Origin of the sequence: Jeotgalicoccus aerolatus (genome assembly GCF_014635205.1) — a bacterium.
Classification (GTDB): domain Bacteria; phylum Bacillota; class Bacilli; order Staphylococcales; family Salinicoccaceae; genus Jeotgalicoccus; species Jeotgalicoccus aerolatus.
In genome coordinates, this window is sequence record NZ_BMCN01000001.1 from 980,418 (window position 1) to 1,038,088 (window position 57,671).

Annotated in this window: 59 protein-coding genes, 1 tRNA gene, 1 other RNA gene and 1 riboswitch (2 of these 62 cut by a window edge); of the genes, 8 read left to right on the forward strand and 53 right to left on the reverse strand. The window is 41.5% G+C overall.

The window, feature by feature from the left end; all coding sequences use genetic code 11:
* The 3 genes in view from IEU81_RS04960 to IEU81_RS04970 are tightly spaced (at most 17 nt apart) and all read left to right on the forward strand, a layout consistent with a single transcriptional unit that may run on beyond the window.
* Positions 1–660 carry the 3' portion of an ABC transporter ATP-binding protein gene (locus IEU81_RS04960; protein ID WP_186090540.1) on the forward strand. 42 nt of this gene lie to the left of the window's left edge, so 660 of the gene's 702 nt are visible here — the last part of the coding sequence; its start codon lies beyond the left edge, outside the window; its stop codon occupies positions 658–660.
* Positions 660–1,415, forward strand: coding sequence for an ABC transporter permease (locus IEU81_RS04965; protein ID WP_186090541.1), 756 nt, complete (start codon positions 660–662; stop codon positions 1,413–1,415). Before IEU81_RS04960 ends, IEU81_RS04965 begins: the two co-directional genes overlap by 1 nt.
* Positions 1,416–1,432: 17 nt before the next feature.
* Positions 1,433–2,344 (forward strand): DMT family transporter, encoded by a 912-nt coding sequence (locus IEU81_RS04970; protein WP_186090543.1) that lies wholly within the window; start codon positions 1,433–1,435, stop codon positions 2,342–2,344.
* 51 nt (positions 2,345–2,395) lie between these two features.
* Here IEU81_RS04970 and xylE read toward each other — a convergent pair whose 3' ends face one another.
* From xylE to xylA, 3 genes are read right to left on the reverse strand one after another with little or no spacing between them, the layout of a single operon-like run.
* The gene (gene xylE, locus IEU81_RS04975; protein WP_092597189.1) at positions 2,396–3,838 is read right to left on the reverse strand and encodes a D-xylose transporter XylE; all 1,443 of its coding nucleotides are present in this window, start codon (positions 3,836–3,838) and stop codon (positions 2,396–2,398) included.
* 20 nt (positions 3,839–3,858) lie between these two features.
* Positions 3,859–5,340, reverse strand: a complete 1,482-nt coding sequence (xylB, locus tag IEU81_RS04980; protein ID WP_092597186.1) for a xylulokinase — start codon at positions 5,338–5,340, stop codon at positions 3,859–3,861.
* 2 nt (positions 5,341–5,342) lie between these two features.
* Positions 5,343–6,665 carry a xylose isomerase gene (gene xylA / locus IEU81_RS04985; RefSeq protein WP_186090545.1) on the reverse strand — a complete coding sequence of 441 codons (1,323 nt, stop codon included), beginning with the start codon at positions 6,663–6,665 and terminating at the stop codon, positions 5,343–5,345.
* A gap of 134 nt (positions 6,666–6,799) precedes the next feature.
* Here xylA and IEU81_RS04990 point away from each other — a divergent pair, with 134 nt between their 5' ends.
* Positions 6,800–7,948: an ROK family transcriptional regulator gene (locus IEU81_RS04990; protein WP_186090547.1), complete on the forward strand. Its 1,149-nt coding sequence runs from the start codon at positions 6,800–6,802 to the stop codon at positions 7,946–7,948.
* Positions 7,949–7,996: 48 nt separating this feature from the next.
* Here the strand turns inward: IEU81_RS04990 and IEU81_RS04995 are convergent, their stop codons facing one another.
* The 11 genes from IEU81_RS04995 to IEU81_RS05045 all read right to left on the reverse strand — a co-directional run bounded on the left by IEU81_RS04995 (position 7,997) and on the right by IEU81_RS05045 (position 18,090).
* Positions 7,997–9,034, reverse strand: a complete 1,038-nt coding sequence (locus IEU81_RS04995; RefSeq protein WP_186090549.1) for an aldose epimerase family protein — start codon at positions 9,032–9,034, stop codon at positions 7,997–7,999.
* 108 nt (positions 9,035–9,142) lie between these two features.
* Positions 9,143–9,694 (reverse strand): thioredoxin family protein, encoded by a 552-nt coding sequence (locus IEU81_RS05000; RefSeq protein WP_186090550.1) that lies wholly within the window; start codon positions 9,692–9,694, stop codon positions 9,143–9,145.
* 66 nt (positions 9,695–9,760) lie between these two features.
* Positions 9,761–10,156, reverse strand: a complete 396-nt coding sequence (locus tag IEU81_RS05005) for a hypothetical protein (RefSeq protein ID WP_092597171.1) — start codon at positions 10,154–10,156, stop codon at positions 9,761–9,763.
* A gap of 122 nt (positions 10,157–10,278) precedes the next feature.
* On the reverse strand, positions 10,279–11,700 hold the full coding sequence (locus tag IEU81_RS05010) for a YfcC family protein (protein WP_231957178.1): 1,422 nt from the start codon (positions 11,698–11,700) through the stop codon (positions 10,279–10,281).
* 142 nt (positions 11,701–11,842) lie between these two features.
* Positions 11,843–13,240, reverse strand: a complete 1,398-nt coding sequence (sufB, locus tag IEU81_RS05015; RefSeq protein ID WP_092597168.1) for a Fe-S cluster assembly protein SufB — start codon at positions 13,238–13,240, stop codon at positions 11,843–11,845.
* Positions 13,241–13,259: 19 nt separating this feature from the next.
* Positions 13,260–13,700 carry a Fe-S cluster assembly sulfur transfer protein SufU gene (gene sufU, locus IEU81_RS05020; protein WP_092597166.1) on the reverse strand — a complete coding sequence of 147 codons (441 nt, stop codon included), beginning with the start codon at positions 13,698–13,700 and terminating at the stop codon, positions 13,260–13,262.
* Complete coding sequence (locus IEU81_RS05025; protein ID WP_092597163.1) at positions 13,690–14,916, reverse strand: cysteine desulfurase; 1,227 nt, start codon at positions 14,914–14,916, stop codon at positions 13,690–13,692. The genes sufU and IEU81_RS05025 overlap by 11 nt, the downstream gene beginning before the upstream one ends.
* A 20-nt stretch (positions 14,917–14,936) precedes the next feature.
* Positions 14,937–16,250 carry a Fe-S cluster assembly protein SufD gene (gene sufD, locus IEU81_RS05030; RefSeq protein WP_092597160.1) on the reverse strand — a complete coding sequence of 438 codons (1,314 nt, stop codon included), beginning with the start codon at positions 16,248–16,250 and terminating at the stop codon, positions 14,937–14,939.
* A gap of 15 nt (positions 16,251–16,265) precedes the next feature.
* Positions 16,266–17,051: a Fe-S cluster assembly ATPase SufC gene (gene sufC / locus IEU81_RS05035; RefSeq protein WP_092597157.1), complete on the reverse strand. Its 786-nt coding sequence runs from the start codon at positions 17,049–17,051 to the stop codon at positions 16,266–16,268.
* Positions 17,052–17,271: 220 nt separating this feature from the next.
* A complete protein-coding gene (locus IEU81_RS05040) occupies positions 17,272–17,616 on the reverse strand; it encodes a DUF4870 domain-containing protein (protein WP_092597154.1) in 345 nt (114 codons plus the stop codon).
* A gap of 117 nt (positions 17,617–17,733) precedes the next feature.
* Positions 17,734–18,090 carry a DUF4870 domain-containing protein gene (locus IEU81_RS05045; RefSeq protein WP_186090552.1) on the reverse strand — a complete coding sequence of 119 codons (357 nt, stop codon included), beginning with the start codon at positions 18,088–18,090 and terminating at the stop codon, positions 17,734–17,736.
* Positions 18,091–18,257: 167 nt separating this feature from the next.
* Between IEU81_RS05045 and cyoE the strand changes: the two genes are divergently transcribed.
* Positions 18,258–19,163, forward strand: coding sequence for a heme o synthase (gene cyoE / locus IEU81_RS05050; protein WP_092597148.1), 906 nt, complete (start codon positions 18,258–18,260; stop codon positions 19,161–19,163).
* A 127-nt stretch (positions 19,164–19,290) separates the two neighbouring features.
* On the opposite strand, the gene IEU81_RS05055 is transcribed toward cyoE, so the two are convergent.
* The 15 genes from IEU81_RS05055 to secG form a co-directional block, all read right to left on the reverse strand.
* Positions 19,291–20,133, reverse strand: coding sequence for a MetQ/NlpA family ABC transporter substrate-binding protein (locus IEU81_RS05055; protein WP_092597146.1), 843 nt, complete (start codon positions 20,131–20,133; stop codon positions 19,291–19,293).
* A 37-nt stretch (positions 20,134–20,170) separates the two neighbouring features.
* Positions 20,171–20,863, reverse strand: a complete 693-nt coding sequence (locus tag IEU81_RS05060) for a methionine ABC transporter permease (RefSeq protein WP_092597142.1) — start codon at positions 20,861–20,863, stop codon at positions 20,171–20,173.
* On the reverse strand, positions 20,860–21,882 hold the full coding sequence (locus IEU81_RS05065) for a methionine ABC transporter ATP-binding protein (RefSeq protein ID WP_186090554.1): 1,023 nt from the start codon (positions 21,880–21,882) through the stop codon (positions 20,860–20,862). The genes IEU81_RS05060 and IEU81_RS05065 overlap by 4 nt, the downstream gene beginning before the upstream one ends.
* An 82-nt stretch (positions 21,883–21,964) precedes the next feature.
* Positions 21,965–22,064: riboswitch (SAM riboswitch) on the reverse strand.
* A 41-nt stretch (positions 22,065–22,105) separates the two neighbouring features.
* Positions 22,106–22,420 carry a thioredoxin family protein gene (locus IEU81_RS05070; RefSeq protein WP_176760606.1) on the reverse strand — a complete coding sequence of 105 codons (315 nt, stop codon included), beginning with the start codon at positions 22,418–22,420 and terminating at the stop codon, positions 22,106–22,108.
* Complete coding sequence (locus tag IEU81_RS05075; protein WP_186090555.1) at positions 22,371–22,778, reverse strand: toprim domain-containing protein; 408 nt, start codon at positions 22,776–22,778, stop codon at positions 22,371–22,373. The genes IEU81_RS05070 and IEU81_RS05075 overlap by 50 nt, the downstream gene beginning before the upstream one ends.
* A 96-nt stretch (positions 22,779–22,874) precedes the next feature.
* A complete protein-coding gene (gene gcvH / locus IEU81_RS05080) occupies positions 22,875–23,255 on the reverse strand; it encodes a glycine cleavage system protein GcvH (RefSeq protein ID WP_092597130.1) in 381 nt (126 codons plus the stop codon).
* A gap of 67 nt (positions 23,256–23,322) precedes the next feature.
* Positions 23,323–23,679, reverse strand: a complete 357-nt coding sequence (locus IEU81_RS05085) for a Spx/MgsR family RNA polymerase-binding regulatory protein (protein WP_186090557.1) — start codon at positions 23,677–23,679, stop codon at positions 23,323–23,325.
* Positions 23,680–23,894: 215 nt separating this feature from the next.
* Positions 23,895–24,611, reverse strand: a complete 717-nt coding sequence (aroD, locus tag IEU81_RS05090) for a type I 3-dehydroquinate dehydratase (protein WP_186090558.1) — start codon at positions 24,609–24,611, stop codon at positions 23,895–23,897.
* Between the two features lie 332 nt (positions 24,612–24,943).
* Positions 24,944–25,351, reverse strand: a complete 408-nt coding sequence (locus IEU81_RS05095) for an Ohr family peroxiredoxin (RefSeq protein WP_092597119.1) — start codon at positions 25,349–25,351, stop codon at positions 24,944–24,946.
* 88 nt (positions 25,352–25,439) lie between these two features.
* The gene (locus IEU81_RS05100; protein ID WP_092597116.1) at positions 25,440–25,640 is read right to left on the reverse strand and encodes a CsbD family protein; all 201 of its coding nucleotides are present in this window, start codon (positions 25,638–25,640) and stop codon (positions 25,440–25,442) included.
* Positions 25,641–25,771: 131 nt separating this feature from the next.
* Positions 25,772–26,132, reverse strand: a transfer-messenger RNA (tmRNA) gene (ssrA, locus tag IEU81_RS05105).
* Positions 26,133–26,202: 70 nt separating this feature from the next.
* Entirely contained in the window at positions 26,203–26,673 is a 471-nt protein-coding gene (smpB, locus tag IEU81_RS05110; protein ID WP_092597113.1) for an SsrA-binding protein SmpB, read from the reverse strand.
* Positions 26,674–26,679: 6 nt separating this feature from the next.
* The gene (gene rnr, locus IEU81_RS05115) at positions 26,680–28,971 is read right to left on the reverse strand and encodes a ribonuclease R (RefSeq protein ID WP_186090559.1); all 2,292 of its coding nucleotides are present in this window, start codon (positions 28,969–28,971) and stop codon (positions 26,680–26,682) included.
* A 21-nt stretch (positions 28,972–28,992) separates the two neighbouring features.
* The gene (locus tag IEU81_RS05120) at positions 28,993–29,742 is read right to left on the reverse strand and encodes an alpha/beta hydrolase (RefSeq protein ID WP_186090560.1); all 750 of its coding nucleotides are present in this window, start codon (positions 29,740–29,742) and stop codon (positions 28,993–28,995) included.
* Between the two features lie 130 nt (positions 29,743–29,872).
* The gene (gene secG / locus IEU81_RS05125; RefSeq protein WP_092597104.1) at positions 29,873–30,103 is read right to left on the reverse strand and encodes a preprotein translocase subunit SecG; all 231 of its coding nucleotides are present in this window, start codon (positions 30,101–30,103) and stop codon (positions 29,873–29,875) included.
* Between the two features lie 197 nt (positions 30,104–30,300).
* Here secG and IEU81_RS05130 point away from each other — a divergent pair, with 197 nt between their 5' ends.
* Entirely contained in the window at positions 30,301–31,203 is a 903-nt protein-coding gene (locus tag IEU81_RS05130; RefSeq protein ID WP_092597101.1) for a nuclease-related domain-containing protein, read from the forward strand.
* Between the two features lie 432 nt (positions 31,204–31,635).
* Here IEU81_RS05130 and eno read toward each other — a convergent pair whose 3' ends face one another.
* The 8 genes from eno to IEU81_RS05170 all read right to left on the reverse strand — a co-directional run bounded on the left by eno (position 31,636) and on the right by IEU81_RS05170 (position 38,291).
* Positions 31,636–32,934, reverse strand: coding sequence for a phosphopyruvate hydratase (eno, locus tag IEU81_RS05135; RefSeq protein ID WP_186090561.1), 1,299 nt, complete (start codon positions 32,932–32,934; stop codon positions 31,636–31,638).
* Positions 32,935–32,970: 36 nt separating this feature from the next.
* Positions 32,971–34,491, reverse strand: coding sequence for a 2,3-bisphosphoglycerate-independent phosphoglycerate mutase (gene gpmI, locus IEU81_RS05140; protein WP_092597093.1), 1,521 nt, complete (start codon positions 34,489–34,491; stop codon positions 32,971–32,973).
* Complete coding sequence (gene tpiA, locus IEU81_RS05145) at positions 34,488–35,243, reverse strand: triose-phosphate isomerase (RefSeq protein ID WP_186090562.1); 756 nt, start codon at positions 35,241–35,243, stop codon at positions 34,488–34,490. The genes gpmI and tpiA overlap by 4 nt, the downstream gene beginning before the upstream one ends.
* 4 nt (positions 35,244–35,247) lie before the next feature.
* The gene (locus tag IEU81_RS05150) at positions 35,248–36,444 is read right to left on the reverse strand and encodes a phosphoglycerate kinase (protein ID WP_186090563.1); all 1,197 of its coding nucleotides are present in this window, start codon (positions 36,442–36,444) and stop codon (positions 35,248–35,250) included.
* 234 nt (positions 36,445–36,678) lie between these two features.
* The gene (locus IEU81_RS05155) at positions 36,679–36,933 is read right to left on the reverse strand and encodes a glutaredoxin family protein (RefSeq protein WP_092597084.1); all 255 of its coding nucleotides are present in this window, start codon (positions 36,931–36,933) and stop codon (positions 36,679–36,681) included.
* Between the two features lie 4 nt (positions 36,934–36,937).
* Positions 36,938–37,399: a threonine/serine exporter family protein gene (locus IEU81_RS05160; protein ID WP_186090564.1), complete on the reverse strand. Its 462-nt coding sequence runs from the start codon at positions 37,397–37,399 to the stop codon at positions 36,938–36,940.
* A gap of 10 nt (positions 37,400–37,409) precedes the next feature.
* A complete protein-coding gene (locus tag IEU81_RS05165) occupies positions 37,410–38,198 on the reverse strand; it encodes a threonine/serine exporter family protein (protein WP_186090565.1) in 789 nt (262 codons plus the stop codon).
* 21 nt (positions 38,199–38,219) lie between these two features.
* Positions 38,220–38,291 (reverse strand) — tRNA-Arg (locus IEU81_RS05170).
* Positions 38,292–38,489: 198 nt separating this feature from the next.
* Here IEU81_RS05170 and clpP point away from each other — a divergent pair.
* Together clpP and IEU81_RS05180 are read left to right on the forward strand one after the other, a co-directional pair.
* Complete coding sequence (gene clpP, locus IEU81_RS05175; RefSeq protein ID WP_092597075.1) at positions 38,490–39,074, forward strand: ATP-dependent Clp endopeptidase proteolytic subunit ClpP; 585 nt, start codon at positions 38,490–38,492, stop codon at positions 39,072–39,074.
* A 102-nt stretch (positions 39,075–39,176) separates the two neighbouring features.
* The gene (locus IEU81_RS05180; protein ID WP_186090567.1) at positions 39,177–40,094 is read left to right on the forward strand and encodes a TIGR01777 family oxidoreductase; all 918 of its coding nucleotides are present in this window, start codon (positions 39,177–39,179) and stop codon (positions 40,092–40,094) included.
* A 60-nt stretch (positions 40,095–40,154) separates the two neighbouring features.
* Here IEU81_RS05180 and whiA read toward each other — a convergent pair whose 3' ends face one another.
* The 16 genes from whiA to IEU81_RS11100 form a co-directional block, all read right to left on the reverse strand.
* On the reverse strand, positions 40,155–41,099 hold the full coding sequence (gene whiA / locus IEU81_RS05185; RefSeq protein ID WP_092597069.1) for a DNA-binding protein WhiA: 945 nt from the start codon (positions 41,097–41,099) through the stop codon (positions 40,155–40,157).
* A 27-nt stretch (positions 41,100–41,126) separates the two neighbouring features.
* Positions 41,127–42,101, reverse strand: coding sequence for a gluconeogenesis factor YvcK family protein (locus tag IEU81_RS05190; RefSeq protein ID WP_092597066.1), 975 nt, complete (start codon positions 42,099–42,101; stop codon positions 41,127–41,129).
* Positions 42,088–42,972 carry an RNase adapter RapZ gene (gene rapZ, locus IEU81_RS05195; protein WP_092597063.1) on the reverse strand — a complete coding sequence of 295 codons (885 nt, stop codon included), beginning with the start codon at positions 42,970–42,972 and terminating at the stop codon, positions 42,088–42,090. The genes IEU81_RS05190 and rapZ overlap by 14 nt, the downstream gene beginning before the upstream one ends.
* Before the next feature lie 106 nt (positions 42,973–43,078).
* Complete coding sequence (trxB, locus tag IEU81_RS05200; RefSeq protein ID WP_092597060.1) at positions 43,079–44,014, reverse strand: thioredoxin-disulfide reductase; 936 nt, start codon at positions 44,012–44,014, stop codon at positions 43,079–43,081.
* 59 nt (positions 44,015–44,073) lie between these two features.
* A complete protein-coding gene (locus IEU81_RS05205) occupies positions 44,074–45,495 on the reverse strand; it encodes a tetratricopeptide repeat protein (RefSeq protein ID WP_092597057.1) in 1,422 nt (473 codons plus the stop codon).
* Positions 45,492–45,977, reverse strand: coding sequence for an acyltransferase (locus IEU81_RS05210; protein WP_092597054.1), 486 nt, complete (start codon positions 45,975–45,977; stop codon positions 45,492–45,494). The genes IEU81_RS05205 and IEU81_RS05210 overlap by 4 nt, the downstream gene beginning before the upstream one ends.
* A gap of 1 nt (position 45,978) precedes the next feature.
* Entirely contained in the window at positions 45,979–46,869 is an 891-nt protein-coding gene (lgt, locus tag IEU81_RS05215) for a prolipoprotein diacylglyceryl transferase (RefSeq protein WP_092597051.1), read from the reverse strand.
* Positions 46,866–47,798: an HPr(Ser) kinase/phosphatase gene (gene hprK, locus IEU81_RS05220; RefSeq protein ID WP_092597048.1), complete on the reverse strand. Its 933-nt coding sequence runs from the start codon at positions 47,796–47,798 to the stop codon at positions 46,866–46,868. The genes lgt and hprK overlap by 4 nt, the downstream gene beginning before the upstream one ends.
* A gap of 101 nt (positions 47,799–47,899) precedes the next feature.
* A complete protein-coding gene (locus tag IEU81_RS05225; RefSeq protein ID WP_186090568.1) occupies positions 47,900–49,051 on the reverse strand; it encodes a DUF4097 family beta strand repeat-containing protein in 1,152 nt (383 codons plus the stop codon).
* A gap of 12 nt (positions 49,052–49,063) precedes the next feature.
* The gene (uvrA, locus tag IEU81_RS05230; protein ID WP_186090570.1) at positions 49,064–51,892 is read right to left on the reverse strand and encodes an excinuclease ABC subunit UvrA; all 2,829 of its coding nucleotides are present in this window, start codon (positions 51,890–51,892) and stop codon (positions 49,064–49,066) included.
* A gap of 5 nt (positions 51,893–51,897) precedes the next feature.
* Positions 51,898–53,871 (reverse strand): excinuclease ABC subunit UvrB, encoded by a 1,974-nt coding sequence (uvrB, locus tag IEU81_RS05235; RefSeq protein WP_186090572.1) that lies wholly within the window; start codon positions 53,869–53,871, stop codon positions 51,898–51,900.
* 77 nt (positions 53,872–53,948) lie between these two features.
* Positions 53,949–54,194, reverse strand: coding sequence for a CsbA family protein (locus tag IEU81_RS05240; RefSeq protein WP_092597036.1), 246 nt, complete (start codon positions 54,192–54,194; stop codon positions 53,949–53,951).
* 4 nt (positions 54,195–54,198) lie between these two features.
* Positions 54,199–54,834: a YfbR-like 5'-deoxynucleotidase gene (locus IEU81_RS05245; RefSeq protein WP_092597033.1), complete on the reverse strand. Its 636-nt coding sequence runs from the start codon at positions 54,832–54,834 to the stop codon at positions 54,199–54,201.
* Positions 54,835–55,422 (reverse strand): TlpA disulfide reductase family protein, encoded by a 588-nt coding sequence (locus tag IEU81_RS05250; protein WP_092597030.1) that lies wholly within the window; start codon positions 55,420–55,422, stop codon positions 54,835–54,837.
* Between the two features lie 217 nt (positions 55,423–55,639).
* Positions 55,640–55,810 carry a hypothetical protein gene (locus IEU81_RS05255; RefSeq protein ID WP_176760604.1) on the reverse strand — a complete coding sequence of 57 codons (171 nt, stop codon included), beginning with the start codon at positions 55,808–55,810 and terminating at the stop codon, positions 55,640–55,642.
* Between the two features lie 447 nt (positions 55,811–56,257).
* A protein-coding gene (locus tag IEU81_RS11100; protein WP_188352520.1) for a CHAP domain-containing protein crosses the window boundary here: on the reverse strand, positions 56,258–57,671 show its 3' portion. It continues 71 nt past the right edge of the window; 1,414 of the gene's 1,485 nt are visible here — the last part of the coding sequence; the start codon falls outside the window, past its right edge — the gene reads right to left on this strand; it ends in the stop codon at positions 56,258–56,260.

Consider the following 57,671-nt stretch of genomic DNA (forward strand, 5'->3'; position numbering starts at 1 on the left):
CTACATAATATCTCAGGGTATTTCCGCGAAAATAAAATTACGACATTTATTGGCCCGAGCGGTGCGGGCAAAACGACATGCTTGAAACATATCAACGGCCTCTTGTCTCCAGATTCCGGCGATGTATTTTACCGCGGTGAAAATATCGCTTCAGCAGATATCATCTCGCTCAGAAAGAAAGCCGGCATGGCTTTTCAAAGTGCACCAATGCTTGCAGGCACCGTATACGATAATTTAAATTTACCGTTAAAAATCTTTAACAAAGAACTGAATCAGGGCCGCGCTGTTAAACTCCTTGAAATGGTTGATCTCGACAAAAGTTTTTTACAGCGTAAAATTAATAAACTATCCGGCGGAGAAAAGAGCCGGGTTTCTTTAGCCAGGACTTTCGTTTCAAAACCTGAAGTGCTGCTGCTCGATGAAATCACGTCCAGCCTTGACTATACACTTGTTAGAGATATCGAACGTCTCGTTAAAAAACTGCAGCAGGAACATAATTTAACAGTCGTCTGGATCACCCACGATCTGGCCCAGGCTGAACGTGTCAGCGATGATATTTGGTTTTTAAATCAGGGCGAGCTGCTGCTTCAAGGCCCGATTGATTCACTGTACAGTTCTAGTAACACTATTATACAGCAATTTCTAAGGGGTGAACGCTGATGGGCTTTCAGGAACTTCTGCTCTCCGGGATATTTGTTATCATTCCGCTTGTCATTGTCGTTGTGCTGAAGCTCGGCTTAACGAAAGATATTTTAATCGCCTCAGTCCGTTCGATTATACAGCTGCTTATCGTCGGTATGATACTGACCTTTGTTTTCGACAGCGACAGTATTATATATATGCTGCTGATGATAATAGTGATGATTGCTGCTGCCAGTCAAAATGTCATTAAGAAGGGCGTTCGTATTCCCGGGATCAAATGGATTATAATCTTAACGCTGACAGTAGTCGAAGCAGTCTCCATGATAATAATGCTGGGCTTCGGCATTATCGATTTTATCCCCCAGCAGATTATTCCGATCAGCGGAATGCTGATTGGTAACTGCATGGTGCTGTCACTCTTATTCGTCAATAAATTTACAGATGAGCTGGAAAACAGCGAGGAAATGATTGAATTGATTTTGTCATTTGGCGGTGAGCCAAAAGATGCGGTGTCCCGCAGTTTAAAATCAGCGATCCAAACGAGCATGATTCCTACGATCGAATCCCAGAAAACAATCGGTCTCGTCCAGCTTCCAGGCATGATGAGCGGACTGATTATCGGCGGTGCCGCACCGATGGAAGCCGTCATGTATCAGCTGCTTATCCTATTTTTAATACTTACTAACGCCACTGCGGCTTCTGTGATGGTCGGTTATTTATCTTATCCGAAACTGTTTAACAGCCGTCTGCAGTATATTGGTTTAAAAAAATGAATAAAGGCAAGACTGCTATGAAAAATCCTACTCATATTAAAGGTTTAATATTTGTTATTATCGGTGCTTCTCTGTGGGGTATCGGGGGCACTGCGTCCGACTATATTTTTACAGCGACACCTGTCGATGTAAACTGGTACGTCACCGCAAGACTGACTATCAGCGGTATTATCTTATTATCTATATACACTTTATTTTTCCGCCGGAAACATCGGACGGTGTGGAATAAGCATACTGTCTTAATGTTTGCCGTCTATTCCATCTTCGGCATGACGATGGTTCAGTATACATTTATGGCTGCAATCGGCTTTGGAAACGCTGCAATTGCGACTGTGCTGCAGTGTACCGGACCAATCTATATCATTCTTTATGCAGTAATGAAAAAGTACAAACCTTGGACGAAAGCCGAAGCATTGATTATCGCTGCAATGATTATCGGCGTGATCCTGATAGCGACAAACGGTAATCTGACGAATCTCGCTGTATCACCTGCTGCACTGATGTTCGGACTCGCATCCGGTGTTGCACTTGCGTATTACACGCTCCATGCACCGGTACTGCTGCAGGTTATCCATCCGCTCCAGCTCGTCGGCGGTTCAATGCTGACAGGCGGTATTCTAATGAACTTTATTCATCCGATCTGGGTGTTCGATTTCTCATTTGACTGGACTGCAATGCAGGTTATTATTCTTGCACTGTCCATTTTGCTCGGTACAACACTCGCATTCTACCTGTATATAACAAGCATGAAATACATCAGTTCAACAGAAGCCGGCATACTTGGTCTCCTGGAGCCGGTATCTGCAGTACTGACATCTGTCTTACTCCTAAATGTCGGCCTCGGCATGTATCAGGCTGCAGGTATTATTCTGATTCTCGGGGTCGGGGTATTTATCAGTACAAGAAAAGCCGAAACAGTGCAACATTAAATGAACAGCAAAAATCCGCTCCCATAACGGGAACGGATTATTTTATTTCTATTATTTAGTCTCCAAAGCATTTTCGCCAGAAAGCGCTTCTGAAGTATCTTCTTTTTTCTTCCACAGTTTTTCAAGTTCCTCAAGAGTTTTACCTTTAGTTTCAGGCAGGAACTTCCAGACGAACAGTCCTGACAGTACACACATCAGACCGTAGAAGCCGTATGTCATCGCACCGCTGACTTCCATCATGTACGGGTAGAATGAAGTAATGGTAAAGTTTGCAAGCCATTGTACCGCAACTGCGATTGCCATAGCAGCACCTCTGATTCTGTTAGGGAATATTTCTGATAATACAACCCAGACAATTGGTCCCCAGCTCATCATGAACGATGCTGTAAATATTACGATAAAGATTAGTGTTGATATACCGATTACGTTAAACGCTGACAGCATGCTGACCCCGCCCATACCGATTGCCATACCGATTGAACCGATAATCAGAAGCGGTTTTCTTCCAATCTTATCAACATATTTAATAGCAATAAGTGTAAAAATTACGTTTACAAGTCCCATTACTACTGTCTGCACCATCGATGCATCAGCACCTGCACCCAAATCTTCGAAAATTCTTGGAGCATAGTAAAGTGCAACGTTGATACCGATAAACTGCTGGAAGAACGACACCATAATACCGACAATAATCACTGTTTTACCAAATGCAAACAGCGGAGTTTTCTTTATATTTTTCTCAAGATTACGTGTTTGAACAATGTCTGCAAGCACTTTTTTAGAGTGATCTGCAGAATGATAAATTCGGTTTAATACAGCCATCGCTTTATCATCCTGTTTGTTAAGCGCAAGATATCTCGGTGTTTCCGGCACTGCAAACAGCAGCAGGAAGAACAGAAGTGCCGGTACTGCCTCTGTCAGGAACATGTATCTCCAGCCCATAGTTTCAATCCATGCTGCAGATTCCCCAAAAGCGATGCCGTAGTTAACAAAATAAACGACCAGCATACCGAAAATAATTGCGAACTGGTTCCATGAAACGAGTCTTCCCCTGATGCCTGACGGTGCCATTTCCCCGATGAACATAGGTGTTACAGCTGATGCCAGCCCGACACCGATACCGCCGATAATACGGTAAATATTAAACATAATCAAAAGTCCGAGACTTGCTTCTCCCACTTCAAAGAATAAGAGTTCAGGATACGCTGAAAGTAACGCTGAAATTGCAAGTAGAACAGCTGCAAGCTGCAGTGATCTTTTTCTTCCAAGACTTCCTGCAATTTTACCTGAAAGTAGTCCACCGATTACACACCCGATTAATGCACTCGATACTGTTACCCCGTGTATGAATGAATTATAGTCGGCTGTTATGTATTGCTGAAGGGATTGTTCTGCTCCGGATATAACAGCTGTGTCATAACCAAATAATAATCCTCCCAGTGTTGCGATTAACGTCATAGTGATTAAAAATTTCACATTATAATGCGGTTCCATCACATGACACCCCCAAAGTTTTATTTAAATTCCAATAGTTTTCCTGTAAGCCCCTGCGTCTTCTCATAAACTTCTCTGTATAATTCAAATAATTTCTTATATTGCACTTTGTTTTCAGTTATTGGAGTGAATGTCTCTTTGTAATCAATCCATTTTTCAGTAATCACTGAAAAATCTTCAAACCATTGTTCACCTATCGCTGCAATCATTGCGGCACCGTAGGCAGGTCCCTGTTCTTCAGTCCGCGTCAAAATCTCTGCATCGAAAATATCCGCCTGCATCTGCAGCCATTGACGGTTCCCTGCACCGCCTCCGATAGAAACAATACTGCTGATATTCTTGCCATTTTTACGCATAATTTCAATACTCTCATTAAGCGAGAATGTAATCCCTTCGATGACTGCTCTCTTCATATCGTTAGCATTCGTATTCGCATCAAGACCGATGAAGCTCCCTCTGATTTCTGCATCGTTGTAAGGCGTTCTTTCACCGAGAAGAAATGGAGTATATAACAACCCTTTCGCCCCGAGCGGAGACGTTTTTGCTTCTTCCATAAATTCACCGAATGTCTGGTCATCACCAAGCATTTTTTTCAGCCACTCAAGACTGTATCCTGCTGATAATGTCACACCCATTACATAATTCTGACCGCTGACACAGTGGTTGAAGTAATGTACTGATCCGTCATTCATATAATCATCTTCTTCTTCCGAAGAAAGTACAACACCTGAAGTACCGATGCTTACAAGCTGTCTCGATGAATCGGTAATACCCGCACCAAGTGCACCGCAGGCATTGTCTGCGCCGCCCTGATAGATTGAAATATCCTGTTCAATATCAAACAGCTCTTTGTTAAGTATGCCCGATTTACCATGTGAAGGAATCACTTCAGGACAGATATTTTTATCTAACCCGAGCTGTTCCAGAAGAGTCTCTGACCATTCACCCTTCTTCACATCAAACATCACTGTGCCCGCTGCATCAGACGGCTCTGCAAACACATTGCCTGTCAGACGGTAGATAACGTAGTCTTTCGGCATCATGAATTTATCGATTTTTTTATAATTTTCAGGTTCATTCTTTTTAACCCATATCAGTTTAGACAGTGTAAAACCTTCCAGAACTGTATTCTGTACATGACCGAGCAGATTATCGAGACCGATGTCAGCGATAATTTCCTTACACTCTTCTGATGTTCTCGTATCATTCCACAGTATTGCCGGTCTGATTACTTCTCCGTCTTTGTCGACAATAACCAGGCCGTGCATCTGTCCGGAAAAACTGATGCCTGTAACTTTGCTGCCGTATTCACTGTCAAGTAGGCGGCCGAGACTGCCAGCTGCCGCTTCATACCAATCTTCGGGATTCATTTCACTGTAGCCCGTTTTCTCGTGAATAGTATCGTATTTTACTTTATCACTTTTGACGACTTCTCCGTCACCGCTGACTATAATGCTTTTCAGTCCGCTCGTGCCGATATCAATGCCAATGACGTATTCCAATGTTAGACACCTCTGTTGATATTAAGAATGTACTGGTTGATTTGCGCTTTAATAAGTTCAAGATGATCAGAAGTATTAGTAATATCACTGTTGTCTAAAGCATACGCTTCTAGTTCTTCAAGGCTCGTTTCACCATCTACAATCTGACGGCCGATACCTTCTGTATAAGATTTATATTTTTCATCAACAATGTTTTCAAAGAAATTATCTTCAATCATCTGGTGTGCAACGCGCAGTCCAAGTGCAAATGCATCCATTCCTGCTATGTGAGTCAGAATCAGATCTTCCTGTTCGAATGAAGTACGTCTGGGTTTCGCATCGAAGTTAAGACCGCCTTTATCAAGTCCGCCGTTTTTAAGAATTTCATACATTGCCATAGTTGTTTCATACACATCTGTAGGGAATTCATCTGTATCCCATCCAAGAAGCGGGTGACCCTGATTGGCATCTACTGAGCCAAGCATGTCATTGTCGCGTGCGTATCTAAGTTCATGCTGGAAAGAATGACCTGCGAGCGTTGCGTGGTTAGCTTCGATATTGAATTTGAATACATCTTCCAGACCGTGTTTCTGAAGGAATGCATGTCCGCTTGCCACATCAAAGTCATACTGGTGAGATGTCGGCTCTTTCGGTTTAGGTTCAATCAGGAACTGTCCTTCATAGCCGATCTTATCTGCGTAAGCTTTAGCCAGTTTGAAGAATCGGGCCAGGTTGTCTGTTTCAAGTTTCATATCTGTATTAAGCAGGCTTTCGTAGCCTTCACGTCCGCCCCAGAATACATAGCTGCTTGCACCAAGTTCTTTAGCAATATCAAGCTGTTTTTTAACTTTAGCTGCCGCATATGCAAATACATCTGCATTTGAAGATGACGCTGCACCCAGTACGAAACGTTCATGTGAGAAGTTGTTAGCTGTATTCCAAAGCAGTTTTTTGCCTGTTTCAGCCATTTTTTCTTTAATAAGCGCAACAATCTCATCCAGGTTTTCGTTTGTTTCTTTTAAGTCTTTACCTTCCGGTGCAATATCTGCATCGTGGAAACAGAAATAATCAACGTTAAGGATTTCAAGCAGTTCGAACATCGCTTCAACTCTTGCTTTAGCTTTGTCCATTCCTTCAAGGTGATCCCAGTTACGTTTTGCAGTACCGCCGCCGAACGGGTCAGACAGGTCTTCAGTAAATGTGTGCCAGTAAGCAACACTGAACTTCATATGCTCAGCCATAGTCTTGCCGCCGATTACTTCTTGCGGATTAAAATATTTAAAACTTAAAGGATTATTTGAATATGGTCCTTCGTAGTTAATTTGTTTCTGATTGAAATAAGTCATGCTTTTTCCTCCTGAAAGTACTTTGTTTATTGGATAAACAAAGAATACATGTATTTGAAATCGCTGTCAAATAAAATTTACAAATTGTGCTATACTTTGAAGAAATCTCATTCAAAAAGACACAGGAGAACGTTATGAATAAAAGTATAGTTAATCAGCAATCCATCAAACAATTCAATACAAATAAAATTTTGAAACTGCTCACTTCGACTGAAATGATTTCAAGAGCAGAACTGGCTAAACAGACCGGTCTGAACAAGGCGACAGTCTCAAAAATTACTGACGAACTGCTCAATGAAAACCTGATTAAAGATCTTGGATACGGTATATCCAGCGGAGGCAGAAAACCGAAGTTGCTTAAATTTAACCCGGATGCAAAATATATTGTCGGCATAAAAATCGACGGCACCGATATTTACTTTACAGTAATGAATATGAAGCTCGAGAACGTTTTTACGCAGAGAATTGAAATAAACAATAATGATACTGGAATAATTGCAGAACTGCTTAAGGAGTCATTTAATCACGCCGTTAAGAAGCTCGGTATCGAGATAAAGCATATTATCGAAGTTGCCGTAGCAGTTCCTGCAACTGTAAATATTAAAGGCATGATATTACACGCGCCTAACATCGGCTGGAAGAATATCGATCTGTCTGAAGAATTCAAAGACGTATTTACAGACATCCCGATTAATACATTTAACGAAGCGAATGCCGGGGCTCTCGGTGCATTGCATCACATTACCAATCCGGAAAATACAAATCTGGTCTACGTCAGTGCCGGCATCGGTATCGGTACAGGAATTATTATTTCCGGTAATCTCTACAGAGGAAAAATGGGGCTCGCCGGAGAATTCGGGCACAACGTTATCGTCGAAAACGGGAGACAATGCCACTGCGGAAGAAAAGGGTGCTGGGAAACCTATGCATCCGAGCAGGCATTTTATGACTCTCTTGAGCGAAAAGGTCTGAAAATGGAAAAGGATATAGAAAAAGTTTTCACGGAACTGAAAAATAACAATCCCATAGCGCTTGAAGCAATGGATGAATTATCGTCATATATGAATATCGGTCTGGAAAATGTTGCACGTGCAATGAGTCCGGATTACATCATCATAGGAAACAAACTGAGACATTTTAAAAATTACTTAAATATATACGATGAAATTCAGGGCTCAAAAGTTTTATTTATAGACAAAGAAAGCCATACTACAATCGAAGGCATGGGCTTTGTTATCGCCAGAAAATACCTTTACCACGACCGTTATAATGTTAATAATTAAAGAACTAAAAAGAGTCTGCTCAAAATTTTGAGCAGATTCTTTTTAGTTCTATACTTTCGCAGCAAAACTGAATATTGTTTCTTTCTTATAAGGCACTCCTGCATCTATTCTGACATCCTGTTTTAAAGGGAGCTTCAGAGCTGCAGGCGTACATTGTGTTTCCATGCAAAATCCGGCGTGCTTTTGTGCCTTTCTGTCTTTCAGATTTATATTCTCATCAATATTATTACCCGTATAAAGAATCATGCCGGGGAAAGTTGTCGTCACTTTCATTATACGACCGCTTCTTTCATCTGTAATCACAGCAGACTTGTCATCTTCATTAAAAATGAAATAGTGATCAAAGCCTCCATTCGCGATTTCAATCTGCTCATCATCACTTGAGAAAACATCGCTGAACAAACGTCTCTCATTCAAGTCAAACAGCCCTTCAGACTGCTCAATACTCACCGGAATCAGTTCCTTATTCATCTTCAGCCATCTTTCAGTATTGCTTTTAATTACATGATTTCCTGTATCCTCAGCCGGCTCACTGCTGAGGTTAAAGTATGTATGGTTCGTCGGTATTGTGACACTTTCCGACTCAGCAGTCACTTCATATTCAAGGTTCAGTTCATTGGCCTCAGTCAAACTGTAAATAACTTTAAACAGCGGGCTGCCCGGAAATTCATTACCGGTTCTATACTGGAAGATAACTTTGTTACCTTCTATTGAACTGTCCCAGATTTTGTTGTACGGATTTAATTCACCGCTGTGGAGCAGGTTCTCCCCTTCATTGGGTGTAAATGAATACACTTCATTATTAATTATGAATTCTCCATTCTCCACTCTGCCGGCAACTGGTGTAATGACCGATCCCAGGAAATGTTCATTGCTGAAATATTCTTCAAGCATTTCATATCTCAGTACCACATTGCTGTAATCACCGTTTTTGTCAGGAACAAATATTTCAGTAATACTGCATCCGACATTGATTATTTTCACAGTCATTCCGCTGTGGTTCGTCAGAATATATTCTATAATTCCTTTATCATGCTCTTTATATGTCACACTCACAAAAACATCTCCTGTCGTAATACTTTTCATAATTATGATTTACAGTTTAGCATATAATTTTTTGAACGGATAAACGTATTTCAGAGATAAAAATAAAATCTCCTCAAAAGCCTGCGGCTTCAAAGGAGATTCTTTTTATTATTTTACTGCTAATGTTTGTTTTAAATCTGTCTCCACAGCATCCCAAAGTTCTGGTGAAGTCATGAATTTTTCTTTCATTTCTTTCTTAACTGCTGTAAATGCTGCGTCGTATTCTTCAGTACCTTTTTCCGGCATATCTTTCATAATATCTTTTTGAATAACTGCTGTCATCGGTGCACGCGGGCCCCATACAGCTGCTTCTTTTTCTTCGTTATCGATTGCGATAACTTTTGGAATTACTTTATTGCCGTTTGTTAAATAAGCGTTCATTAACTCTTCGTTATCATCTCTCAGTGAAACTTTAACGTCGATTTCTGCTTCTTCAGCGAGTTTGAAAAGAATTGCCAGGTTAAGCATGCAGTGTGAACACCATGGTTCTGCGATTACAAGCAGATTCATGTCGCTGTTTTTAAAAGATTCAAAATCATTATCTTTTGTTATTTCATGTTCGTCGTAAATTTTATCGAAGCCGTCTTTTAAATCAGTCAGCTTAGTACGATACTCGTCCGGTGTTAAAGCAATGTCATAAAATGCTTGTAAATTTTCCATTTATCTCCCTGCCTTTATAAGTTTACTAACTTCATTATAAGACCTGGATCATAAATGATACAAACATTACACTTCGCGTTTATATTTTTCAACGTCTGCATCTTTTAAATTCATAAATAAATTGACACCAAATAATATAATTGCTAAAAGGAACATCGGTCCGCCGATAAATGTAAAGATGTGCGCGACACCCGGATTGACTTGAACAAAAAATGTGCTGAAAAGGAAAAGCGGCACACCGATATGATATAACCAAAATGTTGCCGTTCCCAATCCGTTTTTCGCAAGGTGAGGGTAAATCGATAAGACAGCTCCGATTCCGAGGGTAGACAGCCAGCCGACTACGTTAACATGAGCGTGTCCTGCCGCCCAGTTCAGCTGTATCGTGTAAGACATAAACAAACCGACCGAAATACCAATAACAAGATAAAGCACCGACAATTTAATCCATGTATGACCCATTTACAGTACCTCCCATTTTCTGTATATACTTAAAGATTATCACTCTTAATAATTGTGTCAATTTTTTGACAGAATAATCAGACTAAAGTATTACAGATCAGGGAGATAATTGTTCTCAAACTTTATTGCAAGTTAATCAAGGTCGCTGCAACTAAGGCAATCGCTGCAATCACTAACCAGATGAGTACCAGTTTCCAAACAAATTTCACCCATTTAATGTAAGGAATCCCTGCGACTGCAAGTACGCCCATCAAGGATGCAGATGTTGGAATAATACTATTTGTAATCGCATCGCCATACTGATAAGCAAGTACTGCCACTTGTCTCGGTATTTCCTGCAGATCAGAAATCGGCACCATAACCGGCATTGTTGTCATTGCCTGGCCAGATCCTGACGGAATAAAGAAGTTAATGACAACTTGTACTGCCAGCATTCCTATCGCTGTCAATGCATTTGGAATATAGTCGAGCGCTGCACTCATACTGTAAATAATCGTATCGATAATTAGTCCGGACTCCAGCACAACTAAGATTGCACGGGCAAACCCTACAATAATCGCACCGTAAACAACTATCTTCATACCATCGATAAATGCATCGAATATGTTATTAAGTTTTAAGCCTCCGACAAAACCGATAATAATTCCGACAGTAAAGAAGTTCGCTGCAAGTTCTGTTAAGAACCAGCCGTAGACAAAAATACCGTAAACGTTTATCGCAATAGTCAGTGCGAATAATGCCACGATCACAATATGGCGTTTAGTCAGTTTCTTAAATTCCATATCATCTTCTACAAAGTTAAGCTGTCCGTTCTGTGCTTCTTCATATACCAGACTGCGTTTAGGATCTTTCTTCACTTTTTTAGCATAATTCATAACGAATAATATACCGGTAATCAAGACTGCTAAATAAACAATTGTCCTGAATCCCCATCCTGAAAATATCGGCAGTTCGGCAATACCATGTGCGATACCGACTGTGAACGGGTTAAACATACCGCCTATGAAACCAGCAGCAGCACCGAGTGTTACCATCGCTGTACCGACCATAGCATCATAGCCCAATGCGACAGCCAGCATAATTCCAATCGGGACAAAAATAATTGTTTCTTCTGCCATACCGGTTGTAAAGCCAAGTATAGAAAAGACTGTCATTATTACCGGGATTAACATCATTTCGTTCTTTCTGACGTTATCCATAACTTTTTGAATAATGGCTTCAATGGCCCCTGTTGCTCTAATTACTCCAAAAGCACCGCCGATAAGAAATATATAAAATATAATATCAGCAGCTTCGTTAAGTCCTGTCGGGATTGCCATAATTAAATCTAAAAATGAAACAGGATTTTGTTCCACGCCGTGGAAACTTCCGCTGACTACTTCTACTCTGTCTTCCACTTCCTGGCGGTCAAATTCACCTGCAGGAATAATGTAACTGAGTGCTGCCCCTAATATAACGATAAAGAGCAGTATCGCATATGTATGTGGAAACTTCTGGCTGATGTCACCCTTATTTTGTTCTTTCCCCTTTGTACTTTCTCCCAAATTAATCACCCCTAAAATGATATTTTCTACAATACCCTAAAGTTTTAAATCATACACTAAATATTCAAATTTATTTAAAACAGGAGCAAAGCAAAAAAACCGCCGCAAATAAATGCGGCGGTTCTAGATATATTAAAGTGTATTAACCGATTGAACCTTCCATTTCGAATGAAATCAAGCGGTTCATTTCAACTGCGTATTCCATAGGAAGTTCTTTTGTAAATGGCTCGATGAAGCCCATAACGATCATTTCTGTCGCTTCTTCTTCACCAAGACCGCGGCTCATCAGGTAGAATAACTGCTCTTCTGATACTTTCGAAACTTTCGCTTCGTGTTCAAGAGAGATATTATCATTTAAAATTTCGTTATACGGAATTGTATCCGAAGTCGATTCATTATCCATAATCAGCGTATCACATTCGATATTAGAACGTGCGCCGTGTGCTTTGCGTCCGAAGTGAACTTGACCGCGGTATGATACTTTACCGCCGCCTCTTGCAATTGATTTAGACACAATTGTTGAAGATGTGTTTGGCGCTAAGTGAATCATTTTCGCACCGGCATCCTGCAATTGTCCTTTACCAGCTAAAGCAATAGATAATGTCATACCGCGTGCGCCCTCACCTTTAAGGAAGACAGACGGGTATTTCATCGTAATTTTAGAACCGATGTTACCGTCAACCCATTCCATCGTTCCGTTTTCGTCAACGAAAGTACGTTTTGTAACCAGGTTGTAAACGTTGTTTGCCCAGTTTTGGATTGTTGTGTAACGGCAATATGCATCGCGCTTAACGATAATTTCAACGACTGCTGAGTGCAGTGAGTTCGTCGTATAAGTCGGTGCTGTACACCCTTCAACATAATGTACGCTTGAACCTTCATCACAAATGATTAAAGTACGTTCAAACTGACCCATGTTTTCAGAGTTAATACGGAAATATGCTTGCAGTGGAGTGTCGAGTTTAACTCCCGGCGGGCAGTAAATAAATGATCCGCCTGACCATACTGCTGAGTTTAAAGCAGAAAATTTATTATCAGAGAATGGTATAACTGTTCCAAAGTACTCTTTAAATAATTCTTCGTTTTCTCTTAATGCAGAGTCCGTATCTTTAAAGATAACACCTTTATCTTCAAGGTCTTTCTCCATGTTGTGGTAAACAACTTCTGATTCGTACTGTGCTGATACACCAGCTAAATATTTCTGTTCTGCTTCAGGAATACCCAGCTTGTCAAACGTACGTTTAATTTCATCAGGTACTTCATCCCAAGAGCGTTCAGTTTGTTCAGATGGTTTTACATAGTACGTAATTTCATCGAAATCAAGTTCCGATAAATCTCCGCCCCATAAAGGCATTGGTCTGTCGTAGAAATGCTGCAGAGATTTAAGACGGTAGTCCAGCATCCACTGCGGTTCTTCTTTCATTTTAGAAATTTCACGGACGATTTCTTCAGTTAATCCTCTGTCAGAACGGAATATAGAAACGTCCTTATCGTGGAAACCATATTTGTAATCGCCAATTTCTGGTGCTTGCTTAACCATATATGATCACTCCTCAATACTAATTTGTTGTGGATTCTTTAAATCCTTTTTCCAGTGCTTTCCAAGTGAGCGTCGCACATTTAATGCGTGCAGGAAATTGGCTGACTCCCTGAAGCGCTTCAATGTCTCCCATATCATCTGTAATATGGTACTCCTCACCAAGCATCATGTTTGAAAACTCATCGGCCATCGACAGCGCTTTGTCTACGGGCTGGTTCATGATCGCTTCTGTCATCATCGATGCGCTGGACATGGAAATTGAGCAGCCTTCTCCTTGAAACTTAACATCTTTAATGATGCCCGCTTCAACGTTTAATGTGAGCTGAATCTCATCTCCGCAAGTCGGGTTATTCATTTCAACTGTCATCGAACCATCTTCAATTTCACCTTTATTTCGCGGATTTTTGTAGTGGTCCATTATTACAGAGCGATACAGCTGATTAAGGTTGTTAAAATTCATACGAGAAAAACTCCTTCGTTTTTTCCAGACTTTCAATAAATTGATCGATCTCTTCGATCGTGTTGTATATATAAAAACTTGCTCTGGCTGTTGATGATGCCTCGCACCATTTCATAAGCGGCTGGGCACAATGATGTCCGGCGCGTACAGCAATACCTTCTGAATCAAGTGCAGTCGCAAGGTCATGCGGGTGCACACCTTTAAGATTGAAAGTAATTAAACCGGCACGTTTATCTTTCGCCGGACCGTAAATTTCCAGTCCTTCAATCTCAGACATTTTATCGTAAGCATATTGAACAAGTTCTTTCTCATGCTGATAAATATTATCGAGGCCTATCTCGTTAATATAATCGATGGCTGCATTCAAACCGACCGCTTCTGCAATCATCGGAGTACCTGCTTCAAATTTCACAGGCAGATCCGTCCATGTCGCTTCGGTTTTATAAACATAATCGATCATATCTCCACCGTATTCAATTGGCTCCATTTTATCAAGTAACTCAGCTTTGCCGTATAAAATACCGATACCTGTCGGTCCAAGCATTTTATGGCCGCTGAATGCATAAAAGTCAACATCTAAGTCCTGTACATCTACTTTCATGTGAGGCACAGCTTGTGCACCGTCTACAGAAATATATGCACCGTGTTCATGAGCGACTTCAGCTATTGATTTTATATCATTAATGGTGCCGAGTACATTGGATACGTGAGTGATGGCAACGATTTTCGTTTTGTCTGACATCGCTGCTTTAACGCTGTCCAGTGCGATTGTCCCGTCTTCTTCAAGTGGAATAAAGACAAGTTTTGCACCTTTACGTTTTGCAAGCTCCTGCCAGGGAACGATATTCGCGTGATGTTCCATTTCATTGACGACAATTTCATCGCCTTCCTGGATGACCAGATCGCCGAGACTGCGGGCAACAAGGTTAATTGCCGCAGTCGTGCCACGTGTATAAACGATTTCTTCAAAGCGTTTAGCATTGATAAAACTGCGTACTTTCATACGCGCTTTTTCATATGCATCTGTCGCTTTTGTACCGAGCGTGTGCACGCCGCGGTGTACGTTGGAATTGTATTCTCTGTAATAATCGTTCATCGCTTCGATAACTTTCAGCGGTGTCTGGCTCGTCGCTGATGTGTCTAAATAAATGAGGTCTTTTCCGTTTACCTGTTCACCAAGTATCGGGAAATCCTGACGTATTTTTTGTATATCCATTCGTCAGAGCCCTCCCTTCCTTAAGATAATACCTTAAGCTCGATAACCTCTTTCAGCTGTCTTCTTACAGTTTCAATAGGCAGTGCTTTTACTACCGGATCTAAGAAACCGTGAATAACTAAGCGTTCCGCTTCTTTTCTCTGGATACCGCGGCTCATTAAATAGAAGAGCTGCAAATCATCCACACGGCCGACAGATGCTGCGTGTCCAGCTGTTACGTCATCTTCATCGATAAGGAGAATCGGGTTCGCGTCACCGCGTGCTTTTTCACTGAGCATTAATACACGTGATTCCTGCTGTGCATCTGCACGTGTTGCGCCGTGTTTAATATAACCGACACCGTTAAAGATGCTCGATGCTTTATCTTTCATCACACCGTGTTTAAGAATATGACCATTAGAATCTTTACCATAGTGAATGATTTGTGTCGTGAAGTTCGCTTTCGTTTCACCGCGGCCAACTGTAACGATTTTAAGATCTGATTCAGAACGGTCACCGTTTAAGTAAGTCGTGTTGTCGTAAATAATATTTGAGTCATTCATAAGTCCTAAAGCCCAATCGATGTTCGCATCATCAGATGCGACACCGCGGCGGTTAACGTACCCTGTCATTTCTTTAGGCAGGAAGTCAACTGAACCATAAGTGACTTTAGCGTTATTTAAAGCAATAACTTCTGAAATAATGTTGATTTTCTCAGTTGAAGATTCAAGGTTTGAGAAGTAATTCTCAACGTAAGTCACTTCAGAACCTTCGTCTGCAACAAGCAGGACGTGGTTGAATAATGAAGCATCTTTATCGTCGTGAAGCACAACCATTTGAATTGGGTCTTCAATCTGCACATCTTTAGGCACGTATATGAAAATACCGCCGTTTAATAATGCAGCATGATAAGCTGATAATTTATTTTCATCGATTCTTACACCATCTGTCATAAAGTACTTCTCAAGAAGTTCAGGATGATTTTCAGTTGCGTCGATGATGTTTTCAGCAATAACACCTTTATTTTTTAAACTTTCATCCAGGCGGAGGAAAGCCGGTGTATTGTTATGCTGAATATATATATTTTTACTGTTTTCAAGGTCTATTAACTCTTTAACGCCGTCAGGCAGCTCATCTAATGCACTGTATGTGCTGCTTTCCACTGCAGGTGAAGTGACGTTAAAGAAGTCCCATTTGTCTACTTTAGTCTTGTCAGGTTTAATCATGTCAAGACTATCAAATTTTTCTACTGCTTCTTTTCTTTTACCGAGCAGGAATTCAGATTCGCCTCTGCTGTTCGCATTAGCAATAATTTCTTCCTTATTCAGTTCGAATGCATTTAATTCAGTAGCCATAGTGATCCTCCCGTCTTATTTATCTTCTGCGCTGGCAGCTTCGTCATCGATGCCCAGTTCTTCTTTAATCCAGTCGTAACCTTCAGACTCTAAACGTTCAGCAAGTTCTTTGCCGCCTGATTTAACAACTTTACCTTTCATCATTACGTGAACAACATCTGGTGTAATGTAGTTAAGCAGACGCTGATAGTGAGTAATGATTAAAGAACCGAAGTCCTGTCCGCGTAGTTTGTTGATTCCTTCAGAAACTACTCTTAACGCATCAATATCAAGACCTGAGTCAATCTCATCCAGGATACCGAATTTTGGTTCAAGCATCATCAGCTGAAGAATTTCATTGCGTTTTTTCTCCCCGCCTGAGAAACCTTCGTTTAGGTAACGCGTCGCCATGTCCGGGTCCATTTCAAGGTATTCCATATTTTTATCCAGTTTTTTAATGAACTGCATTAAGTTGATTTCGTCGCCTTCTTCGCGCTGTGCGTTAATTGCAGAACGCAGGAAATCAGAGTTAGTTACGCCTGAAATTTCAGAAGGATACTGCATTCCAAGGAATAAACCAGCTTGAGCACGCTCGTCCACTTCCATTTCCAGAATGTTTTCACCGTCAAGAAGAATTTCACCTTCAGTAACGTCGTAGCTCGGGTGACCCATAATAGCCTGTGCTAATGTAGATTTACCAGTACCATTTGGCCCCATTACAGCGTGAATTTCACCCTGTTTAAGTGTTAAGTCAACACCCTTTAATATTTCTTTACCGTCTATTTCAACGTGTAGATTCTTAATTTCTAAAACAGATGCCATGTCTAATCCTCCAATTGAAATTTAGATTTCTAATACTACTATAGTTTATAATAATTCTAATCTATAGTCAAAGTACCAGACTCTTTGCAACACCTGTATATTATACCTTAGAAAGTGCGGAGTTTAAAGGTTTCAAGCTTTGAAAAAGATAAAACTTATAAAAAGAAAAAAACACTTCTAAATGACTTTTATATCATTTAGAAGTGTAAAATTTCTTTACTTATTTAAAGATATCAATTGTAAACGGGGGCTTATACGCATTACCGTTAATCGCTTTAACGATCCCGATAATCGCAAATACGTAAAACACCACTGTCACAATCGGGCCAATTACAAAACCGATTAGTATAACCGACGTTAACCAGGCAACGAACATGTAAATTGTGTACGATAATCCAAAGTTTGCCACATCACGCAGTGCCGTAGCCGTTGCAGGATCATCATCCTTTTTCAACGCCCATATTAAAAGCGGGCCGACTACCGCTGTAAATAGAGAGATTATATATGAGACGAGAACTAAGGTGCTGTCAAAACCATTTCTGTTTTCATTGTTAAATTCATTCATTAGATTTCCTCCTCTTTTACAGAGTTAAATTACACTTTAATCATAACATTTCTAATCAACCAGAACAAATATTTGGAGTAAAAAACCAGACAGCATCTGCTGTCTGGCAAAGGGGTATTATTTTATAAAATCAATCGTAAACGGCGCTTTGTATATTTCACCGTCCGATGATTTAACAATGCCTATAATAATGAAAATGTAAAATGCGACAGTAACTGCCGGAGTCAGTATATAGCCAATCAGTATAACTGTCAGCAAGCCTGAAATAATTAAATAAATAGTATACGAGATACCAAAATTAACGAGGTTTCGTAAAGCTGCTTCTGTTGCAGGGTCATCATCTTTTTTAATTGCCCATACAATCAGCGGTCCGATTACAGCAGTAAAGAACATTAAAACATACGTGATAATGACTAGCGTTTTATCAAATCCGCCATGAACTAAATTGTAATCCTGCCAATCTTCCTGAGCCATGAAAACACTCTCCTTTATTTGTTAGTACTATTAGTACCCTGTATTTTAGAGGCAAAAACATTTGAAATTCACAAAAACTATGATTTCATACATTTCGCTAATCTGGGCCTACTGGTATAATGTACTGTACACGATTACGACGATTATAATACTTGCGAGGGAATTTTTTGAAAACACATAACGAATCTTCTGATACTGCATCTAAACTTATAAATTTTTTTACGGATATAAAGTATTTACTTAAAGGCAAAGTACTCGTCGCGAATGTACTTCCTGTCTTTACCGCCTATTGGCTGGCACTGCATTTTAATAATGAAAGTTTTTCAGATCACTGGCTGCTGTTCGTATTAACCATGATCGGCAGCACGCTGGTCATTTCCGGCGCCCTTATGTTTAACAACTGGTTTGAACACGACCTCGATAAAAAAATGGACCGTACCCGGCGCCGGCCGACCGTTACCGGTTCCTTTACATTAAAAGGTGTTTTGACCGCTGCAATTATTACTACTGCTGCCGGTATGCTCATGATGATGTTTACAACACTTGAAGCTGCATTGTATTCATTTTTAGGCTGGTTTTTCTATGTTGTCTTATATACCTTTTGGTCCAAGAGGAGATACACGATTAATACGATCATCGGAAGCATTTCAGGTTCCTTTACACCGCTGATCGGCTGGGCTGCGATTGCACCAGCAAATCATGTCATCCCTGTATCACTTTTTTATATATTATTTATATGGCAAATCCCCCATACGCTGGCGATTGCGATTAAACGACTTGAAGATTACACACGTGCCGGCGTGCCAATGCTGCCGGTCGTTATTGGGGTTAACGCAACAGTCAGGCAAAACCTGTACTACGTTATTGCCCTGCTGCCAGTTCCATTCGTTTTACTCGGCACCTTCGGCTGGATATTCTTTATTGTATCAATGCTTTTGACTGTCGGCTGGATTCTGCTGTCGATTCGGGGCTGCACTATTCAAGATAAAAAACGCTGGGCCAATATTAATCTGAAATACTCATTAATCTATTTAATAGTGTTATTCATGTTAATGATTGTCCTGACAATATAACTCTTTTTAAGAACGGCCAAATGTCGGCCGTTCTTTTTTTAGCTGTAGGGCAAGCTAGATAATTCGGGTATGGTTTTCATTATGAATGAAACAAAAAAAGCACCCCGCAGGGTGCTTTTTCATCATCTTATTCAGCCGGTATAATCGTACCGCCGTATTCTTCTTCGATAAACTGTGTAATTTCTTCAGATTGAAGCACTTCGATTAATCTTTGCAGTTCAGGGCGTTCTTCATCACCTGATCTTACCGCGATAAGGTTAGCGTAAGGTGATTCTCCGTCTTCAACGACGATTGAATCTTCAACAGGGTTTAAGCCAGCGTCGATTGCAAAGTTAGCATTGATAATGACTGCCGGTGCTTCATTATTTTCGTACATGCTGACTAACAGCTCAGGTGCTGTATTGTTGTCGAACTCGAAGTTGTGCGGGTTTTCTGTAATATCATCAAATGTTGCATCTTGAATGTCGATGCCTTCTTCGATTTCAACTAAGCCTGCATTAACGAAGAATGACAGGAAGCGTCCTTCTTCGGCCGGGTTATTTGATACGAGAATTGTCGAGCCGTCCGGGATGTCTTCCAGTGACTCGTAGTCGTTTGAATATACTGCCATTGGCTCGATATGTACGTTGCCGATGCTAGTCAGGTCGTAGCCGTGTGATTCTACTTCACCGTCTAAATATGGTGTATGCTGGAAAAAGTTAGCATCTACTTCTTCATCTGATAACAGTCTGTTTGGCGTTGTGTAGTCGTTAACGATTTCAACATTAACAGTCAAATCTTCTTCAGCTAAGATCTCAGCTGCTTTTTCTAAAATTTCAGCGTGCGGTGCCGGTGATGCTGCAACTGTAATTTCAGCCGGTTCACCTTCTGCGCCGCCTTCTGCTGAGTCAGATGACTCAGATTCATTTCCGCAAGCTGCTAATACTAACACGAGTGCAAATAGAGTAACAAAACTAAATAATTTCTTCATGCAATGGCCTCTTTTCATATTGTTTTATATTTGATAATCAGCGTTTATCGACTGCTCTTGATGTAAAGTCTCCAATAATCTGGATGATAAAAACGATGATCAGAATAACTACTGTTGCAACAAGTGTGACGTCCGGCTGGTTTCGGGTAAAACCGACCATATACGCAAGATTACCGAGCCCGCCTGCACCGATTACTCCGGCAATTGCAGTTGAACCGACGAGCATAATTGATGTCACTGTAATACCAGAAATTAGTGCTGGAAGTGATTCCGGTATCAGCACTTTCCAAATGAGTGTCCAAGTATTGGCACCCATCGATTCGGCTGCTTCAATCACACCTTTGTCAATTTCTTTCAAACCGATTTCAACGAGTCTGGCAAAGAAGGGGGCGGAGCCGATAATTAATGCTGGCAAAGCACCGTTCGATCCCATTACTGTTCCCATAATCGCTTTAGTAAACGGCATGATTAAAATAATCAGGATAATGAATGGAATGGCTCTGAACAAGTTAACGATAAAGGACGTCGCCCCGTAAACCGGTGCTGACACTGCATTGCTGCTTTTCTTCGACATAAAGAGAATAATTCCCAAAATCAAACCGATAATAAATGCAACAACTGTCGCAATGACCGTCATATATATCGTTTCATAAGTCGCTTCAAGCACATCTTCCCACTTCACATTTTCGAAAGTGAACATTTCTTTAAGAGTTGTTATAAATTCATTCATTGACTCTCAACCTCCAGTGTGACATCGTGTCTCGCAAATTCTTCAGTAATCGTTTCGAGCGTCTCTTGATTAATATCGAGTGCGATAAACAGGTGACCGTACGATTCCTGATTCGTCTGCTTTATATTTCCGGACAGAATATTCATGTCGAGGCTGTAATTTCTAATCACTTCAGAAACAATCGGCGATTTTGTCTGCGTGCCGACAAATGTCAGTTTAACGATTGTCGACGTCGGGAATGCCTGCTTAATTTCATCCATTGCCACGGTGTGATCGTCATCTGAAATATCATCTTTAACAAAGCGTTTCGTGACTTCCGACTGCGGATTTTGGAATAACTCTATTACAGGTCCGACTTCTACAACTTTACCGTTTTCCATGACCGCAGCGCGGTCGCATATTTTTCTGATGACATGCATTTCATGAGTAATTAAAACAATTGTTAAATTCATTGTTTTTGTAATATCGACGAGTAGATCCAGCACTTCATCAGTCGTTTCCGGGTCGAGCGCGCTCGTTGCCTCATCACATAAAAGTACTTCAGGTTCATTCGATAAAGCCCGGGCAATACCGACACGCTGTTTCTGACCGCCTGACAATTCACTTGGGTAGTTGTTTTCCCTGCCTTCAAGTCCAACCAGTCTAATCAGTTCTGCAACGCGCGCCTCGCGGTCTTTTTTCGGTACGCCGGCAATTTCTAAAGGAAAGCTGATATTTTCTGCTACTGTCCGTGACCACAGCAAGTTAAAATGCTGGAATATCATCGAGACTTTCTGGCGTTTTTTTCTCAGCTCCTTCATCGTCATCTTGCTGATTTCATCACCTGTGACGGTGACGGTCCCTTCAGACGGCTGCTCCAGACCGTTCAAGAGTCTGATTAAAGTCGATTTGCCGGCGCCTGAATATCCGATAACGCCAAAGATCTCTCCTGCTTTAACGTTCAATTCCACGTTATCTACAGCAGTGATATTCTGGTTTTTAGTTTTAAATATTTTACTGACATTACTAATATCTATCATAATAAATTTCCCTTTCTTATTTAACGGAAAAATTAAAAAAGCCTACTCCAAAAATGAGTAGGCTTTCTAACGTTCATTCGGCCTCTCATCTTTGGATTTTAAATCCAGTGATTTGGCACCTTGTCACAATGACGGTTGCCGTGGCTTCTTAGGGCACATCCCTCCACCACTCTTGATAAGAGTTTCTATTCGATTGAAATTCATATTATCAGACTATTCAATATTAGTCAACAAGGAAATCTTCCAGCACTTCGTTTAAATAAGTAACGGATTGGAAGGCGTATACTTCCTGGACCAGTTTGCCCTTTTTAAACAGCAGCAGGGCCGGTGCAGAACGAATCTGATACTGATCAATCAGCCCTTTGTAATAATTCAAATTAATCCGTTCGTAGGACAGCTGCTTCGTTTCAGTCACGACTTGCAGCATGGTCTCTGAAATATCACACGTTTTGCACATCGTTGCATAGCCGAATATAATATACCGGTCTTTATCCTGTATATTCTTTAATATATCTTCCGTTGAAATTGTTTCCTTCACGATAAAACTTACCTTTCATAATTAAGCTGTTGTCGACATAAAAGCCGTGGCGCAATAAGAGGTTTGCCAGGTAGTCATGCGGACAGCGGCCGACTTCGCCAAATTTAGGATCTATATAAATATGAGTACTCTCACTTAAATGTTTTTTAAACCATTTACGAATTTTTCTTCCTTCTTTATCCGCATCGGATAAAATAAATATTTGAGAATCACCAAGCTGTTCGATGATTTCGTCTAATTTTGAAATTCCCATCGTGCCGAACGTGCATATAATCTGCACTGGCTCCACCAGCACTTCTTCCAGTCTGCCCTTATCAGTTTTGCCTTCGACAATGAGTACTTTATCAGAAAGATTCATTCGTATCACCCTTAGTTAAATTTTTAATACAAATTCACTTTAAGCAATAAATATTTGGCTTTAAAAAAAACTCCGGACAGAGTCCAGAGTTCACATTTATCCTTCGATAACCGCCTGGTAAGCAGCAGCATCAAGAAGATTATCCAATTCACCTGCATCTGAAATTTCAACTTTCAGCATCCAAGCACCTTCGTACGGATTTTCATTAACTAATTCCGGACTGTCTTCAAGCTCTTCATTAACAGCAACAACTTTACCAGACACTGGTGCATAAAGTTCAGAAACAGTTTTCACTGATTCTACGCTGCCGAATGAATCACCTGTAGAGATGTCGTCGCCTTCTTCTGGAAGTTCGACGAATACGATATCTCCAAGTTCAGACTGTGCAAAATCTGTAATACCAATCGTTGCAGTATTTCCATCAACTTTAATCCATTCATGATCTTCACTGTACTTTAAATCTTGTGGTAATGACACGCTAAAACCTCCCTTTTAACTTATCATATTCATTGTTACATAACTAACATGATTTAAGCAAGCGGAATTATTTCAATAATGTATTTTTATAAGTTTCTTCTTTAAAGCCTAATAACACCTCATCATCAAGCACAACAATTGGGCGTTTTATCAGCATGCCGTCACTTGATAAATACTCTAATTTTTCTTCTTCACTCAGTTCAGGAAGCTTCTCCTTTAAGCCAAGATCTTTAAATTTAGTCCCGCGTGTGTTAAAAAAGTCATCGATTGAGTGAGATGACTTATCGAGAATTCCCTTTAGTGTATCTCTTGAAGGAACGTGCTTTACCATATCTATAACAGTAAAATCGAGGTCATTTTCTGTTAGAAATTTTTTGCCTTTGCGGCAAGTCGTGCATTTCGGATATTCATAAAATGTAATCATAGTTCTCCTCCTGAATAAGAAATCATTCTTACATTTATAATACCCCAGATATAGACATTTATACAAAATAAAAATGAAAAAAGCCCAAAACCTTTGGGGGAGGTTTTGGGCACAGGGGCTGGGGAGAAGAGTTGTTGTATTTATATCTTCTGTAATTTAGATTATCATGACTTTATTATCCTCACATTAAGACAATGTAAAGAATTATTTACGAACTAATGCGTCAATTTTTGACGCAGTTCAGATACGTGAATCTGACCGGGCGCCGCATCCCTCATAATGAATCCGTAAGTCAAAGCCGACGATTTTTCACCTAAAGCAGTGCGCGTCTCTTTTCCAAGCTCGCCCATGGAGATCCCGATGACCTTATGACCATATAGAACTTTAGCCTGCTCTACCGCTGAAGTGACATGATCGACATCCTCTGATGACTGCGGGAAGAAGGCCGCCTTATATAATTCACCGCCAATATCATCCATTTTCTTAAAGACTGATAAAATCCCGTCAGTATCCGGCGTCTGTTTAAAATCATGATGACTCAGCAGGCGCTTCACATTATGCTCTGCAGCTGTTTTTGTAACGGAAGCGATGATTTTATCACCTGAATTCACTTCAATGTCGATATAGTCAATGTCCATAAGTGTGCAAATTGCATTCAGCAGCGCTTCGTACTCAACAGTTGTCTTAGAACCGCTGCCGCCCTCTTTCGCCGTACGGTATGTATATATAATTTCCTTATTCAGCGGTTTGAACACATCGATGATAGATCTGACATTTTTAGCATGATCCTCCCGGTTTAGAGCATCGAACACATCACCGCGTATTTCCACGATATCAAAATCGTTAATATTCTCTTTCGCCGCTCGTATTTCTGCATTAATCTCGTCGTCATTGTGACCCGTAAATGTGACGACAATTTTCGTTGTATTCATAAGTCTTCCCCTTTGTGCTTTCCAAGTAGTAGATAACAATTCACAACAATAATATCATAAACCGCTTCAGGATTCTGTCTTAAGTTTTTGGAAAAGATGAAAATTGGTGCCTGCCTGGACAATGAGGTGCGCTCATTGGCTGACTAGAGGCCTTACCTGGACAATGAGGGATGCTCATTGGCTCACTAGGGGCCTTACTCGGACAATGAGAAAAGCTCATTGGCTGATTAGAGGCCTTACCCGGACAATCAGGGATGCTCATTGGCCAGGCGGCTCCAAAAGCACCAATAAAAAAAGAGCCCGCAGGCTCTTTTAATCAAATCATTATTCTATTAAACAACCTCTACTGATAAATCAACATCGATGTTACCGCGTGTTGCTTTAGAATATGGGCAGAAATCATGCGCTTGTTCTAAATATTTCTCAGCGTCTTCCTGAGACATGTTTTTAACTTTAGCTTTAATATCTACGCCTAGCTTAACACCTTCACCGTCTTCTTCCAGACGTACAGTCAGATTCACTTCCGGCTCTGCGTCTCTAACGCCGCCTTTTTTAATCATTAAATCAAATGCACCGTTAAAGCATGATGCGTAACCTGCAGCGAATAACTGCTCTGGGTTAACCCCTTCACCGTCTTGATCCGGCGGAATTACCGGTGAATCAATTGCTTTATCCTCTGTTGCAACATGACCTTTTCTGCCGCCTGTGTTTACTGCACTAATTTCATATTTAACTGCCATTATAACTTCCTCCTAAAAATTTATACACTCCATGCATTTTTAAGCACAAAATGAAGCTACACAAAGCGCAGCTCCATTTTAAGAAATATTATTTTTTAAATTTGTCAGACAGATTATCAATTGCATCGTTTGCTTTGTCGCTGCCTTTTTCTACATATTCTTTCGCTTTACCAGCAAGTTTTTCTTGTTTGCCTTCTTTTTCAGTCTCTTTATCTCCCGTTGCATTACCAACTGTCTCTTTAATGTTACCTTTTGCTTGTTCTAATTTGCTGTCTTTTTCTTCAGCCATTCCAAAACACTCCTTAATAAATAATTATTATTTTGTGTACAGTTCATATATTCCCAGTCAAATTTATCTTAAACATAAAATTCAAATTTTTCATAGAAAAAATCCAGCCCGTATTTGGGCTGGATTATAAAATATGGAGACGGCGGGAGTTGAACCCGCGTCCAGAGACCTCGCAACATTTCTTTCTACGTGTGTAGTTCATTATTAAGTTTCACATGGATGATGGTAATGAACGAACCTCATTCCATGCTAGTCCGATTAATCTCTTCTCCCAGTCTTCCGACCGCAGACTAAGGAGCGTATCCTATTATAGTTGGATCATCGTCACGGGCCATAGGAAAGCTCATGGGATGATGCAGAGTGCGCTTAGGCAGCTACTGCGAAGTTGTTTTGTTTGCCAGTTATTATAACTGAGTATCGTTGATGACGAAGCCGAAACCTCCGACACGCTTAAAATGCCCGAATAGCCCCTGTCGAATCCGGAACGTCCCCGGATTAATTAAATACTGGTGTATTTCACCGAGCATTATATATTATAACACGATAAAAACCCGTTGCCAAATTAACGGAACTGTTCTTTCATTGCACGGTCAATCTCGCGTTTCATTTGTTTTTTCTTCAAATCCTGGCGCTTATCGTATTTTTTCTTACCGGTCGCAATGCCTAAAAGGACTTTGCACATGCCGTTTTTAATATACAATTTCAGCGGTATGATCGCATTCCCCGGCTCCTGCATATGTCCGCGGAGCTTATTAATCTCCTTGCGGTGCAGCAGCAGCTTGCGTGTACGAAGGGGTTCATGGTTAAAACGGTTGCCCTCTTCGTACGGTGCAATATGCATATTGTAAACGAACATTTCGTCCTGGTAAATACGCGCATACGAGTCTTTTAAGTTTGCCGATCCGCGCCGGATCGATTTAATTTCTGTACCGCGGAGCACAATACCTGCTTCAAGCGTGTCATCGATCGAGTAATCATGACTCGCTTTGCGGTTTTGTGCGAGCGGCTTTGTTTTCTGGTTGCCTTTGCTCATAAGCCTCTACTTCTTTCCTTTACCTTTTTTCGCCACTGATTTATAGAAAGGTTTTTTACCTCCGCCTTTATTAAAGCTGCCTTTCTTTTCACGTGAGCGTGTCTTTTCTTTTTTATTGCCTTTAATTTCTACAGGTGCTTTTCTTCGTTCCTGGCGTTTTCTTTCAGGCATGCCGACGACTTTAAAGTCGATTAAACGTTCATCAAGATTAACACCAAGCACCTCAATCTCAACCTTGTCACCGATACGGAACATCGTTCCTGTGCGTTCGCCGATCATTGCCATTGCACGTTCATTAAAGTTGTAATGATCGTCCGTCATATGACTGACGTGAATCAGACCTTCTATCGTATTCGGCAGTTCTACAAACATACCGAAGTTCATTACACCTGAAACCACACCTTCGAATTTTTCTCCGACATGTTTCATCATAAACTCCGCTTTCTTCAGATCATCTGTGTCGCGCTCAGCTTCCTGGGCGCGGCGTTCTCTCTCTGAAGTATGCTTAGCAATTTCAGGCAATTCGCTCTTGTTGCGGCGGATCGTTTTCGCATCGGTCTTCCCTTTAAAGAGATACTCTCTAATTAACCGGTGAACAATTAAGTCAGGATAACGGCGGATTGGCGACGTAAAGTGAGTATAAAACTCCGTCGACAGACCGAAGTGACCCAGTGACTCAGGTGAATATTTCGCCTGCTGCATTGAACGCAGCATCAGAGTAGAAATTACCATCTCTTCCGGGCGTCCTTTGACCTCTTCAATAATCTCCTGCAAAGCGTGCGGATGAATTTGATTGCCTTTACCTTTAACAACCACACCGAAACCAGTTAAGAAGTCGAAGAATTTATTCAGTTTTTCTTCTTTTGGTTCTTCGTGAATTCTGTACATAAACGGCACATCCATCCAATGGAAGTGCTCGGCAACAGATTCGTTCGCTGCGAGCATGAATTCTTCAATCATTTTTTCGCCGGTACCGCGGTTTCTAAGTACGATATCTTCAGGCGTACCATCGTCACCGACAACGACTGCGGCTTCATCGAAGTCAAAATCAATCGCACCGCGCTGTTCGCGTTTTTTACGCAGTGCAGCTGCCAGTGCTTCTGCTTCTAAGAGCGGCTGATAGACTTCTTTATATTCATTAATTACGATCTCGTCTTTATCTTCCAGCATCAGATTAACGTCGCCGTATGTCATACGATAGTCAGAATTAATCACACTTTCGAATATTTCATGATTGATTGCCTTGCCGCCCGGTGTAAATTCCATACGGCAGCTCAGCGTCAGACGGTCGACGTTTGGATTAAGTGAACAAATCCCGTTCGATAAACGGTGGGGAATCATTGGTATAACCCGGTCAACCAGATAGACACTTGTTCCTCTGTGATACGCTTCTTTATCGATTGCAGAGTTCTCAGTTACATAATGGCTGACGTCTGCGATACTGACCGTTAATTCATAGTTGCCGTTTTCCAGTGTTTTAACACCGACAGCATCGTCCAGGTCTTTAGCATCTGCGCCGTCAATCGTAATAGTAAAGTCATTCCTTAAGTCAACACGGCCTTTCGTTTCATCCTGATCAATCACTTCAGGTACCGCTTCTGCCTGTTCCAGCACTTCGTCCGGGAAGTCGATGTCGATGCCGTGCTGGTAAATAATCGACAGAATATCTACACCAGGGTCATTTTTGTGGCCGAGAATTTGAATCACATGCCCTTCAGGGCTGCCCTGGTCCGGACCTTCCGGGAATTTTGTAATTTCTACGAGTACTTTGTGGCCGTCTATCGCCCCGAGATTATTATCCCGCGGAATAAAGATATCCGTTTTAAAAGTTTTTGAATCAGGCACAACAAAGCCGTAGTTTTTATTAGCATTGTATTCCCCGACCAATTTCGTCACGCCGCGCTCGATAATACTGATCACGTGACCTTCTGTTTTATCTCCGCGCGAGCTCGATTCTACTTCAACAAGTACCGTGTCCCCGTCCAGGGCGCCGTTTACAGCTGTCGGCGGAATGAATACGTCTTCGACTTCTTCCTCTTCAGGGCGCAGGAAACCGAAACCTCTTTTGTGCATAGATAAAGTCCCTTTCACTCTGTTTGAGTCAGGCACTTTAATATATTTATCTTTCTTCGTGCGGTATATTTTGCCGGATTCTTCAAGAGAGACTAAAGTTTTCACCATATCTTTGAATTCGTCCGAGTCATCCGCTCCAAAAGATTCTTTAAAATCATCAATTGTCATCGGTTTGTAGTCACTGCTGTTTACAATGGCTAATATTTCTTCTTTAAAGTCTCTCATTGTAATCCTCCATATCTGTATTTAGTACTGCAAGCTGTCTGTTTTAATAAAGTTATATATATCTTCAAATAGTTCTTCCTTTGATTCATCTATTGTTAATACGTGGCCGCCTTTATCGTACCACTTAATCTTTTTGTCATCCGTGCCGGCATGATTATAAATAATGCGGGCGCTGGCGGGATCAATGACTTGATCATGCTCAGCCTGGGCGACATATAAAGGCACATTGATATCCTCTAATTTCCCTTTTACCATTTTAATAAACGTACTGATATCATCAAATACAGCAGTCATTTCAAAGGACTCAATTTCTTCTTCAATTTCATCAGGTTCAAGTTTTTCAAACATCTTCAAATATTTTTTAGCATAGACGATAAATTGACCATATAATGTCTCAGCATCTTTTAAAACCATCGGGCTGCAAATCGTTCCGATACCGGTAACATCGCGTTCTGTGGCTAAATTAAGCGCCATCACACCGCCCAGCGATACTCCCGACACAAAGATATGATCAAAACCTTCATCCCGTAAAAAGTCGTAGGCTTCAACGACTTGTTTATACCAGATGAACGGTGTGGACTCAGTAATCTTCCTTGGATGCTCGGCATGGCCTTCGTAGTTTATCGAGTACGATGTCATATCTTTTTTCTGAAGATAGCGGCCGAGCTGTCTGACATCAGAAGTATTACCGGTAAATCCGTGCAGCAGAAGGACTGCTGAATCGCCGCTGTCCGCTTTAAAATAAAATGTTTCAGGCAGTTTAAAATTCATGAGGTCACCTCAAAGTATTGTTACTTTTATTGTACGCTAAAAAGCGATTATTCTAAAGAATCATCGTCCTAAACATAAAAAAAGAGCCTAAATCCGGGATTAATCGGATTCAGGCCCACCTTTTATCGTATTAACCTAAGTATGTCAGTAAAAGCATAATCAAAAAGAACAATATAGCTAAAATTACAGTTGCTCTATGTAAGATCAAGTCCATACCGCGCGCTTTTTGCTTGCCGAACATTTGCTCAGCACCCCCGCTGATAGCTCCTGACAGACCGGCACTTTTCCCGGATTGTAGTAACACTACAGCAATAAGCGATATACACACGATAATCAACAGAACGATGAGTAGTGTCTGCATGAAGATACCCCTCCGATTTATATTAACAGTATAAATAGTACCAAAAATTTAGTATATAAGCAATCTAATCAGATGTTTTGTAATACAGTTGTTACATTAGGTACGACATTCTATTTGCTGAAATTTGTAATTACCGTGCTGCAATTTTTAAATTTTTGCTGTTTGGAGATAATTCATTTTGCTCTTATATTTTAGACATGCGTAAAATACCTTTAAAACTCAAACAATTACAAATACTGGAGCAGCGATCGACACTCGGTGAGACCGAAGAAAAAGAAAAGGAGAAACTGAGCCGCGGTTATGCCGGCGAGCTTGAATTCGATAAAATTCTAGATGCTTATGTCAGCGGGCTGGACGTCTATCATCTTAAGGACTTTCGTTTTAAAAATGATGACGCACGAGATTTAACAAAGGTCGTCAGCGGATCGAGCGAAGTGCAGATTGATAACGTACTCGCCGCCGGTGACCGCATTTACACCTTTGAAGTGAAAAACTTTGCTTTTGATTTAATATACGGATCGAAAAACTGGCACTTCACCGGCGGCAGCGAATATAAAGACTTAAGCATGCAAGTCAACCGGCAGCGGTCGTCGCTTAATTTTCTAATTCGAGACGGCGGTTTTAACTACGAAGTCATTTCTCATCTCGTATTTGTGAACCCTCAGCAGACCATCTACAACATGCCCAATTTGAAAAATTTGATCGTGCCGAGCAATATGGGGCGGCGGCTCGCTAAAATTTGTGTTTCCAATCGTTATGACCAAAGCAGTGTCGTTGATTATCTCGACAGCCGCCGCCTCGTTAAATCAATGTACGATCTGCCGGCAAATGTTAGTTTTGAGGCGCTCCGCTGCGGCGTTTTTTGTTATCGGTGCGATTCGACTGCGGAGCTGGAACGCGTTAATCCATACAAGTATTGCTGCTCTTCATGCACTAAAGAATTTACTGTTCTCGAAGTGATACTGGTCCTTATTGATGAATTGAAGACACTAAACGAATCATGGGAGGTCTCTCCTGCCAGAATTTCTGCCTTTAGCGGAGGAGCTGTTAGCAGTTCCACAATTCGCCGATATAAACGTGACGGGAGGATCTTATTATAAAAATTTCCTATATACAAAAATTGCATTTCTGCGAGCAATTTCGTTTATTATGAATTGCTCTTATACTCTTAATTATTGCGTGAGCAAGGTCGCCAGTTTTCGACTCCCCTTGCTCACTTTCACATCATTTATGAGCAAGGTCGCCAGTTTTCGACTCCCCTTGCTCACTTTCACATCATTTATGAGCAAGGTCGCCAGTTTTCGACTCCCCTTGCTCACTTTTGCATCATATATGAGCAAGGTCGCCAATTTTCAACACACCTTGCTCACTTTCGCACCAACTATGAGCAAGCTCGCCGATTTTCGACACACCTTGCTCACTTGCGCATCATTTATGAGCAAGGTCGCCGATTTTCGACACACCTTGCTCACCCACACACCTATCAAAATAAGAAAAACCCCTCATCAGAGGGGTTTCAAACGTTCCATCACTTATTTATTTAAGTTATAGAATGAAGCAAGGCCTTTGTATGTGCCTGTTTCATATAATTCGTCTTCGATGCGGAGGAGCTGGTTGTATTTAGCGACGCGGTCCGTGCGTGACGGTGCACCGGTTTTGATTTGGCCGGCGTTTGTTGCGACTGCGATGTCAGCGATTGTTGTATCTTCCGTTTCACCTGAACGGTGTGAAATCACTGCTGTATATCCTGCGCGCTGGGCAACTTCGATCGCTTCGAATGTTTCTGTCAGCGTACCGATCTGGTTTACTTTAACAAGAATTGAGTTGCCGACACCTTGTTCGATGCCCTGTACTAATTTCTCAGTATTGGTAACAAATAAATCATCACCGACGAGCTGGACTTTATCGCCTATTTTGTCTGTCAGAAGTTTAGTGCCTGACCAGTCGTTTTCGTCTAAACCGTCTTCGATAGAAATGATTGGATATTTAGATACAAGTTCGCCATACCAGTCCACGAGTTCTTCAGATGAGTAAGTTTTGCCTTCACCTTTTAACTCATAGTTGCGTGTCTCTGCGTTAAAGAATTCACTTGAGGCAGCGTCCATAGCGAGCACGATATCCGAACCGAGTTCATAGCCTGCTGCTGCAACAGCTTCACCGATAACTTCCAATGCTTCTTCGTTCGATTTAAGGTTAGGTGCGAAGCCGCCTTCGTCACCGACTGCAGTGCTGTAACCTTTAGATGACAATACTTTAGCCAGGTGATGGAAAATTTCAGTTCCCATGCGGAGTGCTTCTTTAAATGTTGCAGCACCTACAGGCATAATCATGAATTCCTGAATATCGATGCTGTTGTCAGCATGTTCGCCGCCGTTAATAATGTTCATCATCGGCACTGGCAGCTGAACTGCATTAAATCCGCCTAAGTATTTATATAAAGGCTGGCCGAGAATATCTGCTGCTGCTTTTGCTACAGCGATTGAAACACCAAGAATTGCATTGGCACCGAGTTTTTCTTTATTTTTTGTACCGTCTAACTGAATCAGCATTTTATCGATTGAGACTTGTTCTAAAACTGAGAATTCTCCGTCGATTAATTCCGGTGCAATAATTCCGTTTACATTTTCTACTGCCTGCTCTACACCTTTGCCTAAGAAGCGTGATGAATCACCATCACGAAGTTCTACCGCTTCGTATTCCCCTGTAGAAGCGCCTGAAGGAACCAGTGCCCGGCCGAAAGCTCCGCTTTCTGTCAGCACTTCAACTTCAACTGTCGGGTTTCCTCTAGAGTCTAAAACTTCACGTGCATATACGTCTGTAATTAATGGCATGTCATCCTACTCCTTCATTAGTTAAGTTCGAATTTATTATAACGTATTTTTAATTAAAAGGCTCTTACCTGTCATATCTTTCGGCTGATTAATTTCCAGCAGCTCAAGCATAGTCGGGGCTAAATCTGCTAATCGCCCGCCTGATCGCAAGGTTACTGACTGGTCTGTCACGATAACCGGCACGGGATTGACCGTATGTGCTGTCATCGGTTCACCGCCGAGTGTCACGACTTCATCGGCGTTGCCGTGGTCGGCTGTAATGACCGCAGTCCCGCCGAGTCCAATGATTTTATCGACAATTTTACCGAGACATTCATCGACTGCTTCCAGCGCCTGCACAGTCGGTTCAAGTTTGCCGCTGTGACCGACCATATCCGGATTCGCAAAGTTTAAAATCACCATATCGAGATCACCGTCGAGTGCTGTTAACAGCTGGTCTGTCACTTTATAGGCGCTCATTTCCGGCTGTAAGTCGTAAGTCGCTACCTTAGGAGAATTAACTAAGATGCGGGATTCTCCTGCAAATTCTTCATGGCGTCCGCCGCTCATAAAATAAGTTACATGCGGATATTTCTCAGTCTCGGCAATCCGCAGCTGAGTTTTACCTGCATCAGCAACAACTTGACCGAGTGTATTAACGAGATCGACTTTTTCAAAAACGACATCTGCCTGAGCTACCTCACTGTATTTAGTAAAGGTGACAAACTTTAAGTTTTCTACCGTCTTACCGCAATCAAAGCCGTCGAATGTCGGGCATGTATATGCTTCGCTCAGCTGCGACGCACGGTCAGGCCTAAAGTTAATGAAGATTACAGCATCATTATCGGCAATAGACTTACCATCTTCAACGATAAACGGCTCGATGAATTCGTCGAATATTTCCCTGTCATAACTTGCCTCTACACCTGCTGCTGCACTTTGAAATACCGGTGCATCGCCGTGAGTCATGGCATCAAAAGCCAGTTTTTCGCGGTCCCAGCGCTTATCCCGGTCCATAGCATAGTAACGTCCGCTGATCGTCGCAAACTGACCGATTTTATTATCGGCAAACTGCTTTTCAGTTTCTTCTATGTATTTCAGTGCAGATTTCTTGCTGACATCCCGTCCGTCTAAAAATCCGTGGACGTATACATCAGACAGTTCATTTGCTTTGGCCATTTTCAACAGTTCAAACAAATGTTTATAATGCGAATGGACCCCGCCGTCACTTAAGAGTCCCATAATATGAAGCTTGCTGCCATTTTGCTTCACATGGTTCAGTGCATCTAACAGCACTGAATTTTCATGGAATTCTCCGTCTTCAATCGACTTATTAATCCGTGTTAGGCTCTGATAAACCACACGGCCAGCACCGATGTTTAGATGGCCGACTTCAGAATTCCCCATCTGGCCAGCAGGCAGACCGACGTCAAGACCGCATGCACTTAAACTTGCATGCGGATATTCGCCGTGAAATCTTTTAAAGTTCGGCATGTCTGCGTGGGCAATAGCATTGCCGAACGTTTCATCGCGTTCTGCAAATCCGTCCAGAATAATTAAAGCTGCAGGTTTTGTCATTGTACTGCACCTTCAACGAGTGCCGCAAAATCAGCAGTTTTCAATGATGCACCGCCGACCAGTGCGCCGTCGACATCATTCTTAGACATTAAGTCTTCAATCGTCGCCGGTTTAACTGATCCGCCGTATAAAATTCTAACCTTGTCAGCAGTGTTTTTATCGTACAGTTTTTCAATTTCACTTCTGATTGCAGCACACATTTCATTCGCGTCATCGCTCGTCGCACTTTGACCTGTACCAATAGCCCAAATCGGTTCATAAGCAATTACCAGATCTGCCGCTGCTTCTGCTCCAACATTTTCAAGCGCTGCCTGCACTTGACTGCGTACTTTTTGCTCATGCATCTTGCTGCTGCGTTCATCGGCAGTCTCCCCGACACAAACAATCGGAGTCATGCCCGATTCAATAACAGCTAATGATTTTTTGTTAACATCAGCATCTGTTTCACCGAACAGTTCTCTTCGCTCTGAATGACCTGTGATGACATATTTTATTCCGATATCCGCCAGCATCGGTGCTGAAACTTCACCAGTATATGCACCCGCCTGCTCAAAGTACACATTTTGTGCCCCGACAGCGACGCTGCTGTCTTGTAGTTTTTCAAGCAGGACAGCAAGGTCGATAAAGGGCGCACAAAGCGCCGCTTCTACTTCGTCTGTCAGCTTAATTTTTAACAGTTCATCAGTAAAGTCAGCTGCTTGAGAAACTGTCATATTCATTTTCCAGTTACCTGCAATTAATGGTGTCCGCATATGCTTATTCCTCCTCGGCATCGTCAATTGCCTTAAGACCCGGCAATTCCTTACCTTCTAAATATTCTAATGATGCGCCGCCGCCAGTTGAAACATGGCTGAACTTATTAGCAAATCCAAGCACCTGGGCAGCACTTGCTGAATCTCCGCCGCCGATAATTGTCACTGCATCTTCTAAATCTGCAATAGCCTGGCAGACTCCGATTGTACCCTGTGCAAAATTCGTCATCTCAAAGACACCCATCGGTCCGTTCCAGACGACAGTCTTCGCACCGTTTAGTGTTTCTTCGTATAATTTCACTGTTTCACTACCGATATCCAGTGCCATCATGTCTTCTGGAATGCTGTCTACAGACACGATTTTGTGGTCTGCTTCATTTGAAAATTCTGAAGCCACTACGACATCCACCGGCAATACTAATTTGCCGTCCGCTTTTTTAAGCAGCGCTTCGGCAATTTTAATATTATCCTCTTCGACTAGTGATGTGCCGATTGAGTGTCCCTGTGCTTTTAAGAATGTATTTGCCATTCCGCCGCCAATGAGAATTTTATCGGCTTTGTTAATCAGATTATCGATGACATTAATTTTGTCTGATACTTTTGCCCCGCCAAGAATCGCAACGAAAGGTTTTTCGGGATGATCTACCGCACCGCCAATAAATTCAATTTCCTTTTGCATTAAAAATCCGGAAACTGACGGCAAGTGTTTGCTGATACCGACGTTGGAAGCATGCTCACGGTGAGCAGTTCCAAATGCATCATTGATAAAAATATCTCCGAGCGACGCCCAGTATTTACCGAGGTCTGGATCATTTTTGCTTTCTTTAGAACCGTGCAGATCTTCATAGCGCGTATTCTGAACGAGCAGAATTTCGCCGTTTTTCATATTATTAATACCTTCTTCTAAATCTTTACCGCGTGTTTTATCGCTGAACAGCACTTCTTTGTCCATCAGGTTGCTTAAACGATCCGCAACCGGTGCTAAAGAGTATTCATGCTTATCCTCTTTTGTTTTAATGCGGCCAAGGTGAGAGAATAAAATAACTTTGCCGCCCTTAGCAAGCACATAAGAAATTGTTTTTACAGCAGCTTTAATACGCGTATCATCCGTAATTGTTCCATTTTTCATCGGGACGTTAAAATCTGCCCGTATTAATACCTTTTGGTCTTTTAATTCAACATCTTTAAGAGTCTTCTTCATGAGTGCGCCTCCAAATATATATTCATTTTAATTATACATATCTCACCCTGTGATTAAAACATTAAAAGCGCTTTAAAGGTAAACACATCAAAAGCAGGCTGGAATATGAGTATCTCTACACAAAAATAATCCGTACGCAAGACTATGAGAAGTCTGACGTACGGATTTATATTTATCTTTTATTAAATAGATTATATTCTATGCGGTTTTGTTCTTTACCGCTATTTTAAGGCATTACTTATAGTTGTCTTTTACGTAATCATATATAGTTACAAAATCCAGAACGCCTTCTTGAATCACGTTACTGCCGTCACTGAGGACAGGTATCCGCACCATGTATTCTTCCTGCAGTTCATCATCGCTGTCGATATTCACTTCTGTCAGTTTTACTACGTCGTCTCTCAGTTCAGACAATGCCAGTCTGATCATTTGTTTTCCTTCATTACACAGTTGACAATTATCGCGTGTGTAATAAGTAAGATTAAGCATCAGGTTAAGCCTCTTTCTTCCGCATATTTTTAACTTCCCGTTTAAGCGTCTGGAATAATGAATCGATCATTTCAGTTGAAATAATACCCATGGCAATCGCCATCGATACGAGTGCAACTTGAAATCCGTAGGCCAGGGCCATATCGTAATTCTGCAAAACGACGCTGCGCATCGCATTGTAGGCCACTCCGCCAGGTACAAGCGGAATGATTCCGCAGGTAATAAATATAATTATCGGCGCTCTCAGTTTTCTGGAGCTCACAATTGACAGCATCGTCAGCACGATGGCACCGAAAAATGATGCGATCACCGGCTCTATGCCGAATTCTGTAGCAGCAAAGTATACCAGCCAGCCGCAGGCACCGCTTAGGCCGCCTGCAAAAATCGTCCGGCTCGGTGCATTGAACAGTATTCCAAATCCGGCAGCAGCGAAGAAACTCAGTATAAATTGAACGACATACAGCATTGTTCCCCTCCTACATTACCATGAATACTAGGCCGACACCGGCACCGATTGCAATCGCCGTCAGCAATGCCTCGGCCCCTTTCATAGTGCCTGCCATTAAATGCCCCCGGATCATTTCCCGAATAGCATTGGTGATTAATACACCCGGTACAAGCGGCATTACTGCAGCAATAATAATTGTTTCCAGCTGTATGCCCGGACCGAACTCTACATATAATACAGAAATTACAGCGATAAACAGCGCTGCAAAGAATTCGTTGAAAAATTTTATTTTAGTATAACGCTGAATGCTTTCGGTAATCAGCACGCCCGCCATGCCTCCGGCCGCAGCCACAGGTATATCCACCGGCTGGCCGTTAAATAACAGGAGAAACATAATCGCGACGACACCGCCTGTAAATACAACGAGCCAGAAAGGGAACATCTTTGTTTCATGAATGTTCTCTATTCTATCAATCGCTTCATTTAAAGGCAGTCCTTTCGTAATACTCCGCGACAATTCGTTAATACTGACTACTTTTTCTAAGTTGTTGGCACGTTCATCAATTCTGATCGTTTGAGACAGGGCGTAGTCGTTCATCGACAGTATGATGACCGTCGTTGTAACGAAAACCTGGACGTTATCGATACCGTAATTATTCGCTATACGAATCATTGTATCTTCGATGCGGTAAGTTTCTGCTCCGCTTTCAAGCAGGATCTTTCCGCTGTTTAAACTAATGTAGAACACTTTTCTTACAAAGGCCTCGTCTAAACTGTCATCGGGTTTATCGACTGTTTCAAGCTCTTCGACTGACAACTCGCCCACCTCTTTTGCTAGCACCCCCGAGAAGAATTGAACTCCCATCTTAAGAACCGGAATCTTACGTGTTATCCATTACACCACGGGGGTAGATTTATAAAATTTAAGCACATTTCATTATAGCAAGGAAAGACTTTATAATAAAGTCTAATTATTGACGAAATACGTAACTAAATAATATGATAAAGTCATTAATCAGTGAAGTTCTTTCTTTTGACCTTATTTGACTAATGTGGTATAAATATAATATAAAATAAATTTAGTTCACTAAAAACAGGAGGCAATATTATGAATTTAATACCTACAGTTATTGAACAAACGAATCGCGGCGAACGTGCCTACGACATTTATTCAAGACTTTTAAAAGATAGAATTATTATGATCGGCAGTGCAATCGATGATAACGTAGCAAACTCAGTAGTCAGCCAGTTATTATTCCTGCAGGCTCAGGACTCTGAAAAAGATATTTATCTTTACATTAACTCACCGGGCGGCAGCGTTACTGCTGGTATGGCAATTTACGATACTATACAGCACATTAAACCCGATGTACAAACTATCAGTCTCGGACTTGCTGCATCAATGGGATCATTCCTGTTAACAGCAGGTGCAAAAGGAAAACGTCACGCGCTGCCTAATGCTGAAATTATGATTCACCAGCCGCTTGGAGGCGCTCAGGGTCAGGCAACTGAAATTGAGATCGCTGCAAAACACATTTTAAAAACACGCGAAAAACTCAATAAGATTTTAGCAGAACGCACAGGTCAGCCGCTTGAAAAAATTGAAAAAGATACTGACCGCGATAACTTTATGACAGCTGAAGAAGCAAAAGAATACGGTCTAATCGACCATGTCATGGAACCGGAAAAATAATACAGGTTTAAGATAATTAAGAAGAGTTTAAGTCACCCGCGTGACTTAAACTCTTTTTTCAATTAAAATGAAAGAAACAATTACCAAAGGGAGGCCGACCACTTGAATATTCTTATTACTGGAGGAACTGGATTTATAGGATCACGGCTTGCAAATGCCTTTATTAAAGACCGCCACCACGTATATATTTTAAGCCGCAGCAGTGCAACTTCGGAACACCCTTATATGCATTATATTGAATACAGTATGGATAATATAAATCAGCTGTCCTGGACTAAGGAGCTGCCGGAAGATATCGACCTTGTTTACAACTTCGCAGGTGCCACTTTAAATAAAAAATGGACAGAAGCCTACAAAGACGAAATTGTAAATAGCAGACTCGATATGACCAAAATGCTGATTCAGTGGCTCAGCGATTCAGGTGTAAAACCGCTGGCTTTCATTAATGCCAGCGCGATCGGCTATTATCCGACCAGCGAGATTGTAGAATACGATGAATTCGACCGCCTGTCTTCATCCAGCTTTTTATCAGATGTTGTCAACCGCTGGGAAGCTGCCGCTTCACAGGCAGAGTCTCTCGGTATCCGTACAGTCTTTTCCAGATTCGGTTTAGTGCTGGATGCCGATCACGGCGCCATGGTACAATTAAAAACTTTATATCAAGCTAATCTCGGCGGTAATATCGGCAGTGGACGCCAGTGGTATTCCTGGGTGCACATTGATGATGTCATTAACGCACTCTTGTTTATCGGCGTCAATCAGGACATCAGCGGTCCGGTGAATATCACGTCTCCAGTTCCTGCCAGACAACGCGAATTTTCAAAAGTGCTGAGCGCGGTACTCGGCAAACCGAACTTCTTTAAAACACCATCTTTTTTAATCGATAAAGTACTCGGTGAACGTGCTTTGCTCGTTACCGAAGGACAAAAAGTCTATCCGAGCGTTTTGTTAAATAACGATTTTAAATATTTATACCCAACACTCGAGCAGGCTATGGAACAAATTTTCAGCGAAGCATAAAATCCCTATAAAAATAAGCATTGTAACAGATTTAATCTGTAACAATGCTTATTTTTCTTTTTATAATGACAGCTCTCCGCCGCTTCTCAGCTTATCTGCAATTTGATCGAGTTTTCTCAGGCGGTGGTTAATACCAGACTTAGAAATGGTGCCAGTTGATACGGCTTCGCCAATTTCTTTTAATGTCATATCCTGATGCTCAACCCGGAGTCGCGCGACTTCTCTTAAGCGTTCAGGCAGTTCGTCAATGCCGATTTCCTCATCGATAAACTTAATGTTTTCCACTTGCCGCATCGCTGCATTAATCGTTTTATTTAAGTTTGCCGTTTCGCAGTTAACCAGCCGGTTAACAGAGTTCCGCATATCTCTGACAATCCGTATATCTTCAAACTTAAGCAAAGCCTGATAGCCGCCGATTAAACTTAAAAATTCCGCAATTTTTTCGGCTTCTTTTAAGTAAATTGTATAGCCGCGTTTACGGTCGATGTATTTAGCATTCAGTTCATAATCGTTCATCAAGTCTGTTAAGGCGCTGGCATGATCTTCATATAAAGACGCAATTTCTAAATGATAGGCAGAAGTTTCCGGATTATTGACAGAACCTCCTGCTAAAAATGCGCCTCTTAAATAACTGCGTCTGCAGCAGTCCTTACTTTTAATTTCATCAGTGATAGTATTCGTCAGCATACCGCTAGAAAAAATATCTAAGTCTTCAAGTACATCTTTTGCCTCTTTTTTAATCCGGCAAATGTAGACATTGTTTTTCTTAAGCTTCATCTTTTTTCTGACGAGTAAATCTATTTCAATCTTATATACATTTTTAATCAGCGAGAATATCCGGCGGGCAATCGCAGCATTTTCCGTCTGGACGTTAATAACCCACTGTCCTTCAAAGTAACTGACAGCACCATTCATTTTAATTAGTGCGGACAATTCACTTTTCATACAGCACTCATCCACTTCGATTCTCGTTAATTCATTTTTCATTTCGGAAGCAAATGACATGCTACCACGTTCCTTTCAAAATCTTCCCTAGTACTCTAAAGTTCTCGACTCGTCGATTACAATATCGTATATTATTTCCGCAAGCTGCTCGTTATTATGACGTACAACACCTTCATCATCAACGATAATAAGTTTATCGTGTGTGATGACTTTTACGCCGCGAGCTTCCAGTTTCTCACGGTCGCTTTTTATAATATGGACACCTCTTTTTTTATAAGTATCCGCCATTTGTGCATATACGTCGCGTTCATTTAAAATCACATAATCAATCACTTGGGATTTTAAATGTTTTTCAATGGCATGTAAATGATCATAGGCTGTCATTCCCATAGTTTCCCCGGGCTGCTCAAGCAGATTTGATACATATACTTTAATTCCGTTCGATGCAGCGATAGCTTCTGATATGCCTTTTGGCAGCAGATTTGGAATAATGCTCGTATACAATGAACCCGGTCCGAGAACGATAATATCTGCATCCATAATGGCTTCAGCTGCAGCAGGTGTCGCATCGATATTCGTCGGGATTAAATACATTTCTCTGATTTCTTTTTTAATTTTAGGAATATAGCTCTCACCGATAATAATCGAATCATCGTACATTCTCGCTGCGAGTTTCGGACTGACATTCGTCGAAGGGATAACAGTCCCTTTAACATTTAATATTTTTGATAACTCGCTGACTGCTGTCGCAAAATCACCGCTGATATCGTACATGGCCGCAAGCATTAAGTTGCCGAGCGAGTGTCCAGAAATTTCATCTTTTTTAAAACGGTAGCTGAATAAATGATCGAGCTGGTTTTCCACTTCGCTTAATGCGGACATGACGTTTCTAATATCTCCGGGTGCCGGCATATCGATCTGATCGCGGATAATTCCCGTAGAACCGCCGTCATCTGCAACAGATACAATCGCAGAAATGTCTACTGGATATGTTTTTAAACCGCGTGATAAAACAGCCAGACCGGTACCGCCGCCGATCATCGCAACTTTAATTTTTTTCATGCACAGTGCCTTCTATCATAGCATCGCGGTGAGTCGTATTGACTGTAAATGAAAAGATATTTTTCAAATCTGCTCCGAGACGTTCTGTCAATGCTACCGACCGGTGCTGGCCGCCTGTACAGCCGATGGCGATTGTCAGCTGGGATTTGCCTTCTTTTATATATTGAGGGATTAAATATTTAATCATATCAAAAAGCTTCTCATAAAACGTATCTGTATCTTGCCATTTCATGACATAATCGTAAACTTCATTATCGAGTCCTGTTAAAGAACGATACTCCGGAATATAAAATGGATTCGGTAAAAAACGCACATCGAACATTAAATCAGCATCGATGGGTATACCATGCTTAAAACCGAAGCTCATGACGTTAATTGCAAAATACTCTTCACGTCCGCCGCTGTATAAAGAAAAAATTCTTTCTCTCAGTTCTTTTGGCGACAGGTCTGTCGTATCGATAATGACAGAGGCGCGGCCTTTTAAATCATCGAGCAGTTCACGTTCTTTCTTAATTGCCTCGAGCACTGATACCCCTTCATTTAACGGGTGGAAGCGCCGGGTTTCTTTATAGCGGCTGACCAGTCTTTCATTATCCGTATCTAAAAATAATATTCTCAGCATAATATCTTCGTTATCCAGCACAGCCTGCAGCTTTTTAATTAAATCATCAAAAAATTCTTTACCGCGTAAATCGATGCCCAAAGCCACTTTGCTCATTTTACCGTCGGTAGTCTCCATCAGCTCAACGACTTTCGGAATAAGAATCGGAGGCAGATTATCGATACAGAAAAACCCCGTATCTTCGATTGCTTCCAGTGCAACAGATTTTCCTGATCCGCTCATACCTGTTATTATGATTAAATTCTTCATAAAGCCACACCCTCAAGTTTACTTGTTTTCATAAATAGACATTCACTTATATTATAACGGATAAAGCTATGAAAAAACCCCCTGACGGGGGATAATTCATATTTATTTACTCATTATCTTCAAGTTTTTCTAAATAGCCCTGAGCGTTTTGTGCAGCAAGACTGCCGTCGCCTGTTGCTGTAACAATTTGACGCAGTGATTTCTCTCTGACATCACCTGCAGCAAAAATACCTGGAATGTCTGTTTCCATTTCCTCATTTGTTACAATATAACCATTTTCATTCAGAATACCTAGGTCTTCGAACGGTGAAGTTAACGGCAGCATACCGATATAAATAAATACACCGTCTGCTTTGTAATCGTACGTTTCACCTGTGTTTTTATTTTTCAGTGTAACGGATTCTACTCTGCTGTCTCCGTTAATCGTCTGCAGCTCAGTGTCCCAGATAAATTCAATTTTATCGTTTTTAAACGCGCGGTCCTGTAAAATCTTTTGAGCTCTCAGCTCATCGCGGCGGTGAACAATCGTAACCTTGCTCGCATATTTAGTCAGGAACACCCCTTCTTCAACTGCTGAGTCTCCGCCCCCGATAACGACAAGTTCGCGCTCTTTGAAGAAGGCGCCGTCACATACAGCGCAATAACTTACACCGCGTCCGCGAAGCAAGTCTTCACCTGGTACGCCAATTGTTTTGTACTCTGCACCTGTTGCAATAATAACGCTCTTCGTATGGATTTCTTCTGAAGATGTTTTTAGAATTTTAATATCGCCATCTACTTCAACACTTTTAATGTCGCCATATTTATATTCGGCACCGAAAGTCTGTGCGTGTTCGAACATTTTAGACGATAATTCCGGCCCTGTTGTCATTACGAAACCAGGGAAATTTTCTACTTCTTCTGTATTGGCCATTTGCCCGCCGGGCACACCGCGTTCCAGCATTACTGTTTTCAACTCGGCACGGGATGCGTAAACAGCTGCTGTCATGCCTGCTGGGCCTGCACCGATTATTACTACATCATATATTGTTCTGCTATCCATAATCGTTCTCCTTTAAAAATTGCTACATATAATTATATAGGCTTCCGCCATTTAAATCATTATATCTGCTTAATTTTATCAATCGCTTTGTTCAGTCTGTATATTGTTGTGTTAAACATTTCAGACAAGCTTTTTTTCGTCAGCTTGCGGTCAGCCGGATATAAGTACAATGCAGCTGCTGCATATGTTTCCACATCATCGAACTCTTTATATTTTTCATATAAATCATGAAAGACGTTAATCCACATCAACAGCGTTTCTTCATCTTTAAACGATAAATCGTACAAGAGCTGCAGACCGATGTGCATGCGTCCGAGCCTGACAAGTTTCAAACCCTGGAATAAAAATGTCACATAGAGCTTTTCATAATCATCCATCGTTTCGATATGGTCCCAGAGCGGCAGACCGATAATTGCTTCTCTCGGTTCTACTTTACTGATTAAAAATAAACCTAACAGCCGCTTATGCTGATCGTTATCGTATAAATAATAACTTTCTATAGCTGATATTTTATCTGCAGCCTGCTGTTTACTCCAAGGACTGTATTTTTCATCAATCGGATTAAAATTCTGCATACGCGCCCAATATATTTTAGATTCTTCCGTCTTGCCGATATGGAAACTTGAAAAACTGAGTGCATGAAGCAGCTGGAAGTTGACGATTTTCTGTCTTTTATACAGCGGGAATAAGAGCTTATAAGCATGCTCGTATTTCTGCAGGAAATTCAGCACCAGGCCGACTTTAAATCGGGCGTCATCATCAAGCGGCTCGACAACTTCAAGTTTTTTTAAATACGCTTCATATTCATCAATCTTGTCGTTATGATAATGCAAAAGCGTCATGTGGCTGAGTGCGTGCATATCTGTCTGATCGTCTTCTAAAAGTTTTTCAAGAAGCACTTCTGCTTCATCAAACCGGTTTAAAAACAAGTAAGCCATAGCTTTTAAATTTCTAAACTCGCTCTCTTCCTGTATTTCCACAGGCAGTGAGTCGAGATAAGCCAATGAATCGTCCACCTTGGCATTCATGAATAAATGCTGGAAAATCTGCTGGCCGATAAACCGCTCCGCTTCTTTTTCAAGTTCTTTCTCATCGTCGATTTCAACATCGAACATTTCTTCGAGCGTTGAGTCATAGTCTGAATCCGGATGGTGATTTGAGTACTGCACACCGTATAAGAATGCCTTGTTGGCATCGTGCTTAATTATATTAATCTGGCTTAAAATATAAAAGTATTCGATATCGTATCCGTCTTTAACAAATTGCTCAATTATAATATGTTCCGCTTCATTGCCTAAGCCGTTTTCAGCCAGAACGTATACATATTCTGTCAGATAATCTAAGTTATCAGGGTTTTTATCGTGTGCTTTTTTCAGCAGATTGAGTGCCTCTTTTTTATTATTCTGCTGGCGTTTTTTAATACCTTGTTTGTAGTAATGCTCTCCGTTTTGATTGAGAGAGATTACTTTATTGTTATTCATTCTGTTCTCTCCCTTATAATCATCGGATTGCCGTATGCGAGTGAGTGATCGGGCACATCTTTTGAAACGACAGTTCCGGCGCCGATTTTAACACTGCTGCCGATTTTAACACCCGGCAGCACTGTCACGTTGGCACCAATCATCGTATGGTCTCCGATATCTACTCTGCCGATTCTGTATTCATCGGTTAAATATTCGTGTGTCAATATCGTCGCGTTATAGCCGACAATTGAATTTTCACCGATTGAAATTAATTCCGGAAACATTAAATCGGGCATGGCTTTATAAGCGAATGACACGTTTTCGCCGAGCTTGATCTTCAGCCCTTTTTTATATAATTTATGTTTCAGCTGTGTAGACGGCAAAAAGCGTCCGATTTCTATAACGATAAAGTTCTTCGCCACTTTAAACAGCGAGACTGTACGGTATAAATGCCACAGCGGATTAATTTTAAAGCCCGTATGACGGGTTAAGTTTCTCATACTACTTCTTCCTTTTTTTCTTCTTATTCACCGGCACGGATGTTTTTCTCGCTGGTTTAACCGGCTTGTTTACAGCTGCGAAATTACCGTGAATGTCTCCGTACTTCGGCAGGTCGTAATTTTTCTGACGGTAAATCATAATGATGATTGCACCGATAATCATAATGACAGAAATGACCTGAGCTGTTCTGAACATATCGAACATCATCAAGCTGTCCGTGCGCATTCCTTCGATAAAGAAACGGCCGACTGAATAGTATATCAAATAAACGAGTATCGTGTGGCCGAGCGGTAATTTTGCCCGGATTAAAAATAGAATCACAACACCGATAATACTCCAGATTGATTCATATAAAAATGTCGGATGATAATATGTTCCGTCGATGTTCATATGATTAATAATAAAGTCGGGGATCATTAGATTCTCTAAAAAGTCGCGCGAGACCGGACCGCCGTGCGCTTCCTGGTTAATAAAGTTACCCCAGCGGCCGATAGCCTGGCCGAGTAAAATACTCGGTGCAGCAATATCTGCTATTTGGAAAAAGCTGTAGCCTTTCTTTTTCGTATAGATTAGCCCAGCGAGAAAACCGCCGATTAAACCGCCGTGTATCGCCATGCCGCCTTCCCATACTTTTATAATATCTAAGGGATTAAAGAAATAATAATCAAGATTAAAGAAGACATAATACAGTCTTGCGCCTATGAGCGAGAAAATAATGATATACATCATTAAATCCATAAATAAATCATCGGGCAAGCCTTTTTTTATCGTTTCTCTGTTTGCAAGAAAATAACCGAGCAACATACCCGCTAAGATGATAACTCCGTACCAGTGAATCGATACAGGTCCGAGCGAAATAGCAATCGGATCAATTGCGGCGTTTAAAATCATGTTGAGCGCCCTCCGTTGTTTTTAATCTTTTCATTTAAGCGGTCGTTAAATTCCACAGCTGCATTGTGTCCCATTTGATTCAGACGGTGATTCATGGCAGCGACTTCAATAATGCCGGCGAGACTCCGCCCCGGTCGAATCGGAATCACTTTTTTGGTCACTTCGGAATTTAAAATTTTAATCTTTTTATCTTCCAGCCCCAGCCGGTCATAGGTATTGTTATCCGTCCAATTTTCCAGATGAACATTCAGCATGACCCGTTTTTCGGTCAGGATACATCCCGCACCAAATAGCGTCATTACATTTATAATACCGAGTCCGCGAATTTCAAGCAGATGCTGGATCAGCTCAGGCGCCGATCCCATCAGAACATTTTTCGTCACTTCTTTAATTTCAACGTTATCATCCGCAACCAGTCTGTGACCATTTTTAACAAGTTCCAGTGCCGTTTCACTTTTACCGATGCCACTTTCTCCGGTAATCAGCACACCGATGCCGTAGACATCCACCAGTACACCGTGCATATTTGTTTCCGGTGCCAGTTCTTTTTCTAAGTATGTTGTAATCCGGCTCGTAAAATTAGTCGTATTATCTTCGGTAATTAACAGTGCAGTATTCGTCTGGTTGCACGCTTCCATTAATTCAAGCGGCGGCTGCAGACTGCGCGTGACGATAATGCAGGGTGTTTCTTTTCTGCACAAGCGCTTGGAGCGATCTTCCCTTTCCTGATCTGACAAAACGCGCTCAAAAAAAGATATTTCCGTCATACCTAAAATCTGTACGCGGTCGGATGAATAGTGGGAGAAATAACCGGCAATCTCAAGACCCGGCCTCGATAAATCAAAACTTGGGATCTCATTCTCCAAACCGGTGTTGCCGCCCCATATTTTTAAGTTGAACTCTTCAACTAAATCTTTCACTAATAGCATCGATGCACCTCCAGCCAGCTATGTATTGTATTTTAATGTTATTTTTATTATAGCAAAAAATGGGCTGGCGAACGCCAGCCCCTTACTTTTATTCTGTGTTTTTAACTGCGGTGCAATGTTACGCTGCCGACTTTAGTGCCGACTTCTAAAAACATGCCCGGCTCGTCTGTATTGTTAACGAGCATCAATTCTTTAAAGCCGATATCCTGCTGCTTCATATAGCGCGCATCCAGTTCCGGCGGATAGTTAATCTGTCCAAGTACAGTCGATAAACGTCCTTCTAATTCTCTGCCTTGAGGCACGCTGAGGTTAATGCTGCCCATGTTGGAATTAATCGTCGCTTCTTCCGTTTCACTCTTCAGGGCAATATTAACAGAGCCGTTGGATGAAATATCGATTGATTTCGCATCCAGATTATCTGTCATAATCGTCCCCAGCATAGAAACAATTTCGATGCCTTTATATTGTCCTTCAGTTACTTTAACATTCCCTCTTGATGTACGGACAAAAGCATTTTTCGCTGTAATTCTGTCGAGATCAATATCACCGTTTAAAAGATCTACAGTAACATCTGTGAACGATTTGTCTGCAATTTTAACGTTGCCGTTCGACGTAGATAAAATAATGCGGCGCAATGTTTCTTCCGTCACTTCAATCACAACGTTGACCCGTGCTGATTTCACATCAGAAACAATGACGAGTTCATCATTTTTCACATCGCAGATAATGTCCTGGAAGTAATTTTTTTTCGTATCCAGTTTTCTGTAAAATGGCGTGACTTCAAATTTAACTACATTTGTACGCTCTGCCGCCTTCAGCTCTATGTTGCCGTTTGCAATATCTACAGAGATACTGTTAAACGGTTCATCTACTGTTTCGATTAAACGATTTTTAGGACCTTGTGAAAATACGGAATCAAACGATGAGCCGACAGAATCGAATGCTTTTTCAAGACCGTCAAACACTTGTTTCGCCTGACGCTGACTGCCTAATTTACTTTTGACATTCGTATACGTATCATTGACTTTGTCTTTGTTGACGTATTTATTAAACTCATCGACAAACTGTCCCACATAGTCGCTGAACAGACCGCCGGATGAAGTATCTTCCCCGTCGTTCTGACCTGTGCGCTGCTGAGACTGTTCTGTATTTTGACTATTTTTATCATTCAATGCTGACATCAGTTCAATTGCTTCTTCAGAAGATATCTTTCCGTCTTCAAGCATTTTTAAAATACGTTCTTTACTTTCCACTAAAATTCCCTCCTAATGGTTTCTGTTTAACCACTTTTTAAGATGCTGTCCTGTATAGCTGTTTTCATTGGCGATTACATCTTCTACTGTACCACTTACGAGGATGTTTCCGCCACCTTCACCGCCTTCAGGACCGAGATCAATAATATTATCTGCGACTTTAATCACATCGAGGTTGTGTTCAATAATGACAACTGTATCATTCTGATCGACCAGACGCTGTATTACCCCGATCAGATTTTTAATATCTTCGGAATGAAGACCTGTCGTCGGTTCATCCAGAATATAAAGCGTCTTGCCGTTCGAACGTCTGTGCAGTTCACTTGCCAGTTTTACACGCTGGGCTTCACCGCCGGATAAAGTGGTCGCCGGCTGGCCGAGACGAACATAACCTAAACCGACGTCTACCAGGGTTTTAATTTTACGTTTAATTTTAGGCAGATTTTCAAAGAAGTAATATGCTTCTTCCACTGTCATTTGCAGGACATCTGCAATATTTTTATCTTTATACTTAACTTCCAGCGTTTCTCTATTGTATCGTTTGCCGTGACACACTTCACATGGAACGAAAACATCCGGTAAAAAGTGCATCTCTATACGGAGAATACCGTCGCCTTTACATGCTTCACAGCGTCCGCCCTTAACGTTAAAGCTGAATCGGCCTTTAGAGTAGCCGCGTACTTTCGCTTCATTAGTCTGAGCGAAAACATCTCTGACATTATCAAAAACACCGGTATAAGTTGCAGGGTTGCTTCGCGGTGTCCGGCCAATCGGCGACTGGTCGATATCGATAATTTTATCGATATGCTCAATGCCTTCAACCTTATCGTGTGCCCCCGGCACTTCTTTCGTTTTATACAGTTGATGATGCAGGCTCTTATATAATATCTCATTGATTAAAGTACTCTTGCCTGAGCCTGATACACCCGTCACCACATTCAGAATGCCGAGCGGAATGTTGACATCGATATTTTTAAGGTTGTTTTCTCTGGCACCTTTAATTTTAAAGACCTTTTTCTTGTCCGGTTTACGATAGTTTTCAGGCAGCGGTATTTCTCTTCTGCCGCTTAAATACTGTCCTGTAATCGAATTTTTATCTCTCATCACTTCTTCAGGGGTACCGCTGGAGACGACCTCACCGCCGTGCTCACCGGCCCCCGGTCCGATATCGACTAAATAATCACTGGCGAGCATAGTATCTTCATCGTGTTCGACGACAATCAGCGTATTGCCGAGTTCTCTCATCTCTTTCAGCGTACTGATCAGTCTGTCATTATCCCGCTGATGCAGGCCGATTGACGGCTCATCAAGAATATATAGTACACCGCTTAAACGGGAACCGATCTGTGTTGCCAGACGGATACGCTGGGCTTCACCGCCGGATAAAGTCCCGCTCTTTCTGTTCAGCGTTAAATAATCTAGGCCGACATTCCGGAGGAATGACAGGCGGCTGTCGATTTCTTTCAAAATCGGTTCGGCAATTTCTTCATTTTGAGCCGATAATGAAATGTTGTCGAAAAAGTCGATGCCGTCTTTAACTGACCTTCCAACGATTTGTCCAATATGCGTCCCGTTCACTTTAACTGCGAGCGCTTCATCGTTTAGACGATAGCCGTCACAGCGCTTGCAGACGCTTTCTCTCATGTACTGACTCATGACATTTCTCGTATATTCAGACGGGCTTTCATTGTAGCGTCTCTCAATATTTTTCAGCACGCCTTCAAAGGCCATTTTACGTTCTCTGACGACACCATTATCCTGAGTGAATTTAAAGGTAATTTCATCTTTGCTGCCGTTAAAAATAATATTCTTTTCTTTTTTAGTCAGGTCTTTAAAGGGCACAGTCATATCGATATTAAAATAATCCGCAGCCTGTGTTAACAGTTGATTATAATAAGTCGAACTGATCGGCTGCCAAGTCACTACTGCACCGTCCTCTAATGATAAAGTCTGGTCCGGCACGACGAGATTTTCATCGACTGACATCTTCATGCCGAGTCCGTCGCATTCTGTGCAGGCGCCGTATGGTGCGTTAAATGAAAATAGGCGCGGTTCAAGTTCAGAAATAGTAAAGCCGCATTCAGGACAAGAGAAGTGTTCTGAAAAATGCAAATCCTCACCGTCGATGACATTCACCGTTACATTACCGCCTGATTTTTCCAAGGCCACCTGAAGCGAGTCGCTGAGACGGGATTCAATGCCTTCTCTGACAGCTAAACGGTCAATGACGACATCGATATCATGCTTTTTACTTTTGCTGAGTTCAGGCGCTTCTTCGATATCATACATTTCGCCGTCCACGATAACGCGGGCATAACCTTCCTTGCTTAAATCAGAAATTAATTTCTTATGCTCGCCTTTCTTGCCGCGCATCAGCGGTGCAAAAATCTGAATACGTGTCCGTTCCGGCTGCTGCATAATAATATCTGTCATCTCTTCAATCGTTTGTGAAGAGATTTCAATATTATGAATTGGACAATACGGTGTACCTGCTCTCGCATACAGCAATCTTAAGTAATCATAAATTTCCGTAATCGTCGAAACTGTCGACCTCGGATTATTGCTGGTCGTCTTCTGATCAATCGATATTGCAGGCGATAAACCTTCAATTGCATCGACATCCGGTTTGGACATTTGTCCTAAAAACTGACGGGCATACGAGCTTAGCGACTCGACATAGCGTCTTTGCCCCTCGGCGTAAATCGTGTCGAAAGCCAGAGACGATTTACCGGACCCCGATAAGCCCGTCATGACGACGAGCTGGTCTCTCGGTATATCAATATTAATACCTTTTAAGTTATTTTCTCTTGCCCCTCTAATACTGATGAATGGATTTTTCATGTTACTCACCCTTCTGCCTGAATCTCAAATATTGCATCTCTTAATTCGGAAGCTGTTTCAAAATCGAGGTCTTTCGCAGCTTCTTTCATTTCTTTTTCAAGTTTCTCAAGCAATTTTTCTCTTTCTGATTTCGAAAGTTTCTTCGTAACTGATTTCTTCTCTGTTTTCGTATCTTCTTTTACATCGATATGCGCACTGATAACGTCGCGTATTTCTTTATTAATCGTCGTCGGTATTATATTGTGTTTTTCATTAAACGCAATTTGCGTTTCACGGCGGCGCGCCGTTTCATCCAGTGCATACTGCATGGAATCCGTAATTTTATCGGCGTACATGATCACGTGGCCGTTGCTGTTTCTCGCAGCACGGCCAATCGTCTGTACGAGTGCGCGGTTTGAGCGGAGGAAGCCTTCCTTATCCGCATCTAAAATGGTAACCAGTGATACTTCTGGTATGTCCAGCCCTTCACGGAGTAAGTTAATACCAACAAGCACATCGTAAGTCCCTATGCGAAGCTCTCTTAAAATTTCAATTCTTTCCAGGGTTTTAACTTCGGAATGAAGGTACTGAACTTTGATACCAGCTTCTTTTAAGTACGTTGTTAAGTCTTCAGACATTTTTTTAGTCAGCGTTGTAATTAGGACGCGTTCATTTTTCTCAATTCTCGCATGAATTTCTTCCATTAAATCATCAATTTGATGTTCGGACGGTCTGACATCGATCGTCGGATCGAGCAAGCCGGTCGGCCGTATAATCTGTTCGACCATTTTTTCTGTATGTTCAATTTCATAGGGTCCCGGCGTGGCTGAAACATAGAGCAGCTGCTCTGCTTTTTCTTCAAATTCAGAAAACATCAGCGGTCTGTTATCGAGCGCACTCGGCAGCCTGAAACCGTGATCGACAAGCACTTGTTTACGCGCCTTGTCACCGTTATACATTCCCCTGATTTGCGGTACGGTAACATGAGATTCATCGATCATAATCAGAAAATCTTTAAAGTAGTCGATCAGCGTATATGGTGTTGAGCCCGGATCGCGCAGCGTAGTATGCACCGAATAGTTCTCAATTCCTGAACAGAAGCCCATTTCACGCATCATTTCCAAATCGTAGTTCGTTCTTTGTTCAAGACGCTGAGCTTCCAGCAATTTATCTTCTGCACGGAATTTCTTCAGCTGTTCTTCCAGTTCTTTTTCTATACGTTCAATCGCAACTTTCATTTTTTCTTCGCGCGTAACGAAGTGGGATGCCGGGAAAATTGCCATGTGTTCCCGTTCAACCAGCACTTCACCAGTTAAATAATCAATTTCTCGAATGCGGTCGATTTCATCGCCGAAAAACTCTACCCGAATACACTGTTCGTCCCGGGATGCTGGAAATACTTCTACAATATCCCCGCGTACTCTGAACGTCCCGCGTTTAAAATCAATATCGTTTCTCGAATATTGAACATCGACGAGTTTACGTAAAAACTGATTTCTGTCGAGTTCCATACCTGTACGGATACTGACGACCATATCTCGATATTCATCCGGATTACCCAAACCGTAAATACAGCTGACAGATGCGATAACAATAACATCATCACCTTCAAATAAGGCACTTGTTGCCGAGTGACGCAGCTGATCAATTTCATCGTTGATCGATGCATCTTTTTCGATAAAAGTATCGGTGCTCGGCACATATGCCTCCGGCTGGAAATAATCGTAGTAACTGACGAAATACTCCACTCTGTTATTTGGGAAAAACTCTTTAAATTCACTGTATAATTGCCCTGCTAAAGTTTTGTTATGCGCGATAATTAGAGTCGGCTTGCCGATTCTCTGTATCACCTGGCTCATCGTATATGTTTTACCAGTCCCCGTTGCACCCAGCAAAGTCTGGTGCCGCTGTCCGGAACTGATTTGTTCTACAAGTTCTTCAATCGCTTGAGGCTGGTCTCCAGCCGGCTCGAATTTAGAAACTAAATCAAAATCTGCCATTGTTTCGCCTCCAATTATTAATCTATACTATTTTAACAAATAAAGAGCAGAAATAACAAACATTTGTTCGGTCATTTCTACTCTTCATCTTCACTATTAAAATTATCAAGCTCAAAAATTTCTACTATTATATAACCGACAAAAATCGACGCCGAATCTATGTAAATGACCCATTCAGTAGGATAAAAACCCCTGTAAATTGAAGCGCCAAAAACGACGAAGGTCAGCATCACCCCGACGTATTTATTGCGCGTCAGCCTTGTAAACACTATAACAGTCGTTGCGGGAACGACCATTGCCATCATGTACCAATATAAATCCATAGGCTTACTCTCTGTTCAATATAGAATTCGTTATTTCAAAAAGTTCATCTTTCGGGATAAAACGCTCTTTCAGCATTTCAGTTAAAATATTTTCTAAAAAGTCCTGCACAGAAAGCAGGTGATCAAATCTTTTAATCGTTGCGAGCGACTCTTCGTATATTTCGAAAAACAACGGTTCGGGATTACGCTTTTGAATTTCGCCAAAAGATTCGTACAGCAGGTCAATTTTATCAGCAACTGAAAGAATTTGACCTTCAAGTGTACTGTCCTTGCCTTCTTTTAAACGTTCCTTGTAAATCTGCTGATATTCCGGCGGGAACTCTGCCTCAATAAATTTCGTCGTCATCGTCTCTTCCACTTCTAAAAAGAGCGTATTTAGTTCAAGAGACGCATATTTTACCGGCGTTTTAATATCCCCTGTGAAGATTTCAGGATAATCGTGGTTGAGCGCCTTTTCATAGAGCGAACGCCAGTCCACTTCATTTCCCTTATGCTCCTCAACAGTTCCAAGATATTGAGCAATCTTAGTCACCTTAAACGAATGTGCCGCAACATTATGTTCCTGATACTTAAACTTGCCTGGACATCTCACAAGTTTTTCAAGATCATTTAAACTTTTAAAATATTGGTGTACTCCCATTTACTGACGCTCCTTTACATAATTGATATAATTCGTAATCAATTCCGGACTGATTTCCCCGATATACGCACGAACGACTTCACCAGATGAATCTACGAAGAAAGTCGTCGGCATCAAGCTGATTTTAAACGTTTCAGTCATTTCTGCCTCATCAGTCAGTTCATACACTGGATACTGCACGTCATATGTTTCTAGAAACTCATCGCGATTTTGAACACTGTCATCAATATTTACCCCGACGACTTGAACACCCTCACCCGCAGTATCCTGAGCATACTCATTCAATTCCGGTGTTTCCCGCTTACACGGCTCACACCAGGAAGCGAAAAAATTCACGACTGTCACTTCATTATCTTTTATAATATCATTCAGCGGCTGCTCACTGTTAATCACCGCATTCGAACCCGTATCAAGTAAATTCAGCCCCACGGCATGATGATTATCACGCCCTTCAGAACTCTGCAGCGTTTCAAGACTCTGCTCTCTCATCTGATCATCCGACACATTAATCACCGCACCGATACTCACACCGACGAGCAGAAAGAACGCGATAAAAATTACCGTCCCAATAAGCTTTTTTCCCGTCATTCAAAACACTATCCCTCTAATATCATTTTAATCATTTTAACATACCGGTTATAAAAGTACCGCTGATGCAAGTTAAGAAAATGTGAAGAATACGTGAGCGGCTGAGAATTGGGACAGCCGCTGGTTACTTTGCTGTGGTTGTCGGGATGCTCGAATACCGGAATGTTAGATTCACTAAACTGTTCGGTCAGCTGAACATTTTCCTGATAAATACCGGTCAGATTTTGTGATTATCACTCTGTCTGTCTTTTTTCCATTGCTCATGCATTTCCTTCACTTTCTTATCGAGCTTTTTTATCTTCTTAAATGTAATTAAGTTCAAAAAACCAAGAATAATCAAAGAAGTGATTGAAACAGCTGTGTTATGATCCTGGGAAATGATTTTCATGCAGAGAACCTCCTAATATTAGATGATATAGTTGTGTGTTTTTGTTGGATTGTCCTCACACTGTCAGTCAAATCACTTTGAATGACAGTGTCGGATGTTATGAGTCCTTTTATCGTGTGTTTTTTTTGGATTTGGCGTCACACTGTCAGTCAAATCACTTTGAATGACACTGTCGGATGTTGTGAGGCCTTTTATCGTAAGTTTTTGCTGATTTGCCCTCACACTGTCAGTCAAATCACTTTGAATGACACTGTCGAATGTTGTGAGGCCTTTTATCGTAAGTTTTTGCTGATTTGCCCTCACACTGTCAGTCAAATCACTTTGAATGACACTGTATTTTATATATTAATATCCTATTTTATAAAATTTAATCTTGTATATACAAATAGCGGGAACCAAATCTATATAGCATAGACTGGATTCCCGCTGATTTATGAATAATGTATTTTAGTGGATAAAGTTATGGCTTGATACGTTTGAAGCACTGATTGTTCTAGTGCTCTTATCTCCAAGTCCGCCACCGAATTGCATTTCTGAAACTAAGATTGATCCGTCACCATTAACACGTTCTACAATTGCAACGTGACCTTGTCCATATGAACCATTAGTGTAAGCTGGTGCTTGCATAATTGATCCTACAGATGGTGTATTGTTCACTGAGTAGCCTGCTGCCTGCGCATTTGAAGCCCAGCTTTTAGCATCTCCCCAGCCATTTCCAACACTCATGCCCATTGAAGAGCGTTTTTCGAATACGTACCAAGCACAGCTGCCCCATGTATAGTAGTTAGTTCCGTTGCTTGCACTAGAAACCGGCGTTGCTGCTGCAGGTTGTGCCTGTTCAGCTTCCTCAGCTGCTGCTTGAGCTTCAGCTTCTTCTTGCGCTCTTTGTTCAGCAGCTCTTTGCTCTGCTGCTCTCTGTTCAGCTGCTGCTTGAGCTTCAGCTTCTTCTTGTGCTTTTTGTTCCGCTGCTGCTTGTGCTTGAGCTTCAGCTTCTTCTTGTGCTTTTTGTTCAGCTGCTGCTTGAGCTTCAGCTTCTTCTTGTGCTTTTTGTTCAGCTGCTGCTTGTGCTTGAGCTTCAGCTTCTTCTTGTGCTTTTTGTTCAGCTGCTGCTTGTGCTTGAGCTTCAGCCTCTTCTTGTGCTTTTTGTTCCGCTGCTGCTTGTGCTTGAGCTTCAGCTTCTTCTTGTGCTTTTTGTTCCGCTGCTGCTTGTGCTTGAGCTTCAGCTGCTTCTACTGCTTGAGCTTCAGCCGCCGCTTGTGCTTCAGCTTCTTCTTGAGCTGCAATTTCTTCAGCTGATGGTTCTTGTACTTCTTCAACAACTTCAGTTTCTGCTTCTTCTACAGCTGGTGCTGCAACTTCGACTTCTTCTGCCGGTGCAGTTTCTGCTGCTTGTACTTCTTCAACTGCAGGCTCTTCAGCCGATTCAGTTTCTGCAACTTCTTCTACAACTTCGACTTCTTCAGCTTCTTCTACTTCTTCAACAACAGGTGTTTCTGCAGATTCTTCAACTGCTACAATCGTTGATCCGTCTAAAGTCAGTTCTTGACCTGCAAAGATCAGGTCTGAAGATAAGTTATTTAATTTCATGATTTCATTGTAATCTAAAGATAAAGCCTCTCCGATTTCAGAAAGTGTATCTCCAGGTTTTACTATGTATGTAGATTTTTCATCATTTGCAGGAGCAGGTGCCGCTTCAACTTCAGCGTCCTTTTCAGCTTCTTCCGGGTTAACTGTTAATACATCCCCAGGGAAAATGACATCACTTGAAAGTTTGTTATCAGTTTTTAAATCTGCAACTGATGTACCAACTTCATTAGCTATCCCCCATAAAGTATCTCCGCTTGATATTGTATACTCATCT

Bases quoted from the DNA above. Each gene is read 5' to 3' on its own strand.
- IEU81_RS05060 (WP_092597142.1), bottom strand. From the start codon at position 20,863: ATGAATGAATTTATAACAACTCTTAAAGAAATGTTCACTTTCGAAAAT.
- clpP (WP_092597075.1), top strand. From the start codon at position 38,490: ATGAATTTAATACCTACAGTTATTGAACAAACGAATCGCGGCGAACGT.
- lgt (WP_092597051.1), bottom strand. From the start codon at position 46,869: ATGATTTTAAACGCCGCAATTGATCCGATTGCTATTTCGCTCGGACCT.
- rapZ (WP_092597063.1), bottom strand. From the start codon at position 42,972: ATGAAGAATTTAATCATAATAACAGGTATGAGCGGATCAGGAAAATCT.
- IEU81_RS05240 (WP_092597036.1), bottom strand. From the start codon at position 54,194: ATGGATTTATATTGGTACATGATGGCAATGGTCGTTCCCGCAACGACT.
- trxB (WP_092597060.1), bottom strand. From the start codon at position 44,014: ATGGATAGCAGAACAATATATGATGTAGTAATAATCGGTGCAGGCCCA.
- hprK (WP_092597048.1), bottom strand. From the start codon at position 47,798: ATGCTATTAGTGAAAGATTTAGTTGAAGAGTTCAACTTAAAAATATGG.
- sufB (WP_092597168.1), bottom strand. From the start codon at position 13,240: ATGGTTAAGCAAGCACCAGAAATTGGCGATTACAAATATGGTTTCCAC.
- aroD (WP_186090558.1), bottom strand. From the start codon at position 24,611: ATGAATACAACGAAAATTGTCGTCACATTTACGGGTCACAATGACGAC.
- IEU81_RS04990 (WP_186090547.1), top strand. From the start codon at position 6,800: ATGAATAAAAGTATAGTTAATCAGCAATCCATCAAACAATTCAATACA.
- IEU81_RS05085 (WP_186090557.1), bottom strand. From the start codon at position 23,679: ATGATTACATTTTATGAATATCCGAAATGCACGACTTGCCGCAAAGGC.
- IEU81_RS04970 (WP_186090543.1), top strand. From the start codon at position 1,433: ATGAAAAATCCTACTCATATTAAAGGTTTAATATTTGTTATTATCGGT.
- IEU81_RS04995 (WP_186090549.1), bottom strand. From the start codon at position 9,034: ATGAAAAGTATTACGACAGGAGATGTTTTTGTGAGTGTGACATATAAA.
- smpB (WP_092597113.1), bottom strand. From the start codon at position 26,673: ATGAGCAAAGGCAACCAGAAAACAAAGCCGCTCGCACAAAACCGCAAA.
- IEU81_RS05250 (WP_092597030.1), bottom strand. From the start codon at position 55,422: ATGACGGGAAAAAAGCTTATTGGGACGGTAATTTTTATCGCGTTCTTT.
- IEU81_RS05160 (WP_186090564.1), bottom strand. From the start codon at position 37,399: ATGCTGTATGTCGTTCAATTTATACTGAGTTTCTTCGCTGCTGCCGGA.
- IEU81_RS05210 (WP_092597054.1), bottom strand. From the start codon at position 45,977: ATGAGAAACTTAACCCGTCATACGGGCTTTAAAATTAATCCGCTGTGG.
- IEU81_RS05150 (WP_186090563.1), bottom strand. From the start codon at position 36,444: ATGAAGAAGACTCTTAAAGATGTTGAATTAAAAGACCAAAAGGTATTA.
- secG (WP_092597104.1), bottom strand. From the start codon at position 30,103: ATGCAGACACTACTCATCGTTCTGTTGATTATCGTGTGTATATCGCTT.
- rnr (WP_186090559.1), bottom strand. From the start codon at position 28,971: ATGAGAGACTTTAAAGAAGAAATATTAGCCATTGTAAACAGCAGTGAC.
- tpiA (WP_186090562.1), bottom strand. From the start codon at position 35,243: ATGCGGACACCATTAATTGCAGGTAACTGGAAAATGAATATGACAGTT.
- sufC (WP_092597157.1), bottom strand. From the start codon at position 17,051: ATGGCATCTGTTTTAGAAATTAAGAATCTACACGTTGAAATAGACGGT.
- IEU81_RS05245 (WP_092597033.1), bottom strand. From the start codon at position 54,834: ATGGGAGTACACCAATATTTTAAAAGTTTAAATGATCTTGAAAAACTT.
- IEU81_RS05075 (WP_186090555.1), bottom strand. From the start codon at position 22,778: ATGAATCTTTCTGATAAAGTACTCATTGTCGAAGGCAAAACTGATAAG.
- IEU81_RS05130 (WP_092597101.1), top strand. From the start codon at position 30,301: ATGCGTAAAATACCTTTAAAACTCAAACAATTACAAATACTGGAGCAG.
- IEU81_RS05100 (WP_092597116.1), bottom strand. From the start codon at position 25,640: ATGGCTGAAGAAAAAGACAGCAAATTAGAACAAGCAAAAGGTAACATT.
- eno (WP_186090561.1), bottom strand. From the start codon at position 32,934: ATGCCATTAATTACAGACGTATATGCACGTGAAGTTTTAGACTCTAGA.
- uvrB (WP_186090572.1), bottom strand. From the start codon at position 53,871: ATGGCAGATTTTGATTTAGTTTCTAAATTCGAGCCGGCTGGAGACCAG.
- whiA (WP_092597069.1), bottom strand. From the start codon at position 41,099: ATGTCATTTGCTTCCGAAATGAAAAATGAATTAACGAGAATCGAAGTG.
- xylA (WP_186090545.1), bottom strand. From the start codon at position 6,665: ATGACTTATTTCAATCAGAAACAAATTAACTACGAAGGACCATATTCA.
- IEU81_RS05120 (WP_186090560.1), bottom strand. From the start codon at position 29,742: ATGAATTTTAAACTGCCTGAAACATTTTATTTTAAAGCGGACAGCGGC.
- IEU81_RS05255 (WP_176760604.1), bottom strand. From the start codon at position 55,810: ATGAAAATCATTTCCCAGGATCATAACACAGCTGTTTCAATCACTTCT.
- IEU81_RS05045 (WP_186090552.1), bottom strand. From the start codon at position 18,090: ATGGCTCAGGAAGATTGGCAGGATTACAATTTAGTTCATGGCGGATTT.
- IEU81_RS05025 (WP_092597163.1), bottom strand. From the start codon at position 14,916: ATGGATATACAAAAAATACGTCAGGATTTCCCGATACTTGGTGAACAG.
- IEU81_RS05205 (WP_092597057.1), bottom strand. From the start codon at position 45,495: ATGAATAACAATAAAGTAATCTCTCTCAATCAAAACGGAGAGCATTAC.
- IEU81_RS05055 (WP_092597146.1), bottom strand. From the start codon at position 20,133: ATGAAGAAATTATTTAGTTTTGTTACTCTATTTGCACTCGTGTTAGTA.
- sufD (WP_092597160.1), bottom strand. From the start codon at position 16,250: ATGGCTACTGAATTAAATGCATTCGAACTGAATAAGGAAGAAATTATT.
- gpmI (WP_092597093.1), bottom strand. From the start codon at position 34,491: ATGACAAAACCTGCAGCTTTAATTATTCTGGACGGATTTGCAGAACGC.
- uvrA (WP_186090570.1), bottom strand. From the start codon at position 51,892: ATGAAAAATCCATTCATCAGTATTAGAGGGGCAAGAGAAAATAACTTA.
- IEU81_RS05000 (WP_186090550.1), bottom strand. From the start codon at position 9,694: ATGGAAAATTTACAAGCATTTTATGACATTGCTTTAACACCGGACGAG.
- IEU81_RS05095 (WP_092597119.1), bottom strand. From the start codon at position 25,351: ATGGCAGTTAAATATGAAATTAGTGCAGTAAACACAGGCGGCAGAAAA.
- IEU81_RS05040 (WP_092597154.1), bottom strand. From the start codon at position 17,616: ATGAATGAATTTAACAATGAAAACAGAAATGGTTTTGACAGCACCTTA.
- IEU81_RS05005 (WP_092597171.1), bottom strand. From the start codon at position 10,156: ATGGGTCATACATGGATTAAATTGTCGGTGCTTTATCTTGTTATTGGT.
- IEU81_RS04965 (WP_186090541.1), top strand. From the start codon at position 660: ATGGGCTTTCAGGAACTTCTGCTCTCCGGGATATTTGTTATCATTCCG.
- IEU81_RS05065 (WP_186090554.1), bottom strand. From the start codon at position 21,882: ATGATAGATATTAGTAATGTCAGTAAAATATTTAAAACTAAAAACCAG.
- sufU (WP_092597166.1), bottom strand. From the start codon at position 13,700: ATGAATTTTAACAACCTTAATCAGCTGTATCGCTCTGTAATAATGGAC.
- IEU81_RS05155 (WP_092597084.1), bottom strand. From the start codon at position 36,933: ATGCTTAATCTTACTTATTACACACGCGATAATTGTCAACTGTGTAAT.
- IEU81_RS05190 (WP_092597066.1), bottom strand. From the start codon at position 42,101: ATGAAAAAAATTAAAGTTGCGATGATCGGCGGCGGTACCGGTCTGGCT.
- xylE (WP_092597189.1), bottom strand. From the start codon at position 3,838: ATGGAACCGCATTATAATGTGAAATTTTTAATCACTATGACGTTAATC.